This window comes from Pantoea ananatis PA13 (assembly GCF_000233595.1).
Taxonomy (GTDB): Bacteria; Pseudomonadota; Gammaproteobacteria; order Enterobacterales; family Enterobacteriaceae; genus Pantoea; species Pantoea ananatis.
Window position 1 is genome coordinate 2817556 of record NC_017554.1, and the last position, 57671, is coordinate 2875226.

Genomic DNA, 57671 nt, shown 5'->3' on the forward strand with positions numbered 1-57671 from the left:
CTAATTTCAGGAATTTACTATGACGTCACGTTCCATCCGTCTTATTGCCCCTTCAGGTTATTGCCATAATCAACCTGCGGCCCTGCTCGGGGTTGAACGCCTGCGTGCGGAAGGACATCGCGTGGACAATGACGCCGTCATCGCGCGGCGCTTCCAGCGCTTTGCTGGCACCGACGAAGCGCGCTCAGGCGATATTAATGAACTGGCTGACTTAGCAACCCTTCCCGATATTGTGCTGGCGGTGCGCGGCGGTTATGGCGCAACACGGCTGCTGCCGTCGCTGGATTATGCCGGCCTGAAGCGTCGTTTAGCGCACCAGCCGCTGGCCATCTGTGGGCACAGCGACTTCACCGTGTTGCAGTTAGCGCTGCTACAACATGCCGGTTTGATTTGCTTCAGTGGACCAATGCTGGCGGGCAATTTTGGCGCTGAGGTTTTATCCGAATTTACCCTGCAGTACTTTTGGCATGCGCTGACATCACCTACAGTCAAGGTGGCCTGGCAAAGTGAAACACCCGATAACGGCCACTGGCAGGGGACGCTGTGGGGCGGCAACCTGGCGATGCTCTGCTCGCTAATCGGGACGCCATGGCTGCCGCAGATTGAGAACGGTATTCTGGTTATCGAAGATGTTAACGAGCATCCGTTCCGTATTGAACGTATGCTGCTGCAGTTGCACCAATGCGGCGTGCTGGCCAGACAGCAGGCAATTGTCACCGGCAGTTTCACCAGTACCGCTCTGTCGGAGTACGACAACGGATTTGATTTCCCTACGGTCTGGCAGCACATTCGCGAGGTCAGCGGCCTGCCGGTTATCAGCGACCTGGACTTCGGTCACGCTCCGGATACCGTCACCTTACCTCTGGGTGCAACGGCCACGCTGCAGGTGAATCAGGGTAAGGTTGTATTACAGGCGAGCGGACATCCCGTATTGCGCACATAGCTGAAGTTGCAGGAGATCGACATTGAAGCCGCTGTACGACGATTTGTGGATCTCAACGCCGGAGTTTCCGGCCGAAGGTACCGAAGACATTATGATGCATGGTTTTTTGCTGCGTCATCCGCGCGGCAATTTACTGATTGGACGGGTAGAAAACCCGCTGGATCATGAAGTGCTGGCGGATGATAACGGCGTAATCCGGCATTACCTGACCCACTGGCATGAATCCGCGCCCGGCGCGGCGCGTATCCAGCAGCGCTTTAACAGCGCGCTCTACTGCCACAGCCGCTCATTGGGGCAGATCAGCCGCTTTGTCGAACCTGACGATACCTTCACGCAGCAGGAAACGCATTTTGGTGATTTTCACCTGTTGCCGACGCCCGGCCACACGCCCGGCAGCTGCAGCTATCTTTACGCTTCCCCTAACGGCCTGAACTACTTGTTTGTCGGTGATACACTCACACGTCAGCATGACCGCTGGATAACCGTGCTGGTGCCCGAGAGCAATCCTGCCGAACTGGCCGCTTCGCTGGAGCTCTACCGGACTCTGCGCCCTGACGTGGTGCTGATGAGCACCACGCGCGGCCATCTTTCATGGCAAAAAGTGACCCTGTCCGGCTGGCTGGCCGCTATCGACGAGGCAGAGCTGCACCCGCTGGATCTGCGCCAGCAGGCGGTGCTGTAGTTACAGGATTTTGGTCAGATAATGGCGCTGGTGATGGTGAATATAGTCGCCAAGCGTTAACCGGACGTGATAGCCCAACTTCTCGTAGAAGGGCCGTGCCTGAAAGCTGGCCGTATCGACCTGGGCAAAACGGCATCCTCGCTGGCGCGCCTCTTTTTCTGCCGCCAGCACCAACTGACTTCCCGTGCCCTGCCCCCGGAGCCTGTCGCTGACCCAAAGCAAATCGATGCGTAACCAGTTACCTGTCGTCGTACCGGTTAACCCTGCCAGCTTCTCCCCCTGAGAATCACAGATAAACAACCCCAGCGGTTTAATCAGGTCCACGTCAAAAAATTTGCTGTTATGCGCATTCAGGCCCAGCCGGAGTTCATCCTGATCTTTACTGGTCACCTTATCAGTGAGGGTAATCTGCATTGGCATTCCTTATCGCGGCAAATCAGGAGTCGTTACGTTGTCTGTCGTCGTAGCGCTCAAGGCTCAGGACGTCCACGTCACGCTTCGCGCTGCGGCTGCAGGGCACCAGCGCGTCGCTGTCATGGTAGACAAAGAAGGTGTCGAGATTGCTTTTGTTGACGATCAGCTGATCGCCGTTGCGGAAGCGGGTAATGGCCACTTTGTCACCGCCCTCAATCTGCGTGTTCAGTTGCCCCGCCGCAATCTGGAAGTGCTGTTTGGGCCAGGAGAGCGTACTCAGGCCATATTCAGCGCGTGAAATGGTCATGGTAGGCCGACCGGGACAATGGATCTGGAATTCGCTTTCGCTCCACGCTGACGCGCTGTAACAGGCCAACAGGCACAGGGCAAGACGGACTGCTTTCATCTGATTTCCTCCGCTGAATACGTCATTTCCCATTGTCAGGGGAGTTTATCACAATAAAAGCCAGGCAGAGCAGGACGGGACAGGTTGCCGCAGGAATTCAGGCGTGCCGGAGAGACAGCCGCTCACCTGCCCTGCGCACCACCAGAAAACCGAACGGGCGGGATGGCATCGGGTAAACCACGGCTCAATTAGTCTGCAGCCACTTCCGCTGCGACCAACATTAACGCCAGGTCGGCGTGTTCGCTGTCGAAGCTGCTCATCACATCGCGAATTTCAGCGGCACAGGCAATGACCTGCTGCCTTTTTTCTGCATCCAGCGCTTCGATGGCGTGGCGAATAATCATTAGGCTGGCTTCTTCTTCTTTCATCATTTATCCCTGAATTTGCTTAAGCGATGCGCAAAGATGGCAAGAATAACGTTTATTCCACCTCAAAGTCATCTTTTGCATTTCTGTTGCTTAACCTTTGAGCAAAGCACAAATCAGCCTGTGTCGCAGAACTGCTATGATCATGTTATTTGCGGCGCAACAGGATAGAATCGTTCACCGCTTTCATGGACTTGGGCAGGGACAGGATATGTTGCGATCGGTAGTTTTCATTTTTATGGCACTGCTTGCGGGCTGCTCATCGTCGCCGAAAGGCGTGGAATGCCCGGGCGAGGTCAGTACCCTTTACGGTCAGTCGCTGGGCCAGACCCAGGGGACGATTTTCGATCTGGTCACCTCATTTAGCGTCAGTCGGGACGGCGCAAGCGTGCAGAGCGGTCCACTGCAGTCGCAGGATCGCTTCCAGTACATTCCTTCCGCCGTCACGCGTGAGGGTTATTATGCGCAACGCCTGTCGGACAAGCAGTTCCGGCTCATCAATCCCTATCAGGATACCCTGATCACCTGGACCTGCCCGTAGAGGGGTGAATCCGGACGCAGAATGGTATAGTGTCAGGAAACGTCAAGAGACAGGTCATCCTTCACATGGAAAAGCGTCTGGATAACAACGGCTATATCGATTTTCCCTTCCCGGCGACCCGCAATGAAGACGGTACGGTCAATCCCTGCGGCATCGACTTAACGCTGGAAACAGAGCGCCTTGAAGAGGTTGCGGTGCTGCGCCACTCAGCAAACCTGCAGCGTCTGGTGGAAGAGGTGAATCTTCAGGACGGGCTGTTTATGACGCTGGCCTGCGACTGGCAACAGCAGGAAAACGCGGTGTGCGGGTTTATTGATATCGCCTTTCGTCCCGAGTTGCCTGGCCATTCACATGCTGAGACGCTGCAGCTGGAAACCGCGTTTTACACCTATCTCAAAGAGCAGGCGCAACAGCATGGGCTGGCAGCGGATGCGCTGGTCAACTATGCCCGTGCTGTACTCGACTGGGGCTGGTCGCCGCTGCAGCAACGTCAGCGCCGCTATGAAAAAATCACAATCCAGTACTACTGCCCTCAGTCGGAGGATGCGGAATGGTGCTTCGACCATATTCGCCACTTTCTGGTGAGCTGGTACCCTCAGTACATCTCCGCTCCGGGCAATGCCGTTTTGTGAAACAGCTGGTAATGATTTTTCCCTGCACACATTAGCCACTGGCGAGTTGCCGCATTTCCCCGCTTCACGCCCCTGCCTGCGCGCCTCTCAGGCCAGCGATATGACGCGGTGGCAGATATTTTCCCCTGACCTTTGCCTCCTGAACAGAAGATTAATGCGCCCTGGGGCAGCACGACGGCTAAGCTTTGCTACGCTTTAGGTGACTGTGATAACCAAGGAGATGAAGCATGTCAGGAAAAATTGAAGATGCAGTGAAAGAAGTCGCCGGTGCCGCAGAGCAACAATGGGGTGAAGTTACCGACTCCCCGCGTCACCGTGCCCGTGGTGCAGCACGCCGCTACACCAATCAGGCATCCTACGCCGCACGTGATGCCGCTGATTGCATCAAGGATCAGGTGCAGTCTAACCCGTTCGCGGGTCTGGCCGTAGCCGCTGGCGTTGGCGTGGTACTTGGCTTCCTGCTGGGCCGCAAATAAGTCTCAAAACGGGAGCGTTGGCTCCCGTTTTACCCTCATGCCAGATCGCGCAGATGATCGTCTTTGTTTAACGTCATCAGTGCCGGTATTGTTACCAACGCTGTTGCCATCATGTACCACGCCGGAATATCCAGATTGCCCGTCTGCTTGACCAGCCCTGTAATAATCAACCCCGCACAGCCCGAGAAAACGGCATTCGATAGCGAATACGCCAGTCCCAGTCCGGTGTAGCGAACCCGTGTGGGAAACATTTCGGCCAGCATCGCCGGCCCCGGCCCTGCCAGTAAGCCCACCACACCGCCTGCAATAAACACCACCAGCGCTTTGCAGGGTAACGCCACCGTTTCCGCCTGCAGCACCTTCAGCAGCGGCATCGCCAGTAACAGCAACAGTACGCTGGCCACCACCATCACCCGGCGTCGCCCTATCCTGTCACTGAGTATCCCCGCCGGAATAATGGTCAAGGCAAACCCCAGATTGGAAATCACGGCGATCGCCAGCGCCTGGTGCAGTCCGGTGTGCAGGGCGGACTGAAGGTAGGCTGGCATAATGACCAGACAAGTGTAACCCGCCGCTGACCACAGCATCACGCGCGCCACGGCCAGCAGAATGGTTTTCAACGTCTGGAGCGGTGCGGCTTTGCTCCCCTTCTGCTGCTGTTGCTGACGGACAAAGCCGGGCGTTTCGTCCATTGCCAGCCGCAGCCAGAGCGCCACCATGCCCAGCGGTAATGCCAGGATAAACGGAATGCGCCAGCCCCAGGCCAGCATGGCTTGTGGGCTGAGCGTAAACGACAACAGCGCCACCAGCCCGACGCCAGCCAGCAGGCCCAGCGCCACCGTGAGCGACTGCCACGCGCCATACAGGCCGCGCTTGCCTCGCGGCGCAAATTCCGTCATCAGGGAGACCGCACCGCCGTATTCTCCTCCGGCAAACACCCCCTGCAGGATACGCAGCCCGGTCAGGATTAACGGTGCTGCGATGCCCACTGAGGCATAGGTCGGCACCAGGCCAATGGCCGTGGTCGCCAGCGTCATGAACACCAGCACCATAATCAGCGTCGGTTTGCGGCCGATGCGATCGCCGATACGGCCAAACACCAGCGCACCCAGTGGCCGAAAGAAAAATGCAACGGCAAAGGAGGCCCAGGTGAGAATCAGCCCACTCAAGGCCGACTCGCCCTGTAACTGGAAAAAGTTCTGCGCAATCAGCGTGGCGAGAAAGCCGTAAATGGCGAACTCATACCACTCAATAAAGTTGCCAACCGAACCCGCAACCAGCGCACGTTTATGTTGCTTTACCTGGGGTGAATAGGTTTCCATTTGACTATCCTCAACTTGCAGCTTGCAAAAGCAGTACGGCGATAAGAGAGATAGTATAGAATTCCAGCAGATAAGGTTATGTATCCCAGACGAGAATAATGACATCACAGCATAATGCCCTTTTCAGTCATCTGAGCAGCGTGCTCAGCGCCGAGAGCAAAACCCCGCTCTATAAACGTTTCGTGCAGGTGATTAAAGACGCCGTGCGCGACGGATTGCTGCGTCACGAAGAGGTGTTGCCCAGCGAGCGCGAATTTTCTCACTCTCTGGGGATTTCCCGCATCACGGTGCGTAAAGCGATGGATGCGCTCTCTCAGGAAGGGATTGTTCATCGCTCGCGTGGCTATGGCACGCAGATTTGTCGCGCACTGGAATATTCACTGAAAGAGCCGCAGGGATTTTCACAGCAGGTCGTATTACGGGGTAAAAAGCCCGATACGGAATGGCTGCAAAAACATCGTATCCGTTGCGAAGATGACATTGCGCAGAAGCTGCAGCTGCCCCCGGACAGTGAGGTCTATTTGCTGAAGCGCCTGCGTTATGTCGATCAACAGGCCGTGTCCGTGGAAACGTCCTGGGTGCCGTGCGATTTGATCAACGATGCCAGCGACATCGGTATTTCGCTGTACGACTATTTTCGCCGCCACCAGATCCAGCCGGTGAAAACGCAAAGTCGCGTCAGTGCGCAAATGCCAGATGCCGAATTACAGCGCCTCATTGCCCTGCCCGAGCGGATTCCCGTACTGGTGATTAAGCAGTTGGCGCTGGATGCGCGCGATCGTCCTCTGGAATACAGCATCAGCTACTGTCGCAGTGATTTGTACGTGTTTATTGCCGAGTAAGGCACTGCTGCCAGTGGCGAATCAGCGCTGCACGGTCGGGGGCGGTATCGCCTCCACGCTGCGCAACCACGAATGATGCGACGGCATTCCCCAGCGCCACTGCGTTATCAAGTGGCCAGCCAGATGCGAGCGCAGCCAGTAATCCTCCCGTGTGGCTGTCACCGGCCCCAATCGTATCGACCACCGCCGTCTTGAATGCTGCGATCCAGCCGTACTGTCCGTGATGGCTGAAGCCTGCGCCTTCGCTATCCAGCCTGACCACCAGCGGGCTGGCAAAATGTTTTGCCCACTGGGTAATCAGCGCCTGCGCGTTAAAAGACCCGTCCTGCTGCAAACGCTGGTGCCAGACGTGTTCGGCTTCCTGGCGATTAAGCGTAATCAACGGCTGCAGCGCCATCACGCGCTGCCAGTGATCCGGCGCGATCGCAGGCAGACGCGGCCCAAAATCGATCGCCAGCCGCGGCCTGTTTGCCAGCCCTTCCAGCCAGGACAGCAGTGTTTCCGCATTCTTGCCGATGAGCTGATAACCCGACAGATACAGCCAGCCTTCTGCGTGAAGCGGAACAGAGGCCAGCATCGCCTCATCCCACTGGTTCTCCACCCCGGCCACCGACAGGAACGTGCGTTCTCCGTCGGGTTCAACCAGCGCCAGGCACCAGCCGTTGTCGCCCTTGTGGGTTTCCGTGACGCTGGTCAGGCCACAGGCCGCAAGCTTTTGCCGGAGTAGCTCAGCCCAGACGCCCTGGCCGAGCGGTAACGCAGAAACGGCATCCATACCTAAGCGGTGCAGCGCCAGCGCCACGTTCAACGCACAGCCTCCCACGCTGATACTTTGCTGCTGCAGCGCGCTGTCGCCGCCGCGCTGGGGAAGCTGCTCGGCGCGGGCGATGACATCCACGACGGCGGCGCCCAGTACGACGATCGGGGCCCGGTTGCCTAATGTTGCCACGCTCTGGGAATCAACCATGCGCCGCCTCCCGCTTGAGGCGAAAAGCGGTAAACGCCCGGCCGTAGCTTTCAAAGTCCAGTTTATTTACGCTATCCAGCTGCTGTCGGAGCGCAGGGTCAATGGCATCAATACCGTTAAGCGCACCACAAATGGCAACCGCCATCGCACCAATGGTGTCCGTGTCGCCGCCCAGATTGGCGCAAAGAATGGCGCAGCGGTTGGGATCGGTTCCTGCCAGTTCAACCATCGCGATGGCGGCGGGCACGGACTCGATGGTGCTGGTGCCTGTTCCCACCAGGGCATAGATGTTCTCCATAGTGGATTCAACACCGCGCCCCTGTTCAACCACCGAAAACGCCAGCTCAAGGCGCGCAGACATGGCCGCACTAAAGGTGGTTATCTGCCGCTCCTGCGCCGCACGCGCGACGGCAGGCAGCGCGTCACGAATCTGTCTCCAGCCTGCGCCCTCTATCGCCCGGGAAACGGCCCAGGCAATCACGGTTGCCCCGGCAATCGCGACGTCGGCCTTGTGGGTGGGGCTGGACGCCAGCGCAACCGCATCAATAAAACTGTGCAAATCTCGCGCGGGTAACAGGCAGCCCAGCGGGGCAATACGCATCGCCGCCCCATTTGTCAGGCCGTTGTTTTCCAGCGCGCTGATCGGCTGGCCGGCCTGTAATGCGCGCAGCGCGATTTTTGATGTGGGCCCCAGAACATTTTTATTAAACGCGTCAAACCCTTCTGCCCAGCGCAGGATGTTAAGACCAATGGTTTCAGCGACGATCTCTCCGTCATGACGGATGATGGCATCGGCCAGCGCCAGCGCCATCGATGTATCGTCAGTGAACTCGGCGCGGCCGAAATAGCAGGCGGCGTTATTCTCTGCCGGGCCGGGCAGAAAACGATCAATCCAGCCAAAATGTGCTTTTACGCGGCTTCGCGGCCAGAGTTCTGACGGCATGCCCATGGCATCGCCAAGCGCCTGACCATAAAACGCGCCGGTGATCCTTTGTTGTACGGTAATCATCTTCTCTTCCTTATTTTTGGCTTTCCGTCGCGGCGGCAGGCTCAACCACGTTAAGCTCATCGCTGCGCTTTTTCGTATCGCGGAACAGCAGAATAAACGCCACGGTAATCAATATGATCATCACGCTACCAAACAGCCACATTCCCGCCCAGTTGAACGTCAGGCCGTTGCGCGGTTGACCATAGGCAAACATCTCCTGCATCAGATAGCCCCCCAGGCGATAACCTAACAGGCTGCCGATTCCCTGACAGGCCAGGGTAATTAATCCCTGCGCCGCATTGCGCATGCTCACAGGGGATTTTTTATCGACGTAGATGTAGGCAGTAATAAAGTAAAAGTCATAGCTGACGCCGTGCAGCAGAATGCCCATAAATAACAGGCCATAGGTGAGCAGGTTCTGATCGCTGCCAAAAACAAAAAACAGATAACGCAGCGCGGCCGTCACCAGGCCGAGCAGCAAGACCTTGCCGATACCAAAACGTTTGATAAAGAACGGCAGCGCCAGTAAAAACAGAATTTCGGACATCTGCCCTAACGTCATCCAGCCCGTGGCGTGCGCCAGGCCCACTTCGGTCAGGAAGCCCTCGGCAAAGATGTAATAGAACGCCAGCGGCATACTGAACAGGAAGGAACAGACAAAAAAGACCAGGAAGCTGCGATCTTTTAACAGATGCAGGGCATCCAGGCCCAGCGCGGTTCGCACACTAAAGGCGCCGGTACTTTTAGGCTCCGTGGCGGGCAGCATAAAGGCGAATATACCCAGCAGCAGCGAGCTGGCGGCGGTAATCAGCAGCGGCACATTGCTGGCGGAGATATCGCCAAAGCCCAGTAACGACGGCAGAAAACCGCAGACGATACCGGATGCGATCCAGCCAAGCGTGCCCAGCACGCGGATGCGCGGATAATCACGCTCCACGTCTGCTACATGCGAAAACGCAATGCTGTTGGTGAGGGCAATCGTGGGCATATAGGTCAGCGCATACAGCAGCAACAGGGGAAAGAAACCGCTGAAGTGCGTTTGCTGCGCCGCGAAGTACATCAGCCCGGCGCCCACGATCATCAGCACACCCAGCACTTTCTGGGCCTGAAAAAAGCGGTCTGCCAGCGATCCCACCAGAATGGGCGACAGAATGGCGGCAATGGAGGTACAGGCATAGCACCACGCAATCTCGACGGGCGTGAAACCATTTTTGCTAAGGAAGGCCCAGAGCGGGACAAACCACGCGCCCCAGATAAACCATTCCACAAACATCATCAATGACAGGCTGGCCGTTTTCGTTTTCATTATAGTGTTCCCCGGTGTTGGTAAGGCCAATCTAACACCACAAACATAACCTTTATAATACCTTTGGGTGGAATTTTGAGCTACCTCCCATTATCGGTGAGAACGGTTTTATGCGCGCCAGGGGAAACGGTGGCGTCTTCTGTCTGGTCTCACCCGACCGCCGGACGCGAGACGTTGAGCACTTAATGCTCTGGAAAGGCAGCGCGTCTTTGCAGGCGGTTCGGGCTTACAAACACGCCACCGGCCGTAGGCTTTGGGCTTCGGCCTTCGGGCCGCAGGCAACCACAATGCGGCCCGCACGGCATCCTCTAACAACGTATGCGGTTCCTGGCCCAGAAAACTCACCCGTTGAGTATTTTCCCTCCAGACAGGCCGCTGCCACAAATAACGCATCTCAAGCATTTCATGTAGCGTGGTATGAAATGGAGCCCGCGCAGAAACACGCCACCAGGCTGTAAGGCGGCGGAATTCGCTCGCCTTCAGGCTCATTCTCCAGGCGCGTATCTGAACAATGCAGCCGCGCTGCTCATTTCTGGACATCCTTCTTTTCGCTTTGCTGACATACAGATTCTTGTGCATTTATTACACTGCGCGCTGAGAATGAACGTTCATTACAGGGTAATTCATGAAAACTTTTCAGCGCACTATGATCGTCGGGCTGGTCGTGATGATCGCGGGCTGCGATCAAAACAGTCCTCCCGCCGATGCCAACATGACCACCGAAGTCGGGGTAAAAACGTTGCAAAGCGCATCGGTGACACTGGACAGCCAGCTTGCCGGGCGCGTCACCGGCAGTATGACGTCTGATGTCAGGCCGCAGGTGGATGGGATCATTCAGAAACGTCTGTTCACCGAAGGCGATGAGGTGAAAGCCGGACAGGTGCTGTATCAGATCGATCCGGCCAGCTATCAGGCCAGCTACGATCAGGCCGTCGCACAACTTAAGAATGCGCAGGCCCTGGTGAAGAGCAGCAAACTGAAAGCCGAACGCTATGCCGCACTGGTGAAAGATAACGGCGTTTCACGTCAGGATGCGGATGATGCGCAGGCAACGTATCAACAGAACGTTGCTTCAGTGGATCAGTACCGTGCTGCCGTCGAAAGTGCGCGCATCAACCTGAATTACACCCAAATCAAAGCGCCGATTAGCGGTCGCATTGGGATTTCATCGGTTACGCCTGGCGCGCTGGTGACCGCCAGCCAGACCACCGCGCTGGCGACGATTCGCGCACTGGATCCCATCTATGTCGATCTCACGCAATCCAGCGTGCAATTGCTCAAACTGAGACGCCAACAGGCGTCACTGCAGCAGAACAAAGATGACGTGCCCGTGACGGTGAAACTGGAAGATGGTACGACCTACGATCATCCCGGCAAGCTGGAACTGACCGAGGTCTCGGTGGATGAGGCGACGGGCACTGTGACGCTGCGTGCGATTTTCCCCAATCCCCAACATGAACTGTTGCCGGGCATGTACGTGCGCGCCAGCGTCACCAACGGCGTGAAAAGCGATGCCATTTTGGCGCCTCAGCAAGGCATCACCCGTGATGCGAAAGGCAATGCTACCGCGCTGGTGGTCGATAAAGAGAACAAAGTCGAAAGTCGCGACGTAGTGACCGACCGCGTAATGGGCAATAACTGGCTGATTACTTCCGGCCTAAACCAGGGTGACAAGCTGATTGTTGAAGGCACCGCAAAAGTTCAGGCGGGCATGCAGGTGAAAGCGGTAGACGTCTCTTCGGGCGATAACGCTCCGACCAGCGAGGGTCACTGATATGTTGGCGCAGTTCTTTATCCGTCGGCCGGTCTTTGCCTGGGTGATCGCCCTTTGCATCATGCTGTTCGGTATCCTGAGTATTCGCAGCCTGCCCGTGGCGCAGTATCCCGATGTGGCACCGCCACAAATCAGTGTTCAGGCCACCTATACGGGCGCATCGGCGGAAACGCTGGAAAGCAGCGTGACCCAGGTTATTGAGCAACAGCTCACCGGACTGGATGGACTGCTCTATTTCAGTTCGACCAGTACCGCATCCACCGGCCAGGTGAAAATCAATGTCACGTTTAAACAGGGCACCGATCCCGATATTGCTCAGGTCCAGGTGCAGAATAAGGTGCAGCAGGCCGAGAGCCGCTTGCCGAGCGCCGTGACCTCACAGGGCGTGACCGTGCAGAAAGCCCAGAGCGACTTTCTGCTGATTTTGGCGGTGTACGATAAAAGCAATAAAAGCAGCTCTTCCGATGTCGCCGACTATATGGTCAGCAACATGGAAGACACGCTGGCGCGCGTGACAGGCGTCGGTAACGTACAGGTTTTTGGCGCCGAGTACGCGATGCGTATCTGGCTCGATCCCAGCAAGCTGGCGTCGTATTCGCTGATGCCTTCTGATGTCACCACCGCTCTTGAGAGTCAAAATACCCAGGTGTCTTCCGGGCAGTTGGGCGCGCAACCGTCCAGCAACACACAACAACTGGTGGCGACGGTACGTTCGCGTTCACGCCTGCAAACCCCTGAGCAGTTCCGCAACATTGTGCTGAAAAGCCAGGCCGATGGTTCTGTGGTCCGTCTGAGCGATGTCGCACGCGTAGAAATGGGCGATGAAGACTACAGTGCCAATGTCATGGCGAACGGCCATCCGGCATCCGGTATGGCTATCCAACTGGCATCTGGCGCTAATGCACTCTCCACCGCCGAAAAGGTGAAATCCACCATTGACGAATTCCGGAGCAGCATGCCGGCGGGCTATGAAATAGCCTATCCGCTCGACAGCACTGACTTCGTTAAAATCTCGATTGAAGAAGTGGTGAAAACGCTGGTCGAAGCGGTCATTTTAGTGGTGATTGTGATGTTTGTGTTCCTGCAAAACATCCGCACCACGCTGATTCCCACGATTGCAGTTCCGGTCGTTCTCCTGGGCACCTTTGGTGTGCTGTCTTTCTTTGGTTATTCGATTAACACGCTTACCATGTTCGGCATGGTGCTCGCCATTGGCTTGCTCGTCGATGATGCCATCGTCGTGGTTGAAAACGTCGAACGCGTGATGCGCGAAGAGGGATTACCCCCGCGAGAAGCAACCGAGAAATCGATGAGGGAGATTACTGGTGCGTTGGTTGGCATCGCGCTGGTGCTCTCTGCCGTGTTCCTGCCGATGACCTTCTTTAGCGGTTCAACAGGCGTGATTTACCGTCAGTTCTCTATCACCATCGTCTCTTCCATGGTGCTGTCGGTGATTGTGGCGCTGACGCTGACGCCCGCCCTCTGTGCCACCTTGCTTAAACCGCACAATCACGACAGCGGTCGCAACGGTTTCTTTGGCTGGTTTAACCAGCGCTATGAAAACGTGCAGGCACGCTATCAACGTGGCGTCGGGAAGGTCATGCACCGTTCCGTGCGCTATCTGCTGCTGTACGGCGTGCTGTTGATCGGCTGTGCCGTACTCTATATGCGCCTGCCAACCGGCTTTCTGCCGACCGAAGATCAGGGTTACATCATGGTGCAGTATCAGTTGGCACCGGGCGCGACGGAAAATCGCACCCGTGAAGTCCGTCGTCAGGTACAGCAGTATTTCGCCACCCAGGAGAAAGATAACGTTAACGTTAGCATGCTGGTAGACGGCTTCAGTTTTGCCGGTAACGGACAGAATGCGGGGGTCGGCTTTATCTCGCTTAAGAACTGGCGTGACCGTAAAGGCAGTGAGAACAGTGCTGATGCGATTGCAGGCCGCGCCATGGCGGCGCTGTCGCGGATTCGTGATGCCCAGATCTTTGTGCTGTCGCCGCCCGCCGTCTCCGGGCTGGGTCAATCCAACGGCTTCACGTTTGAGCTGCAAGCGCGTGGTGCTACCGCACGCGATCAACTGCTGAAAATGCGCGATCAGCTGATTGCAAAAGCGAATCAGGATAAGGATCTCAGCGCTGTACGTGCCAACTCGCTGCCGGACCTGCCGCAACTGGATGTCAGTATCGATGATGCGAAAGCACAGTCACTGGGCCTGACCATCAGCGACATCAATAATACGCTCAGTGCAGCCATTGGCGGCAGTTATGTCAATGACTTCTCCGACCGCGGCCGCGTGAAGAAAGTCTATATGCAGGGCGATCAATCGTTCCGCAGCAAGCCAGAGGATATTGATCAATGGTATGTCCGCGGAACAGACAGCAGCAATAACACCACCATGGTGCCCTTCTCGTCCTTTGCCTCGTCGAAATGGTCCTATGGTCCGGATGTGCTTTCACGTTACAACGGCCTGGCATCCTATGAAATTCAGGGATCGGCCGCCGAAGGGAAAAGCTCCGGGGATGCCATCACCGCAATGGAAAAACTTGCGGCGACCTTGCCTGCGGGCACCACCTTCGCCTGGAGTGGGCTCTCTTATCAGGAAAAACTTTCCGGTAATCAGGCGCTGTCGCTGTATGGCATTTCACTGATTGTGGTGTTCCTGTGCCTGGCCGCCCTGTATGAGAGCTGGGCAGTGCCGCTTTCGGTGATGTTGGTGGTGCCATTGGGCGTCATCGGCTCACTACTGGCGATTACGCTGCGTGGCCTGGAAAATGACGTTTACTTTCAGGTTGCGCTGCTCACGATCATCGGACTTTCCTCGAAGAATGCCATTCTGATTGTGGAGTTCGCTGAAGAGCACTACCGCAAGGGCGAGAGCCTGATAAACGCGGCGGTTCATGCGGCGACGATGCGCTTGCGTCCCATCATCATGACCTCACTGGCCTTTACCGCAGGCGTACTGCCGCTGGCGATCTCCACGGGCGCGGGGGCCAACAGCCGTATCGCCATCGGTACCGGTATTATTGGCGGCACCTTAACTGCCACCCTGCTGGCTATTTTCTTTGTACCGCTGTTTTTTGTGCTGGTCCGCCGGGTCTTTCCGGCACAGCCGCATGACACGGCCCGGTCAACCGACTCAGCAGCGAAGGTGAAGGTGAAGGAATAATGACCATGACTGCAAAACTTTTCACCGTGTTTTTACCCTGCTTCCTTGCGGGCTGCGTGTCGCTGGATCCGCATTATGATCGTCCTGTGGATGCCGTGAAGGCGACAAACCCGACCGGGGAAGCCTACCCTAACCTGCAAGGGACTGCCGTCAATTATCGCGCGATCCGTTGGCAGGATTATGTGCTGGACAGCCAACTTCATCAGGTTGTCGGCATGGCGTTGGACAGTAGCCGAGACTTACGTGAAGCGGTGGCGAGTGTAAAATCCGCGCATGCGCAATACGCTGAGCAACGTGCCGATCTCTTCCCGTCATTGAGCGCCGGTGTCAGCGGGACGCGCTCACGTGCCCTGACGGGCGAAGGCAATCAAACGGCGCTGGGCAATTCTTACTCTGCCGAAGGCAGTGTCAGCGCATTTGAACTGGATTTATTTGGTAAGAATCAAAGCCTGTCGCGCCAGCAGTATGAAACCTACCTTGGTACCCTGGAGGGCGCGCGGAGTACGCGCCTGACGGTGCTGTATAACACCATTGATTACTGGCTTCAGTTGGCGGCGGATCGCAGCAATCTGGCTATTGCGAAAGAGACAGCTGAGAGTGCGCGGCAGTCACTGGACGTGACGCGCAAGCGCATGCAAAACGGTGTGGATTCGATGGTTGATGTGGCGTCTGCGGAAACCACCTATCAGTCTGCGCAGGCGGATGTGGCCAGCTATACTACCAGCGTGGCGCAGGATAAGAATGCGCTGGATCTGGTTGTTGGAAAACCTGTACCCGATGCGTTGCTGCCGCAAAATCTTGAATCGATTGGCCATGCGTTGCGCGATGTGCCCGCAGGGATATCGTCGGATGTCCTCAATAATCGTCCAGATGTCTTGCAGGCTGAGCACAACCTGAAGGCGGCGAATGCCAACATCGGGGCAGCGCGGGCCAATTTCTTCCCCAGCATTTCACTGACCGCCAGCGGTGGCGTTGGCAGTGCCGATCTCGCCTCGCTGTTCAAAAACGGCGTGGGAATTTGGTCGTTTTCCCCCAGTATCTCGCTGCCTGTCTTCAAGGGCGGCTACAACGTAGCCTACCTGAATTACACCAAAGCGCAGAAGGAGTACTACGTGGCGGCGTACGAAAAGTCGGTGCAGACCGCTTTCAGCGAAGTCGAGGATGCCCTGGCGCGGCGCGGCACCATCAACGATCAATTGACCAGCCAGCGTAACAATGTGGCAGCCTCACAGATTTACGCGCATCTGGCCGATCTGCGTTATCAAAGCGGCGTGGATACCTGGCTGAATGCGTTAACCGCCCAGCGAACGCTCTACTCCGCCAGAACCCGTCTGGTCAGCGTGGAACAGGCGTACTACCAAAACCTAAATACATTCTACAAGGTGATGGGAGGCGGCTCGGCGCGACAAGCGTCTGAACAAACGGTAGATGTGCGTTGAACGCCCAAATGCGCAGGGATGCGCACCCGACAAACTGCGCGCAATAACATCGCGCGCTGCCCTCAATAGTGGAACAGGGCAAATCCCGATACACGGACATCAGGCCATTCTGTGTCAGAATGTGTGACGGCGATTCCCTCGCCCCGGAGCCTCGCGTACCATGTCAGAATAAGTCAATAAAAAGGGCCGCATATCGGCCTGTATTCAGGAGAGTTTTTTGAGCAAGCCTGATAATGAAACGTTCTTTAAGCAGCGGCAGCAACTGATCATTTCAGCCGCGAAGAACTGCTTCAGCCGTTCCGGTTTTCACGGTGCAAGTATGGCCGATATCAGTCGTGAATCCGGTTTAGGTGCAGGTCAGCTTTATCGCTACTTTAACAGTAAAGAAGTGATTGTCAGTGAAACCATAAAAAGTATCGCAGAAAACTGGCGGACGTTTTTGCTGCATAGTTTGGCGCACGAAACGCACACCGCCAATATTATTGATACCGACTCGCCCTTTTGGCAGAACTGGTCTCCTGAGGACCGGTGTTTATTACTGGAAATGTATTCCGAAGCCTCACGTCATGAATCAGTGCGCTCAATGCTGGCCCGCGAGGAAGCCTTATTGGTCGCAGATCTGGACAGGCTATTCAGGCAGAAAATGCCGACAGAAAGTCCACTCCAGCGCAGCAACCGTATCCAGTTTTTGCTGATGCTGGTGGATGGCGTCGCCTGTCATGCATATGGAGATAAAAATGTGGATCAGCAGGAACTGAGCCGGATCAATGCTGTACTCGACCGTCACCTGTTTTGATGCGTTACTCAGCATCCGGTTGGTGGATGTCATGGCTAACCGCCTTAAAGAACGGCATAAAGCTGTCTTCTGTCTCGCGGCGTTTCATAAAACGGCGAATGATCATGCCGTCTATTACCAGGGAAACCACATGCAATCGTGCATGGATGATGTTCGCCTCCAGTGCCGGATTGAGCGCCTGTTGCTCAGTAATAAAATTCTTTTTTAAAACCTGCCAGGCATCGTGAAGAATCTGACGAATACGCGCATTACGCGTGGATTCGGATGATATCTCGATGAGCAACACAATGCTTTGTTCGACTTCTGGTGACGCCAAATCTCCCGGCAGATGCGTCACTCTCCCCGCGTTCGCCATTTTCTCGAAGTCGGCTTTCAGTAACACGATCATACGCTGCACCTCTTTCGTGACCAGTGCTTCAACGATCGCTTCCTTATTTTTATAATATTTATAAATCAGCCCGATGCTGACATTTGCCTGACTGGCGATACTCTGAATGGAGGTTTGATAAAACCCTTTTTGTCGCATGCAGTATTCGGCTGCATCAAGAATTTCTTCGCTGCGATTCATCAGGATACTCACAAGATAAAAGAAATGACTTTAGTGTCTGTCATTACCAATAGCTATGGCAAGTGGGTAAGGCATTTCACGTCCTGTCGTATTCGGCGTGATGAAACAACCCCCTTTCCTGCGTCCGTTTGCCTGACGGTTGTCTTCCATCAGGCGAACGGGCGTTGCTCAACGAACTGCGCGTGGCTTTTCCATACGAAATCCCATGCCGATGAGTCGGCCAAAAATAAAGCGTAAAAAGGGATATTTACGGATGATGCCGGGCATTTTGCTTTTGCCTTCCCCATCCGGTTTCTTTTTACTGCTCATTTTTATTTGCAGGAACTGCGTCGCAACGGTGGGAAACTGACGGCGCTGCTGTACTTTTTTCAGATCCCTGAACGTGACCTTCCTCTTTAACAAAGGCCGGGTAAGCAGATTCGCCGTGGCCACCGCATCCTGGATGGCAAGATTAACCCCCACTCCGCCAATGGGTGACATCGCATGAGCCGCATCACCGATGCAGAGCACGCCCGGTTTTGCCCACTGATTCAACCTGTCGATACGGATTGACAGCAGTTTGAAACTCTCCCAGCTGTCAATTTCCGCCAGCCGTTCGACGCTAAAAGGGGAGACGGTGGCAATGTTGTGTTTCATCGCGTCAAGCCCACGGGCCTGGATCGCCTCAAACTGCCCTTTTTCAATCGTCAGTCCACACTGCCAGTAATCGCCCCTGTCGATCACGATAACGTTATTTCGCGGGCCGGTGTGACCCATCCCTGACTGCGGATCCTCTGGCTGTTTGTTCAGGCGAAACCACAAAACGTCGCGTGGTGAGCCAAAATGCTGGCTCACCAGTCCGGCCTGTGCGCGAACGGCAGAGTTGCGCCCGTCTGCCCCCACCACCAGGCGGGAACGTATCTCAACGGGCTGACCCGACTGTAAGGCCAGAACACCCCGAACCTCACCCTCTTCGATGATCAACTGGCTTAACGAGGTGGATTTTAGCAGGGTGAAGCCGGGAAACTGCGCGCTCTGTTCCGCCAGAAAATTCAGGAAATCCCACTGCGGCATGAAGGCGATAAAACGGCACTGCAGCGGCAGGCGCGAGAAATCGGCCATCGTGACCTCCTCGCCCCCCATTTCCGCCTGCAGCTTTTCCGCACGCTGATGAGGAAGTTTCAGCAGATCGTCCAGCAGGCCCAGCTGATGCATGACCTCCAGCGTAGAAGGATGGATCGTGTCACCACGAAAATCGCGGAGAAAATCGGCATGTTTTTCCAGCACGACAACCTGTAAACCGGCGCGGGCCAGTAGATAGCCCAGCATCAAACCGGCCGGGCCGCCGCCGACGATACAGCAGTCAGAGATAACGTGTTCAGTGGATGGCATAGCTTACCCCTCATAATATGCGTGGTAAGTGTATGCCACTGCGGATGATTTAAGTACCGAGGAACGACAGGGATAAGCGTTGTTGTCCCGGCCAGACCAGGTGCACCAGTGCAACAGCGTGGTCATCTGGCGTTCTCTTCTTTTATCTCTACCAGCACCAGCGGACATTTTCTGACCTGGCAGGCGTGATGATAGGCCATGGAGCATACTGAGCAATAATCGGCAGAATCTGACTGATACTCGTACTCCTGAAAATAGCGGAAGCCGCCGCTGTCAGCATCGGCGCGCGCGCTGTAGAAAGCATGGTCAGCAAGCTGCTCGTCCAGCTGCATGAACGTAAGTGCGGAGGGGTTGTGATAACCCACTTTAATGCGATATGTGGTCATGGTGACGAGTATTGCTATGCAAAGCTGCATTAGCCAGACATTTTGGGTGTTGACTGTGATAGTTAAAAATTATCAAAAACGTTGCTGACCTTAGTAAACCTCAGCGTCACTAAACCTTTCCTGCGCAAATAGGCATCGGTCTTTTTTTAAGCATGAGACACCTCTTTTGCCCTCTTGTCTGCACATATTCAGGCGCCCGGCGGGCGTTAAATCCTGTTCAGCCACCCTTTCTCTGAGTGCGTAATCGCCGACATAAAAAAGCCAGGCCGCTATATTTATACTATTTAACATCACCGTGATGATTCCCTGTGAAAACGTCGCTGGAAGACAAACAAATAAAATTGTCAAAACACTTAAACAACTATCATTTAACTGTAAAGGTACACTTTAGGATAAATATAAAAAATCAACTTTAGGTACTCTACATGTTGCACAATAAGGCACCGAAAACTCTACGCAAGGTAAAAAACAGCAGACTCAATTTAACAAAGAATTGTAATAATTTAATGAACAGACAGAACAGAGCGTTTAGTTTTGTACAACGATAAACCTTAACTTTTTAATAAATGACGCAGAATTTATCATTTTGTGCTGTTTTTTTATTGATCCTTTTCCCTTGAGGACGGGAATAATCCTGGGCGACCGTAAATATTCTTAATATGGAAACTGTACAAAATAATCATTTAATCATCGTAATTTTAACATTCTCAGGAAGATTACCGCTTAATGAAGCATCACAATTGTGCGTAACCGACATCAGAATTTTCTTGGTTAAAGAAGCCGATCTTTCTTTTAACCCGTTGAAGGAAAAGGAAACCCACTGTTATGATAGGTCAACTTTCTTAACAAGCGGTAGAAATCGGCTGATGAGAAGGATAACCAAAGAGGATGTTCGCTGCTCAAGTTGTAAATATTGTTGCCAACTGACGAGCAATACCCAGGAAGAGATATTGCGATGCCCAATTCAAAAGATTGCCGTATGGCCAGGCAACAATCATTTTTTGATAAAAGGCGTTTTGTCGTTGGTCGCCGGAAGATACGAAAGCCTGTTCTGCAGAGGATGTATATTTGTTGACTTTTCGATTCATAACCTCCGTTATTTTACCAGCAAAAACTGGATGGATTATCTGCGAGGGACCGGCCTTGCCATTATTATCATCAGCGATCGCCGAATGGAATCTCTGGCGTCATTTTGGCGGAGACAGGAGCCCACGATAAATACTGTGATTTATGCGGACGGTAAAATTGAGGATATTAAAAAAGCGGTTAATGCCTGTTATTACGGATTAAAAGGAGGTGAAAGGAAACGCGTCAACGCCTTGACGCTGGAAGAAGTTAAATTTTTGGACCTTGCCAATTATGGCCATTCGCTGGGTGAAATTTCCAGCGAAATGAAACTTGGCGTTAAGAAGGTTTACATCATTAAAGACGCTGTCAGAAGGAAAACTGGAATCAATCTTAATCAGTTACTTTCCAGTTAATTGATCATAAAGGAAGATAAAATGACTTATCACACCAATAAATTTAGTTTGTCTCTGATTGTGAGTGCCTTTCTGCTGTCAGGATATGCACAAGCAGATTCTGCTAATACCATTAATTTTCAGGGCGAAGTCTCTGATGAAACCTGTTCAGTTGCCATTAACGGCAATGAGAGTTCACCCGTTGTACTGCTTCCTACCGTAAGTAAAGCGGATTTAGATACCAGTGGTAAGACGGCAGGTAAAACTGACTTTACCGTCGGTCTGACAGGCTGCAGCGGTTCAGCGACCACCACCCAAATCTCAACGGTATTCGTGGGCAATAACGTGAGCGCAGCAGGTAACCTGACGAACACCGGGTCGGCTGAAAATGTTGAGATTCAGATGCTGGATACGGCGGGTACGGTAATCAACCTGACGGGGGGCTTTACCGGTAGCGGCGACTTAAGTTTATCCGCGAATGAGACTGAAAAGTCAGCGACCTATGGCGCGCAATACTTTTCAACCGGGGTGGCAACATCCGGTACGGTCGCTGCCTCCATTCAGTATGCCATAACTTACCGTTAGTTCTGTTCGGGTGCGCCACGGTTATTATGGGGCGCACGTTTTTTTGAGGAATCAAATATGGAAAACCGCTGGCTGGTGTTTGCGCTAAAATTATTTTTCATTACTTTCCTGTTCTTACTTGCAGTAAATAACGCCAGAGCGAACGTGACTATTCTTGGTAGCCGTCTCATTTACCCTGCCAGTGCCAAAACCGTTGATGTGCAGTTAAAAAACAACGGTGATATCCCCTATGTTATTCAGGCCTGGTTTGATAACGGCGATGCCAATTCTCAACCTGAGCAAAGCAGTCAAACGCCCTTTATTGTGACACCACCCGTTTTTCGTATACAGCCCAAGACTGGCCAAATTGCACGAATTATATTCAACGGTAGCCTGCCTCTCCCTCAGGATCGGGAGTCTGTCTTTTGGTTTAACACATTGCAGATCCCCCCTGCGAATCTGAAAAATGAAAATAATCAAAATGCCATGATGGTCATGTTACGAAACCGCCTTAAAATCTTTTACCGTCCTGTTTCAGTGGGAAACCCGAATAATATATTAAAGAATATCTCGCTTAAAATCGTTCACGATAATCATAAAGGGCTGGGCATTGAAATCAATAACCCTCAACCCTGGCATGCTTCATTACTCGACATTTCATTTAAGGTGGCAAATCAAGACCTGCATTCCGATGCTGATATGATTCCGCCTTTTAGCAAAAAAACCTTTTGGTTCAGTACGGATAAAAAACGTTTACAGGGCGTAAACATTGTCTCCGTTGCTGCAGTTAACGATCAGGGAGCCAGAATAAGTGAAAACTATAAGGTTGAAATTAATTAACTCAAAATTAATTGCATTCACCATTTCGATTTCCTTTTCTCAGCATGCTTACTGCGAAGATTATTATTTTGACTCAAGTCTGTTTAAAGGCTCGGCATTTGGACAGAACATTGAACAATTTAATCAGAACGCCACGCCTGCTGGCAATTATCTGGTCGATATTTATCTCAATAATAAACGGGTTACATCCGGTGTCAAAATCGCGTTTATCCAGTCTGACCTCCAACAGGATGCGGAACCTTGCCTTCCGTCAAAGGTTGTTGCCTTGCTGCAGCTAAAAGTGCCACCCACGCCTGAACCTGAAGAGCAGTGTCATCCACTGGGTTACTGGTCATCAGACGGTCATTGGCAATTTGATCCGGCATCACTGCAATTACAGCTCACGATCCCAAACTCAAGCCTCGATAAGAAGCCGAGAGGTTACATCCCTACATCTGAATGGGAAGAAGGTATTAGTGCAGTATTTTTACGGCACAACACCAATTACACCTGGACCGAAAACCGTACGTCTGATTATCGCTATCAATATTTATGGAGTGGGATCACCGCGGGTACCAATCTGATGAAGTGGCAGTTCCGTCATCAGGGTAATGCGCGCTATCTCAATGACAGTGCAGGCGGCAGTCGATACCGTTACAACACCGTGAAAAGCTGGGTACAACGCCCGCTGGAACAGCTTAACAGCATACTGTCTTTAGGTGACAATGCCACCGACAGTTCCCTGTTTGGCAGCCTGGCTTTTAACGGGATTAAATTGTCTACCGACCCAAGGATGTGGCCACAAGGCAGGCGGGGTTATGCCCCTGAAGTCAGGGGCGTGGCAACCTCCAGCGCGCGGGTTGTCATTAAACAACTGGATAAAGTGATCTATGAAACCACAGTGCCACCAGGCCCTTTTGTCATTGATGACTTGTACAACACGCGCAATCAGGGTGACCTCGCTGTTGAGGTCATTGAAGCTAACGGTAAGCGTTCGACCTTTACCGTTCCTTATGCTTCCGTTCCAGACTCTGTGCGCCCGGGCAACTGGCAGTACTCGCTGGCGCTGGGACGGGTTCGCCAATATTACCGTGTCAATAACACCTTTTTTGAGGGCATTCTGCAACGGGGCATCAGTAATCGCCTGACGGCGACGGCGGGTACCAGGCAGGCAAACGATTATCAGGCGTGGCTGTTAGGTGGCGTGCTGGCAACAGAGATCGGCGCACTGGGAATGAACAGCACCTTTTCACATGCGCGGGTTGAACAGAACAAAACAGCGTCAGGCTGGCGCGCGGAGATCAACTACAGCAAGACGTTTGACACAGGCACCAACCTGGTTCTGGCTGCCTACCGGTATTCAACGAGTGGGTTCCGTGATTTGCAGGATGTTCTGGGCGTGAGACGTCAGCAAGACGCAGGCATTCAGTATTATTCTGATTCATTAAATCAGCGTAACCGTTTGACTGCCACACTGAGTCAGTCCATGGACAGATTCGGTTTGATCAGTTTGAGTGCCAGTACTGCTGATTATTACAATAACCAGTCGCGCATCACGCAATTGCAACTTGGCTATAGCAACACCTGGAAAACTATCAGCTACGGTATCAACATAGGTCGTCAGCGTACGGTCTGGTATAACAACCGCTATGATTCAGGTTTTTCCCTACAGCAGGATGACAGCCGCCAGCAAAAATACACCGAAAATACCTTTTCACTCAACGTATCCATTCCGCTTGACTGGGGTAAAAGCCTCTCGTCAGTCGCTTATAACGTTAACCAGTCCAGTCAAAATCGCAACACATCCCTGTCGCTGTCGGGAACGGCAGGCGATAACCGTGACTTATCTTATTCACTCTACTCTGGCCTCGATCAGAACCGGGATGGGCAGCGCAATCGTGCTCTGAGTTTCGGTGGCAATCTGCAACAAAATACCCGACTGGGTGCGGTACGCGCCAGTTATGGGCAGGCCGAGAGTTATCGCCAGGTCGGATTAGGCTCGTCAGGCACCCTGGTTGTGCATCGCGGTGGGGTGACGGCGGGCCCCTATACCAGTGATACGTTTGCGTTAATAAAAGCCGAGGGCGCGCAAGGCGCGACAGTGCGTAATGGTCAGGGTGCTGTTGTGGATGCGTTCGGCTATGCCATTTTACCTTCTCTGACCTCCTATCGCGAAAACACCGTCAGTCTGGACACACTCAACATGCAGGCTGACGCGGAACTGAGCGGTGGAAGTCAACGCGTGGTGCCTTATGCCGGTGCGGTGGTGCAGGTGCATTTCGCCACGCTCAAAGGCAAAGCGGTCCTCATCAATCTGAAGACAGCCAACGGTGAGATGCCGCCCATGGGCGCTGAGGTCCGTGACGCAGAGAATACGGTAATCGGCGTGGTTGGCCAGGGGGGGCAGCTATATGCGCGCGTGCCTCATGACTCGGGGGTGCTGCGCGTAAGCTGGAATAACAACGGGCCGCAGCGCTGCCGGGTTAATTATCAGATTACCGGCCAGTTTGACAGCCAAATCATCCACCTCGACAGCCTGTGTAGCAAGGAGTGATGCAGTGTCTTTAAATCGATCTTTTTTCTTCATCGCAATGCTGTGCGCAACGCCGCTGCCGCTGCTGGCAAACTGCAGCAAGGTAACGAGCGCATCTTCACTTTCAACGGAGGCGAAGGAGGCAGGTTACACGGCAAGTTCGTGGTCAGGTGCCTGCGATACCTGCTCAGGCAATGTGGGCCTGCCGTCGATCATCAGCATCAACTCGGGTAATACATTTCAACCCTCAGGTACGCTGCTGGCGAGTTCAGTGGGTAATTTTCTGACAGCATCCACTAACAAAGCCTACACTCCGAACCAGATTCTTTATCGGTGCGCGCAGGCCGATGCCGATAAGCTGTATGAAATGTACGCCACTAACGGTGATTCACCTTTTGCCGGGAAAAACAGCACCAGCGAAGTCGACGGTGCTTATTATGACTATGTGAAAAATGTTGCCGTTCGCCTGACTAATCTTGCCACAGGAGAATATTACAGCCGTTACTGGAAGAGCCGTAAACTTACCGCTGATGACTGGTATTCCGATGGACAGTATATTTATATCCCCGCCAGCGCTTTCAGTAATGTGCTTTATGAGATGTTTAAAATTGACTCTACCAGCTATTACGGAAACAGCGCTAATCGTTACGTCGATGGCCATGCACAACCACGGGGATATATCGCTTTTAAAGGGCCAGGGTTAGATACAAATAACCTTGATGAAGGCAAAGACAGTAGCACTGTCTGGAATGGATTTTACAACAACTGGCCTGGCGGCTGGAGCACATATAAAAACGTCACCTATGTCCGCGGTGCAATCTGTGAAGTGAAAGATTACCCTTCCGTCGTATTGCTTCCTACCGTCAGCACCGCCACGCTGGCCGCAGGCGGTAGCAGCCAGGCGCCCTTTTCTGTCGCGCTTCAGTGCGAATCGGGCGCGATTTCCAGCATCAACGCGTCAACCAGCAGCGCAGCGAATGTCGCCATGGGCTTTCTGGTCAATCAACCCAATGCCGTGGCAAAGGCGAACAGCCTTGGCCTGACGACCAGCGGCGGCGGCTTAACCTGGCTACTGGACACCCGGTATGGCAATAGCGACGTTGCGTCAGGAGTGGGAATTAAAATCTACAACAGCAATGGAACAGCCATGAATTTATTACCGGATTTTACCAGCACCGGCTCAGGAAACAGTCGTGGATGGTATGCCTATAAAGACTTAACCTCACTGATTTCCTCAAGTCATGGTGAAACCTATCAAGGAGACTTCACCGCCTCGCTTGAAGCCATTCCCGGACAGATCACTACTGCAGGAACCGTCAATGCTCAGTTACAGGTCGTTGTTAGTTTTCAGTAGATTCATGCTGCTGTCGATGTTTATGCTACCGGGCGTCAATCAGGCCGCCGTGAATATCGATAAAACACGGATTGTTTTTAACGCTGGGGACACTGCACAATCCGTCAACCTGATAAACAAGGCAGAAAGCCCTGCCATTGTGCAAATCTGGACGGATGAAGGTGATATCCATCTGTCGCCCGATAAAAGTAAAACACCTGTGATGGCTATGCCGCCGATATTTAACATGCAGCCCGGCGAAGTCCGTTCGGTGAAACTGATGCTGACCACACGTTCTGCGCTCGCCCCGGATAAAGAAACCTTATACTGGCTAAACCTTTATCAGATACCGGCGATCAAAAAATCCGATGGTCAGAACCCACGGAAGCTGATATTGCCACTGCGCCTGCGTTTGAAAGTGTTCGTACGGCCAACAGGGTTAAGAGCGCCTCAGCCAGAGGATGCAAAGAAGCTGAACTTTATCCTAAAGGGACAAGAGCTAAAAATAACAAATCCAACGCCCTGGTATATGAGCCTGAATGCGAAAGTGGATAATGCTGTGCTGAGGGATATTATGGTGCAACCGCATTCTTATGTTCTGCTTTCCCCTTCCACATCGCTTAATCCTGGCTCCATCGTGTCCTATGAAGTCATTAATCAGAATGGTAATGCTGAGAAGTATCACGGTACGCTTCTCGATACCGTCGTTCACTAGCTGAATGGAGCATATTCGGAACAGTGGATAAAATGCCCTCGCGCTGGAGTGTAGTAAATCTTCAATAAGGCGTTGAACATTGATGCCTCATCAATGATCTTCTGTTCAGACAGTAGAAAATTAACGCTTTCTGCTTTCGGCATTGTGAGAAGATGCAACATGACATATCAGATAACAGAAACAGAAACAGAAACAGAAACAGAAACAGAAACAGAAACAGAAACAGAAACAGAAACAGATAAATTATAAAACACGCAGAGTTAGCAGCCAAAAAAAAAAATTCAAAACACTATTTTTTCTTAGGCGATATTATATCAGCATTATAAACCCATTATTTCAAGCCAAACAAAAATGAGAAGCCATAGAAAGATTATTTATAAAAATCCATTGAATTTATTTTTTATTTTCATGACGAGCTTACATTAGCTCCATTAAGTAAAAAATCGATAAAAGGAGGACGGCTTACCCCTTCCTCCTGAGATATTTTCAAGACAGATTTCGCGCTACCGCATCATATACATGAGTCCAGTTGATTCCACGCAATCCATTTTTTTCATCATCTGGATGTAAAACCTGATGGATACCTTTGTCTTGAAGGGGCGCGCCACCGTCTATCGTGCTCTGGTTAGGAAACAAGGCAACTGTCGGTGTCTTTACCGCGATAGCAAGATGTAAAGGGCCTGTATCTCCAACAATTAACGTCGTGAAACCACTTATTTTCTCAGCCAGTTGTATCAAATTTGTACTTCCTGCAACGTTGATCACCCTGTCACTTTGCGATTCCATTCCCTCAATGATGCGTTGATTTAGGGCTTTTTCTCCTGGAGCACCGATGAGTTCAATAACCAAATCGCTATACTCATTAATTAATTTACTGATTAACAGTGAGAAAGCAGATTCAGGCCAGCATCTTTCTGTACTGGATGCCCCAGCATGTATGCCAATAACTGTCTTATCATAGCGCTGAGGTTTATAGGGTGCGGGAATAAACATTGATTCAGACTTTACCATAATGCCTACTGATTCAAGCATTTCAGTTTTTTGGCGAATAAAGTGGATATTCCCTTTTTTTCTGTTATCGTAAAACGAAGACAAGCATGTTTTCAGAATAAAGTCTTTTCTGCCCTGATAATCAGTATAATAAACATCTTTAAAAATATAACGAGAACCTGCTAACGAAGCGGTAAGGATATCATAAGGCGTTCGCGAATGAAGGATGAACGTTGCCTCAACCTGATTTTTTCTTAATGATTTTATCAAAGAGAGCATACCTGAAACTTTTCCTCCCCAATATAAAACCTCATCAAAAATATTACTCCCTTCTACCAGGGGATGATTTCTCTTTAAGATGACCAGCGTAATTTTGGCATTTGGCCAGCGTTCTTTTATTGCACGAATAGAAGGCGTGTTAAATAAAAAATCACCCAAGGCCGTATTTGAAATAATAGCAATGCTTTTAAGATTATCATTTTCAGAAAAACGGGCAATTTTCTTACGCGATAGCCGGTTACTTTCCACATGGAAAGAAATAATTTTGCAGCGAATTGTTTTGTGATTTTACTCATTTAAATTGTCCCGACTCAAGCCTTAACATCCTAAGGGTCTAACCATAAATAGCATTGCCGATGCAATTAATCTGCCAGACGCATCTTATGCACATTAACATTACGCCATCACTCAGGCCACAGTATATATTATAAATTATCCGGGACGAAGAAGCCGTTTACTCTGTTTAGATACACACTATGATGGTGAGACCATGACGCACTGTTCGGGTTCAGTCTTGTTCATTTTTAATCATTTTTCTTCGTTAAAAACAAAACCGTCAATGTCAAACCAATATCATCCTCCGGCCTGCTTCGCCAGAATACAGGGTTTGCCTGAGTCCTTTGTTCACTTTTTGCTCACCGCCACGTTACTGATGCAGCAAACTTCGGATGATATACAAAGAATATGTTGAAAACGTCAGAAATCATACCGACCTTTTTTGGCCAATTCAGAAAGCTCCGCATTTCGTGGGCAACGTTCACTTTTCGAAAAGTCTTACAAGGCTAATGGATTTAATACATAGAAATAAATCGATCACGCTTCACCTCCGTAGACGTCAAAATACCAAGATGATCGTGGAAAAGACTGGACGATTGTAGCCGCCTGAGCAGCATGTTTTACAATCAGTTTTGGGGAGGATTCGGGGAAAGGATTGGAGAAAAGAAAAGCCAGCATAAATTGAGATCTATGCTGGCTGGATCAGGCAAGGCTGGTGTTACATATTCGCGATAATCGCGTCACCAAACTCTGAACATTTCAGCAGTTTAGCGCCATCCATCAGACGTTCGAAGTCATAGGTCACGGTCTTAGCAGCGATTGCGCCTTCCATGCCTTTAACAATCAGGTCTGCGGCTTCGAACCATTCCATATGACGCAGCATCATTTCAGCTGACAGGATGACGGAACCTGGGTTCACTTTATCCTGACCCGCATACTTCGGTGCTGTACCGTGGGTTGCTTCGAACAGGGCACATTCGTCACCGATGTTTGCGCCTGGTGCGATACCAATACCGCCAACCTGCGCCGCCAGGGCGTCGGAAATGTAGTCGCCGTTCAGGTTCATACAGGCAATAACGTCGTATTCAGCCGGACGCAGCAGGATTTGCTGCAGGAAGGCATCCGCGATCACGTCTTTCACAACGATCTCTTTGCCGGTGTTTGGATTTTTAAACTTCATCCATGGACCACCATCGATCAGCTCGCCGCCGAACTCTTCTTTCACTAACTGGTAACCCCAGTCTTTGAATGAGCCTTCGGTGAACTTCATGATGTTGCCTTTGTGAACCAGAGTCAGTGAATCACGATCGTTAGTGATGGTGTATTCCACTGCCGCACGCACCAGGCGCTTGGTCCCCTCTTCCGAACAAGGCTTAACGCCGATGCCGCAGTTCTGTGGGAAGCGAATTTTCTTCACGCCCATTTCTTCGCGCAGGAATTTGATCACTTTGTCGGCTTCTGCCGTGCCCGCTTTCCACTCGATACCGGCATAGATATCTTCTGAGTTTTCACGGAAGATCACCATATCGGTATCTTCAGGACGTTTAACCGGGCTTGGTGTGCCGGTGTAGTAACGAACCGGACGAAGACAAACGTACAGATCAAGTTCCTGACGCAGCGCAACGTTCAGAGAACGGATGCCGCCGCCGACTGGCGTGGTCAGTGGACCTTTGATCGCTACGCGGTATTCTTTGATTAAATCGAGGGTTTCTTGCGGCAGCCAGACATCCTGACCGTAGAGTTCAACCGATTTTTCGCCGGTATAAATCTCCATCCAGGAGATTTTACGCTCGCCGTTGTAGGCTTTTTTCACAGCGGCATCAACCACTTTCAGCATCACTGGTGAAACATCAACACCGATACCATCCCCTTCGATATAAGGGATAACCGGGTTGTTTGGCACAACCAGTTTGCCTTGATTCAGGGTGATTTTCTGACCTTCCGCCGGAACAACTACTTTGCTTTCCATTAACCTCTCCTTCGAGCGATTTTTTGTTAATGATTTGTAAGATGCGCGTCAATACTACTTGAATATTGACGCCACGCCAATCACCGCAATTTCGCGTTATAATGCGCTGAATGTTTCTGACTGCAAAGCTTATGCGAAAAACTAATCAGACTTCTCAACCAAATAAACGATTCAGCCGACAAACTCGCCCCGTGCAACGTAAAGCGGTAGCGCCGCCTGCCGTCAGGCGCGTGCTCCTGTTCAATAAACCCTTTGATGTGTTACCGCAGTTTACGGACGAAGCCGGCCGCCGGACGCTTAAAGATTTTATTGATGTGAGCGAGGTTTATGCCGCGGGTCGTCTTGACCGCGACAGTGAAGGACTGATGGTGCTGACCAACGATGGAGCCTTGCAGGCCGCGCTCACCCAGCCCGGCAAGCGTACCGGCAAGATTTATTATGTTCAGGTTGAAGGCGCGCCAGAAGAGCGCGATCTGCAGCCCCTACGGGATGGGGTTAATCTGAAAGACGGCCTTACTCTGCCAGCCGGTATCGAAAAAGTAGCAGAACCCGCGTGGTTGTGGGCACGTCAGCCGCCCATTCGTGAGCGAAAAGCGATACCCACGCAGTGGCTGAAAATTACCCTGTATGAAGGACGCAACCGCCAGGTCAGACGCATGACCGCCCATATTGGCTTCCCGACATTGCGCCTGGTGCGCTATGCGATGGGTGACTTTGAGCTGGATAATCTGGCCCCCGGCGAATGGCGGGATATCAGCACCTTAGTCTGAATGCTGTTATCATTTCCATAACTTCAAGTTAACAATTCCGGAGGATTGATGTTTAAACCGCATGTCACCGTGGCGTGCCTGGTACAGGCACAGGGAAAACTTCTGGTCGTGGAAGAACAGGTGAACGGTGTGGCAACCTGGAACCAGCCCGCCGGTCATCTTGAAGCCGACGAAACGCTTCATGAAGCCGCGCAGCGTGAACTGATTGAAGAGACAGGAATTGACGCCGCGGTGCAGTATTTTATTGGAATCAACCAGTGGATAGCCCCCGATAATACGCCTTTTGTGCGGTTTCTGTTTGGTCTGGATCTGGATGCGCCACTGCCCACCGCTCCACAGGACAGCGACATTGACCGCTGCTGGTGGCTGCCGCCAGAGCAGATACTGACGGCATCTAACCTGCGTTCGCCGCTGGTGGCAGAAAGCGTACGTCGATGGCAACAGGGGGTTCGCTACCCGTTAGACCTGATTAGCCCGTTCAACTGGCCGTTTCATGCAGGTGCGCACCCGACTTCAGCGTGATAGAATGCGCCGCCTGTTTTATTGTTTTGCGAGCTTGTGATGTCTGATAACTGCCAGAAAAAAGTGATCGTCGGGATGTCCGGCGGCGTCGATTCTTCCGTTTCCGCCTGGTTACTGCAACAGCAGGGCTATCAGGTTGAAGGCCTGTTCATGAAGAACTGGGAGGAAGACGATGGCGAGGAGTATTGTACCGCCGCTGACGATCTGGCGGATGCGCAAGCCGTGTGCGACAAACTGGGTATTAAACTGCACAAAGTGAATTTTGCGGCGGAATACTGGGATAACGTCTTTGAGCACTTCCTTGAAGAGTACAAGGCCGGTCGCACACCGAATCCCGATATCCTGTGTAATAAAGAAATTAAGTTCAAAGCGTTTCTGGAGTTTGCCGCTGAAGATCTGGGCGCAGACTTTATCGCAACCGGTCACTATGTCCGTCGTCAGGACAGTGACGGCCGCAGCCATCTGCTGCGCGGACGGGATGGAAACAAAGACCAGAGCTACTTCCTTTATACGCTCAGCCATGAACAAATTGCCCAGAGCCTGTTTCCGGTCGGCGAGCTGGAAAAACCCGAAGTCCGCCGCATCGCTGAAGAGCTTGAATTAATCACGGCTAAGAAAAAAGATTCCACCGGCATTTGTTTCATCGGTGAACGCAAGTTCCGTGAATTCCTGGCGCGCTACCTGCCCGCTCAGCCCGGTGAAATCGAAACCGTTGATGGCCAGGTTGTCGGTGAGCATCAGGGGCTGATGTACCATACGCTGGGCCAGCGCAAAGGGCTGGGCATCGGCGGTATGAAAGAAAGCAAAGACGATCCCTGGTATGTGGTAGATAAAGACGTGGCGCGTAATCGTTTGATCGTGGCGCAGGGTGGCGATCACCCGCGTCTGATGTCGGTCGGCCTCATCGCCCAGCAACTGCACTGGGTCGATCGTCAGCCGCTCCGCGCCCCGCTGCGCTGTACGGTGAAAACCCGCTATCGCCAGACCGATATCCCCTGCGAAATCATTCCGCAAGGCGATGACAAAATTGAAGTCCGGTTCGACGAACCGGTTGCCGCGGTCACCCCGGGGCAGTCTGCGGTGTTCTACCTTGGCGATGTTTGCCTGGGTGGCGGCATCATTGAAGAGCGTTTGCCTTGGGTTGCCGCATAATACCGGCGCTAATAACGCGTAAACAGGAGTGACCGTGGCAAAAAACTATCAGGAAATCACCCTCGCGCTGGCGGGCATTTGCCAGGCTGCCCATCTGGTGCAGCAGTTAGCCAATCAGGGTCACTGTCAGCCTGAAGCGCTGACGGTATCCCTGCGCAGCGTGCTGGATCTCAACCCCACCTCCACGCTGGCGGTATTCGGCAACAATGAAGCCAACCTGCGCCTTGGGCTTGAAACCCTGATGGCGGTGCTGAACAGCAGCAACCGTAAAGGCGCCAGCGCAGAGCTGACCCGTTATACGCTGAGTCTGATGGTGCTGGAGCGCAAACTGAATGCCAACAAGCAGGCCATGAATACGCTGGCCCAGCGCATCAGCCAGCTCGATCGCCAACTGGCGCACTACGAACTGGAATCGGACACGATTCTGAGCGCCATGGCCGGTATTTATGTGGATGTCATCAGCCCGCTCGGGCCGCGCATTCAGGTTACCGGTTCCCCGGCTGTCCTGCAGAATGCCCTGTTACAAAGTAAAGTTCGCGCCACGTTGCTGGCCGGTATTCGTGCCGCCGTACTCTGGCAGCAGGTCGGCGGAGGCCGACTGCAGCTGATGTTTTCGCGCCAGCGCCTGCTGCGCGAAGCCAAAGCCCTTTTATCCCGCCTGCCACTGGCTTACTGAGTCAGTGGGGCAAACACCGTAAATGAATCAGGAGTTGCACTGATGGAATTATCCTCTCTGACCGCCGTCTCACCTGTCGATGGTCGTTACGGCGATAAAGTCAGCCCGCTGCGCGCAATCTTCAGCGAATTTGGTTTGCTGAAGTTCCGCGTTGAGGTTGAAGTTCGCTGGTTACAAAAACTGGCTGCGACCGCAGAGATCAAGGAAGTTCCTGCATTTGATGCTGACGCAAACGCTTTCCTTGATGGGATTGTCACCAGTTTCAATGAAACGGACGCCGCGCGCATCAAAACGATTGAGCGCACCACTAACCATGACGTGAAAGCGGTTGAGTATTTCCTGAAAGAAAAAGTGGCTGACGTGCCTGCGCTGCACGCGGTGTCTGAGTTTATTCACTTCGCCTGTACCTCTGAAGACATCAATAACCTGTCTCACGCGTTAATGCTGGAAACGGCGCGTCGCGATGTCATTCTGCCTTACTGGCAGCAGCTGATTGCCGCGGTAAAAGGACTGGCACAGGAATACCGTGACATTCCTCTGCTGTCACGCACTCACGGTCAGCCCGCAACGCCGTCCACCATGGGTAAAGAGATGGCCAACGTGGCCTACCGCATGGAACGTCAGCTACGCCAGCTGTCGCAGATTGAAGTGCTGGGCAAAATCAACGGTGCCGTGGGCAACTATAACGCGCACATTGCCGCTTACCCGGAAGCCGACTGGCACCAGTTAAGCGAAGAATTTGTGACCTCGCTGGGCATTACCTGGAATCCCTACACCACCCAGATTGAGCCACACGACTATATTGCCGAGCTGTTCGACTGCATCGCCCGCTTTAATACCATCCTGATCGATTTCGATCGCGATATCTGGGGCTATGTGGCGCTGAACCACTTCAAACAAAAAACCATCGCGGGCGAAATCGGCTCTTCCACCATGCCGCATAAAGTAAACCCGATTGACTTCGAAAACTCAGAAGGCAATCTGGGCCTGGCAAACGCGGTGATGCAGCACCTGGCCAGCAAACTGCCGGTTTCCCGCTGGCAGCGCGATCTGACCGACTCTACCGTGCTGCGTAACCTTGGCGTGGGCGTGGGTTACGCGCTGATCGCCTATCAGGCTACCCTGAAAGGCATTTCCAAGCTGGAAGTGAACCGCGATCGTCTGCTTGACGAACTGGATCATAACTGGGAAGTGCTGGCAGAGCCGATCCAGACCGTTATGCGTCGCTACGGTATTGAAAAACCTTATGAGAAGTTGAAAGAACTGACCCGTGGCAAGCGCGTTGATGCGGCCGGTATGCAGGCCTTTATCGACAGCCTGGCGCTGCCGGAAGACGAAAAAGTTCGCTTAAAACAGATGACCCCGGCAAATTATATTGGTCGCGCGATTCAGATGGTTGATGACCTGAAATAAAATCCTGCCTGCAGACCGGTTGCCGCCGGTCTGCGTTAACCTGCTGTTTAGTTCATTTCGCTTATACTTGTTTAAGTTCGTTTCGATCTGATGCTAAAGGAAATCCTATGCGTGTTCTGGTTGTGGAAGATAATGCCCTGCTGCGCCACCATCTTTCAGTACAACTGCGAGAAATGGGTCATCAGGTTGATGCTGCCGAAGATGCCAAAGAAGCCGATTATTTTCTCCAGGAACATCTGCCCGACATTGCGTTGGTCGATCTGGGATTACCGGACGAAGATGGCATGTCGTTAATTCGTCGCTGGCGTAATGACGCCGTGCGTCAGCCTATTTTGGTCCTGACCGCACGCGAAGGCTGGCAGGCGAAAGTCGAAGCCCTGGAAGCCGGTGCGGATGATTATGTGACGAAGCCTTTTCATATTGAGGAAGTCGCCGCACGCCTGCAGGCATTAATGCGCCGCAACAGCGGTCATGCGTCGCAGATTATTGCCATGGCCCCCTTTCAGGTGGATTTATCCCGTCGCGAACTCACGATTCACGACCAGCCCGTTAAGCTGACCGCATTTGAATACACGATTGTGGAAACCCTTATTCGCAACGCTGGCAAAGTGGTGAGTAAAGACTCCTTAATGCTGCAGCTTTATCCCGATGCAGAGTTACGTGAAAGTCACACGATCGATGTTTTAATGGGACGTCTGCGTAAAAAGATTCTTGCGCTGCACTCTGACGAAGTCATCGCTACCGTTCGCGGCCAGGGCTACCGCTTTGATCTCTGATGATGTCCTGGTTTAAACGCTATCGCCCTATTTCGCTGCGGACGCGCTTCTTACTGGCTTCCGCCGCCATTGTATTAATTCTTTCCCTTTCTTATGGCATGGTTGCGGTCATTGGCTATGTGGTAAGTTTTGATAAAAATACCTATCGCGTGATGCGGGGAGAAAGTAATTTATTTTTCACCTTGGCACAGTGGAAAGATAATAAGCTCACCATCGCCCAGCCTGAGCGCACGATGCTCAATTTCCCAACGCTGGTATTTATTTATGATGAACACGGCAAACTGCTCTGGCAGCAGCGCGACGTGCCGGAAATTCGTGAAAAGATCCAACCTGAATGGCTGTTGAAGCCGGACTTCTATGAGATAGATACCAACAACAGCACCAGCCGGGCTGCGATGGGCGATAACCTTACCGCTCAGCAGCAGCTCCACGCCTGGGATAATGACGATGACGATCAGGACACCTTTACCCACTCGGTAGCGGTAAACCGCTATGACGCGACAACCAATCTGCCCGCGCTGACCATTGTCGTGGTCGATACGATTCCGCAGGAGCTTCAGCATTCCGATGTGGTCTGGTCATGGTTCAGCTATGTGCTGGCGGCCAACCTGATTTTAATCGTTCCCTTGCTCTGGCTGGCGGCCCACTGGAGCCTGCGTCCAATCGGGCATTTAACGCTTCAGGTGCGCGAGCTGGAAACCGGACAGCGTGAAAACCTGGATGACAATCCGCCGCAGGAGTTACGCTCGCTGGTGCGTAACCTTAATCTGCTGCTGACCAACGAACGTCAGCGGTATACCCGCTACCGCACCACGCTTGCTGACCTGACCCATAGCCTGAAAACGCCGCTGGCGGTGCTGCAAACTACCCTGCGCTCTCTGCGCGGCGGTAAAGAGCTGACGGTGGAACAGGCCGAACCGATTATGCTGGAGCAGATCAGCCGCATTTCGCAGCAGGTGGGATATTACCTGCACCGCGCCAGCATGCAGGCCGATCACAATCCGCTACAGCGCGATCTGCATTCAGTGTCCGGTTTGCTGGACAGCTTGTGTTCAGCGCTGAATAAGGTTTATCAGCGTAAAGGCGTCGAAATCACGCTGGATATCTCACCAGAAACCACCTTCTTCGGCGATCAGAATGACTTTATGGAAGTGCTGGGTAACGTCCTGGATAATGCCTGCAAGTACTGTCTGGAATTTATTGAAGTCAGCGCCCATCAGACCGACCATGCCTTGCATCTTTATATCGATGATGACGGTCCGGGCATTCCTGAAAGCAAACGCGATATGATATTTGTGCGTGGGCAGCGCGCCGATACCTTACGTCCCGGTCAGGGGCTGGGGCTGGCGGTAGTTCGCGATATTCTCGAACAGTATGCCGGTAAGGTCATTGCCTCTAGTAGCCCACTAGGCGGTGCGCGCATGGAAGTGGTGTTTGAGCGGCAGGAAATGGAACATCGCCGCGAGTAGTTCACGCCGCGGGCTGTTATACTTGCGGGTATTTACAGCCCTTAGCGGAATCTCTCTATGGATTATCAGCTCGATCTCAACTGGCCCGATTTTATTCAGCGTTACTGGCAAAAGCGCCCGGTGGTGCTGAAGCGTGGCTTCAAGAACTTTATCGATCCCATCTCGCCTGATGAACTGGCGGGATTAGCTATGGAAAATGAGGTCGACAGCCGTCTGGTCAGCCAGCAAAACGAAAAGTGGCAGGTCAGCCACGGTCCGTTTGAAAGTTATGACCACCTGGGTGAGAACAACTGGTCACTGCTGGTGCAGGCGGTGAACCACTGGCATGAGCCTTCCGCCGCGCTGATGCGCCCTTTCCGCTTTCTGCCGGACTGGCGCTTAGATGACCTGATGATCTCCTTTTCCGTACCCGGCGGAGGCGTTGGCCCGCACTTTGACCAGTATGATGTGTTTATCATTCAGGGCACCGGCCGTCGTCGCTGGCGCGTCGGAGAAAAAGTACCGCTGAAACAGCATTGTCCTCATCCTGACCTGCTTCAGGTCGAACCTTTCGATGCCATCATTGATGAAGAGATGGAGCCGGGCGATATTCTGTATATTCCACCCGGATTTCCGCACGAAGGATACTCGCTGGAAAATGCTCTGAACTACTCTGTGGGCTTCCGCGCGCCCAGCGGGCGTGAGCTGATTAGCGGCTTTGCCGATTACGCGCTGGCGAATGAGCTGGGTAGCCTGCGTTACAGCGATCCGGACGTGCCCGCGCGTGACTGCCCGTCGCTGATCCTGCCGCAGGAGGTCGAAGGCTTGCGCAAGGTGATGCTGGATGTGGTGAATCAGCCAGCGCATTTTGAACAGTGGCTGGGTGAGTTTATTTCGCAGTCCCGACATGAACTTGACGTTGCGCCGCCGGAGCCGCCTTATCAGCCCGATGAAATCTACGATGCGCTGCAGCAGGGCGATGTGCTGTCGCGCCTTGGCGGCTTACGCGTCCTGACGCTGGGCAATGCCGTCTATATCAACGGCGAACGCGTTGAATGCGCGCACCCGGCGGTCATGGCTGTGCTGGCGCACAATCACGAAATCGCGCTTGAGGATTTGGGTGATGCGCTGGACGATCCCGCGGTACTGGCGCAGATTGCCGGGCTGGTCAACGCCGGTTACTGGTACTTTAGCGCGGAATAACGCCTTGCCGTTGCCACGGTTTTAACGGCCGCGTTGCCCTGTCGGGCAACGCGGCCTTTTATATTCAGGCTTTTCTCTGCCCCGCCAGCGCCGCCAGACGGACGATAACCTCAACCGATTGCGCCATAATATTCAGCGACGCAAATTCATGTTTGCCGTGATAGTTATAGCCACCGGTAAACAGGTTTGGACAAGGTAGCCCTTTCCATGACAGCGACGAACCGTCCGTACCGCCGCGAATCGGTTTCACCACCGGCTCGATGCCGCAGTCGCGCATCGCCTGCAGGGCCAGGTCGATAATGTGCGGGAAAGGTTCGACTTTCTCACGCATGTTGCGATAGCTGTTGCTGATCTCCACGGTAACAGAGCAGTCCGGATGCAATCCCTTGTTGATCTCCTCCGCCACCTGCAGCAGCGTATTTTTCCGCTGTTCAAAGGCTGCCGTATCGAAATCACGGATGATGTAGTGCATCTCCGCATTTTCAACCGTGCCCTTCATCTGGTGAAGATGGAAGAAGCCTTCATAGCCGTCAGTGCACTCTGGTTTCTCTCCGGCAGGCAGCGCGGCGTTAAAGCGGGTGGCCAGTTCCAGCGCATTCACCATCACGTTTTTCGCGGAGCCGGGGTGAACGTTGTTACCCACCACCTTCACCAGCGCCGAAGCCGCATTGAAGTTTTCGTATTCGAATTCGCCCACATCGCTACCGTCAACGGTATAAGCCCAGTCGGCCGCAAAACCTTCAACATCGAAATGCGATGTGCCGCGGCCAATCTCTTCATCCGGGGTGAAGGCAACGCGAATCGCGCCGTGCGGAATATCGCCCTCTGCCAGCCGCGCCATCGCCGTCATGATTTCTGCTATACCGGCTTTGTCATCGGCACCCAGCAGGGTTTTTCCATCGGTGGTAATCAGCGTGTGCCCCGTCAGCTTATGGAGCACCGGAAACATCACCGGTGACAGCACTTCATCCCCATTTCCCAGCGCAATATCTCCGCCCCGGTAGTTTTCGATGATCTGCGGATTGACATTTTTCGCAGTAAAATCCGGCGAGGTATCCATATGAGAAATAAAGCCAATAACCGGCGTTGGCCAGTCAACATTTGCCGGTAACGTGCCCATCACACAGCAGTGATCGCTGAGGCTGACATCAACAAAGCCCAACGCCAGCAGCTCTTCCTGCAGCTGGCGGGCCAGAATCCACTGCCCTTCACTGCTTGGCACCTGACGTGCCTGAGGTTTTGCCTGAGTTTCCACTGCCACATAACGCAAAAAGCGTTCGAGTAATTGCTTCATATGCCATCCTTAAAATTTGCCGCCCGTTATTATTAACAGACGAGCAAGCGGTCGCGTTGCGTCAAATCATTATCCTTCAGGTTAGTCCCTGTGCGGCAAATTAAGAATGGCGAATTGCATTAAAAAGCATGCAACTGCTGTTTTTTGCGGCGATTTTCGCACGCTTTTCACGGCCGTCGCCCGCAGCGTTAAAGCTGGGCCTGTTTTTGACCGCTGTGCGGGTCTGCGTGGGGCCGCTGGCAGCCTGCGGACAGGCGACATACAATGGTTATTGGGCGGAAAAAATGGTGCGGCGATCGCGCGGAAACGAAGGAGGACAGAAGGACGCTGGAAACCTGTCTGGATGAACAGCGGGCGAGTAGCCCGCGATTCATCCGGCGGCACAAGGCGTTATTTGTGTAGCGCGTGCAGCAGCTTATGCACAAAAGCAGGCACCACCTCGCTGGCCAGTCCATAGTGGCTTTCGGCAAACTCGTTACCGACCTGGCTCGGTTCAAGGTTCAGCTCTACCGTATGCGCCCCCTGCAGTTTTGCCTCATGGACGAATCCGGCGGCCGGATAAACATGGCCCGAGGTGCCAATGGCGATAAACAGATTCGCCTGCTCCAGCGCCTGGTAGATCTCTTCCATGCCGAGCGGCATTTCGCCGAACCAGACGACGTGCGGACGCAGCACCGAGGGGAACTGACAGCAGGTACAGCGATCTTCTGGCGTGACATCTTCATGCCAGTCGATAACCTGGCCGCTGTTGGCGCAGCGCACTTTTAACAGCTCGCCGTGCATGTGCAGCACGCGGCTGTTGCCCGCGCGTTCATGCAAATTATCGATATTCTGCGTGACCAACAGAAAGTTATCGCCCAATACCTGTTCAAGCTCCGCCAGGGCAAGATGTGCCGCGTTGGGCTGGATCTCCGGTTGCTGAAGCTGCTGGCGACGGGCGTTATAAAAACGCTGAACCAGCGCCGGGTCACGTCTGAAACCTTCTGGCGTCGCGACATCTTCTACCCGGTGCTCTTCCCATAATCCGTCAGCGGCACGAAAGGTGTTAATTCCCGATTCTGCGGATATCCCCGCACCCGTTAAGACAACGATTCTCGGCAACGGGTGCGCCGCCAGTTCGGCCTGACGATCGCGTTCGAAAATACGCTGGCGAAAGCGCTGATGCACTTTTCTGCGCGTTTTCTTCAGGCGGGCAAGTCGTAAACGGCGACGAGGTGTACGCATAAAGTCTCCTGGTGCGGTAGCGAAAGGCAGCTACCGCGGGTCAATATAAAGCGGGCGATGAGGCCCGGTGGTCGGTTTAAGGTTTACATCATCCTGCTGTCAGGCGCGTGCGCCTGAGCTGATTACTGGCCGCTCAGCACGCGAGCCGGATCGATACGACTGGCGCGCCGCGCCGGATACCAACTTGCCAGCAGGCTTAGCACAATAGCGGTAATCAATACCGAAAACACGTCCAGCCAGTGTAATTCAGACGGCAGGAAGTCAATGAAATAGATATCGCCCGCTAATAAATGGTGACCGGTCAGGGATTCCAGCCCTTTCATCAGCGAAGTGAGGTTGAGCGCCACCAGCACCCCAACCACTACGCCGCTGACGCTGCCCAGTAAGCCCGCCAGCAGGCCATACCAGATAAAGATGGCGCGGATCAGCCCGTCTTTCGCCCCCAGCGTGCGCAGTACCGCAATATCACTGCTCTTGTCTTTCACGGCCATCACCAGCGTGGAAACGATGTTGAAACAGGCCACGCCAATAACCAGCACCATCGCCAGATACATGATGGCGCGGATCATTTGAATATCGCGGTACATATAGCCGTAGGTGCCGATCCAGCTTTTGATATAGACGTAAGCGTGCGTGACTTCTCCGGCCGCCCGCACCAGTTTAGCCGCCTGGAACGGATCGTTCATTTTCAGCGCGATACCGGTGACGTTGTCGCCCATATCCAGATATTGCTGCGCATCCGCAAGCGGCACCAGCGCCAGGCTGTGATCCAGCATGCCGCTCAACTGAAGAATGCCGCTCACCTGCAAACGAATGCGTTTAGGTTGCAGTAGCTTATTTTCGCCATCATTGTTAGGGATCATGATGGTGATCCAGTCGCCCTGCTTCACGTTCAGCGCCTGAGCAATGCCGCCGCCGAGGATGATCTGACTTTTACCCGGCGCAAAGCTTGCCCAGGCGTTGTCTGTGACAAACTGCGGCAGCGCGCTTAGACGCGGTTCCTGCGCCGGATCCACGCCTTTAACCTGCAGCGCTTCCATCTTTGTGCCGCTTTCAATCAGTCCGGTAAAATTGATATAGGGAGCCGCAGCGGCGATACCCGGTACCTGCTCAATCGGCGCAATCATGGACTGCCAGTGCTGAAACGGCGGATTAACCGCTTCAATCTCCCCGTGCGGCACTACGGCCAGAATGCGCTTGTTCAGCTCACGTTCGAATCCGTTCATTGCGCTGAGGCCAATGATTAATACCGCCACGCCCAGGGCGATACCGATCGTGGAAATAACGGAGATCAGCGAAACCATTCCTCCGCGACGGCGACCGCGGCTAAAACGCAGCCCCAACAGCAGCGATAACGACGATCCCATCAGACCGCTCCCGCAAGAACGATGCGATCGCTTAACTGGCCGTCACGCATCTCCATCTGCCGCGACATGCGCTTCGCCAGATGCAGGTCGTGTGTCACCACCAGAAACGCGGTGCCCTGACGCACATTCAGTTCACCCAACAGTTCGAAAATCGCGTCGGCGTTGCGCGCATCCAGGTTACCCGTTGGCTCATCGGCCATGACCAGGCGCGGGCGGTTAACCAGCGCACGGGCGATAGCCACACGTTGACGTTCACCGCCAGAGAGTTCCGAGGGACGATGCGCCGCACGGTGTTCCAGCCCGACCGCCGCCAGCATTTCGCGCGCGCGGGTTTGCGCTTCGCCTTTAGCCACTTTGCCGATCAGTAACGGCATGGCGACATTTTCCAGCGCGGTGAAATCAGGCAGCAGATGGTGAAACTGATAGATAAAGCCGAGCTCACGATTACGTAACTCCGCTTTAGCAGAGGATGACATCCCGTTTAGCGAACGGCCGTCAAACACCACTTCTCCCGAGGTGGGCGCATCCAGCCCGCCCAGCAGGTGCAACAGGGTACTTTTACCTGAACCCGAACTGCCAACAATCGCCATCAGTTCACCAGGTTGCACATCAAAGGTCACATTGCGCAGTACGTCGGTCTGGACGCTGCCTTCCTGATAGCGTTTGCACAGGTCACGGCACTGCAACAAAGGAGAGTTACTCATAGCGTAAAGCCTCAGCGGGTTGTACGGCGGCAGCGCGCCATGAAGGGTAAAGCGTGGAAAGCAGCGCAATAATCATTGCGCTGAAGGCGATAGTCACCACCTGCCACATATTAATATCGACGGGCAGCGCCGCGCCATCCAGGAACAGGCCGATAACCGGCATCAGGTTGTTGAGCTGGCTGGCTAACAGCACGCCCAGCAGCGCACCGAGCAGCGTGCCGATGATGCCGGCACTGGCGCCCTGTACCATAAAGACGGCGACAATCTGACGGCGGGTTAATCCCTGGGTTTGCAGAATAGCCACTTCGCCCTGCTTCTCCATGATCAACAGGCCCAGCGAGGTGATGATATTAAAGGCAGCGACGGCAATAATCAGGCTCAGCAGCAGCCCCATCATGTTCTTTTCCATGCGCACGGCCTGGAACAGATCCCCTTTACGCTCGCGCCAGTCCTTCCATACCATTCCCGCCGGTAAGCGTTGCTGAGTGACGGTATCTACCTGCAGCGGTTTATCCAGCCACAGACGCCAGCCGGTGATATTCCCTGCCGGATAGCGCATTATCCGTGAGGCATCCTGTTGATTGACCAGGATCTGGTAGCCGTCCACCTCGCTGTTAGCCGCATAGGTTCCGGCGACGGTAAACAGGCGCTGGCTCGGTACGCGGCCCATCGGGGTGAACTGGCTCACCGACGGCACCATTAATCGCAGCGTATCTCCGCGTTTGACGCCGAGTTGCGAGGCCAGTTGTTCACCCAGGATAACGTTGTACTGTCCCGGCTGCAGCACAGTCTGCTGGGTGTTAACGAGGTAGGGCGTAAGCGGGTCTTTTTCATCCGGCTGAATGCCTAACATCACCCCAACCGAAACGCTGTGTGGGCTTTGCAGCACGACGTTCGCGGTGGTTAACGGCGCAATGCGGTTAACGCCGTTCAGCTTAAGAGCGGATGCCGGGAATTGTTGAGGATTGATGCTGCCTTTGTCGCTAGTGACCAGCGCCTGCGGCATCAGGCCCAGGATGTTGCCCTCAAGCTCTCGCTCGAAACCATTCATCACAGACAGCACAGTAATCATTGCCAGCACGCCAAGCGTGATACCAATGGTGGAGAGCCAGGAGACAAAGCGACCGAAACGGTCTGCGGCTCTTCCGCGCATGTAGCGCAGACCGATAAATAGCGCGACAGGTTGATACATGGAATCCAATGTGCAGTTGCTGGAAAATAAGTAGAGAGGATGATAAAGGAGCGGCCCACTTTATGAAACCACTAACCCTCTGAGTCTGCTGCAAAGTTGTATCAGAATAGGTTAGGAAAGTGTTCGATGCACAGGATTAGGCTACAAAGAGGGGGTTAATCGTACGATTATTCAGCGCGCAAGCCGATATACTCCGTATCCTAAAGTGATGACGGCAATGAACGTCACGCTGATGTACCCGTTTGACTTTCCTGCGGACCTTGTTCGCAAAAAAGATTTACACACAGCAACCCTTCAGTCACGCCTGCCCAAAGGCGAAGCGGTAGAAAAATTTACCGCAGAGGTGATCCCCATGGCGTATTATGGAATGATTACGCCCTGGTAAAAATGGAGCAACCTCGAGATCACATGTCCGAACCGACTCGCTATACCCTGCCCGTGAAATCTGGCGATCAACGCCAGCTCGGCCAGCTGACTGGCGCTGCGCACGCGGTTGAGTGTGCCAGCATTACCGAGCGTCATGCTGGTCCGGTGTTAATGATTACACCCGATACGCAAACCGCCCTGCGGCTGCTGGACGAGATTCGTCAGTTTACCGATTTGCCTGTCACGCATCTCGCAGACTGGGAGACGCTGCCTTATGACAGTTTCTCACCGCATCAGGACATTATTTCGGCCCGTCTTTCCACCCTGTATCAACTGCCTACCTTGCAGCGCGGCATGCTGATTATGCCGGTCAACACGCTGATGCAGCGCGTTTGCCCGCACAGCTTCCTGCACGGCCATGCGCTGGTGATGCAGCAGGGTCAGAAACTGTCACGCGATCGCCTGCGCGATCAGCTTGAACAGGCGGGCTACCGCCATGTGGACCAGGTGATGGAGCACGGGGAATACGCGACCCGCGGCGCTCTGCTCGACCTGTTCCCGATGGGCAGCGAGCAACCTTACCGTATTGATTTTTTTGATGACGAGATCGACAGCCTGCGCCTGTTTGACGTCGACAGCCAGCGCACGCTGGAAGCCGTTCCCGCCATCAATCTGCTGCCGGCCCACGAGTTTCCCAGCGATAAAGCCGCTATAGAGCTCTTCCGCAGCCGCTGGCGTGAAATTTTTGATGTTCGCCGTGAAGCCGAGCATGTTTATCAGCAGGTGAGCAAAGGCACCCTGCCCGCCGGTATTGAATACTGGCAACCCTTGTTCTTTGAACAGCCGTTACCCTCGCTGTTCAGCTATCTGCCTGATAATACGCTGATTGTTAACTGCGGCGATCTGGAAGGCGGCGCAGACCGATTCTGGAATGATGCCAACGCGCGCTACGAAAATCGCCGTGTTGACCCGATGCGTCCGCTGCTTGAGCCCGCCACGCTGTGGCTGAGGCCGGATGCGTTGATGAGCGAGCTGAAAGCCTGGCCGCGCATCCGTATGACCCATGACGTTTTGCCGGCCAAAGCGGCCAACACCAACCTGGGTTATGAATCTCTGCCGGACTTATCGGTTCAGGCCCAGGCGAAAGCCCCGCTGGATAACCTGCGTCAGTTTCTGGAGCAGTTCAGCGGCGGCGTCGTGTTCTCCGTGGAGAGCGAAGGCCGCCGTGAAAGCCTGCAAGAGCTGCTGGCGCGCATCAAAATTCGCCCTAAGGCCATTCATCATCTGCGCGAAGTCAGCGCCGGAGAGCATGTGCTGATGATCGGCGCCAGCGAGCGTGGCTTTGTGGATACGCAAGGCCATCGTGCGCTGATCTGTGAAAGCGATCTGCTGGGCGAGCGCATCAGCCGTCGCCGCCAGGATACGCGCCGTACCATTAATCCGGACATTCTCATCCGCAACCTGGCGGAATTGCATCCGGGGCAGCCGGTCGTGCATCTTGAACATGGTGTGGGCCGCTATATCGGCCTGACCACGCTTGAAGCCGGCGGCATCCAGGCCGAGTATCTGATGCTCTCTTATGCCAACGATGCCAAGCTGTACGTGCCGGTTTCCTCGCTTCATCTGATCAGCCGCTATGCGGGTGGCGCCGATGAAAACGCGCCGCTGCATAAGCTGGGCAGCGATGCCTGGTCACGCGCCCGTCAGAAAGCGGCCGAGAAAGTGCGCGACGTCGCCGCCGAGCTGCTGGATATCTATGCGCAGCGCGCGGCAAAAAGCGGCTATGCCTTTAAACACGACCGCGAGCAGTATCAGCTCTTCTGCGAAAGTTTCCCGTTTGAAACCACGCCCGATCAGGCTCAGGCTATCAATGCCGTGTTAAGCGATATGTGTCAGCCGCTGGCGATGGATCGTCTGGTCTGTGGCGATGTGGGCTTCGGTAAAACAGAAGTGGCGATGCGTGCCGCCTTCCTGGCGGTGGAAAACAATAAGCAGGTGGCGGTGCTGGTGCCGACCACGCTGCTGGCACAGCAGCACTATGATAACTTCCGCGATCGTTTCGCTAACTGGCCCGTGCGCATCGAAATGCTGTCCCGCTTCCGCAGCGCCAGGGAGCAAAACCAGATACTGCAGGAAGCCAGCGAAGGCAAAATCGACATTCTGATTGGTACGCATAAGCTGTTGATGAGCGATATCAAATGGCACGATCTGGGCTTGCTGATTGTGGATGAAGAGCACCGGTTTGGCGTGCGTCATAAAGAGCGCATCAAAGCGATGCGTGCCGATGTCGATATTCTGACGCTGACCGCTACGCCGATCCCCCGCACTCTGAATATGGCCATGAGCGGAATGCGCGATCTCTCCATCATCGCCACGCCACCAGCGCGTCGACTCGCGGTAAAAACCTTTGTTCGGGAATTTGACGATCTGGTGATCCGCGAAGCGATTCTGCGCGAAATCCTGCGTGGGGGTCAGGTTTATTACCTGTACAACGATGTTGAGAACATTGAGAAAGCCGCTCAGCGCCTGACGGAACTGGTGCCAGAGGCGCGCGTCGCCATCGGCCACGGGCAAATGCGCGAGCGCGACCTTGAGCGGGTGATGAATGACTTCCATCATCAGCGTTTCAACGTTCTGGTCTGCACCACCATTATTGAAACCGGCATTGATATCCCAACGGCCAATACCATTATTATTGAGCGCGCCGACCACTTCGGGCTGGCGCAGCTGCACCAGCTGCGCGGACGCGTAGGCCGATCGCACCACCAGGCTTATGCCTGGCTGCTGACGCCGCACCCGAAAGCCATGACGACCGACGCGCAAAAACGCCTGGAAGCTATCGCCTCGCTGGAAGATCTGGGCGCAGGCTTTGCCCTGGCGACGCACGATCTGGAGATTCGTGGCGCGGGCGAACTGCTGGGTGAAGAACAAAGTGGTCAGATGGAAACGCTGGGCTTTTCACTCTACATGGAACTGCTGGAAAATGCGGTCGATGCCCTGAAAGCCGGTCGGGAACCTTCCCTCGAAGATCTCACCAGCAATCAAACTGAAGTCGAGTTACGTATGCCCGCCCTGCTGCCCGAGGCGTTTATTCCGGACGTGAATACGCGCCTGTCGCTGTATAAACGCATCGCCAGTGCCGAAGCAGAAGACGAGTTGCAGGAGCTGAAGGTGGAAATGATCGACCGCTTCGGTCTGCTACCCGATCCGGCCCGTAACCTGCTGGACATTGCCCTGTTGCGGATGAAGGCCAGAGCACTTGGCGTGCGTAAAATCGAAGCCAGCGATAAAGGTGGCTATTTTGATTTCGCGCCGCAAAACAGTGTGGATCCTGCCTGGCTAATCGGCCTGCTGCAAAAAGATGCGAAGCAGTGGAAGCTTGAAGGCCCGACGCGCCTGCGCTTTACCCGTGAACTGGCGGAAAGAAAGGTGCGTATGGAATGGGTGCAGTCGTTTATGGCGCAGCTCATGGAAAACCGGGTCGCCTCTTAACCCGCTCACCACCAGCATCAAGCGAAGCCGCCCCGCTCAGGGCGGCTTTTTTTATGCCTGCCTTCAGGCGGCCTCGTGAGCAAACAGGCTTATCCGGAACGGCGTGCCCTGTACTTATCTGGGTAGCGGCGGAGCAAACTGCAGCGCACCTGCAATTCGGTTCCAGGCGTTGATCGCCCCAATTGCCGAGGTCAGGAAAATCATCTCCTGCGACGTAAACAGGGTACTGACCACATCATATAGCGCATCCGGAATCGGCTGCTGTGCCATCAGCGTAAGCGCCTCCGTCCATGCCAGAGCGGCCGCTTCACGCCCGGAATAAATGCCCGCGTCGCGCCAGGTCGCGACTAAATCGATTTTCGCTGAAGCCAGCCCGGCTTTACGCGCCACATTAAGATGAAACTGAAGGCAAAATGCGCAGCCATTCAACTGCGATGCCCGGAGTTTGATCAGTTCGGTCAGTGTTTTATCCAGGCCTGCGTGGTCAACCGCCTTGCCCAGCATGCCCAGCGCTGCAACGACCTCGGGCGCAGCTTGTTCAAATGTAGACCAGTCGCTTCGGTGGTGAGAATACGATGCCATAATCAATCCTGCCTGTTAATATAAGAACACGAACAACAATATAAGAGTTCTTACATTATGCGCAAGTCAGGATCGCACAATCTGTCGCTGCCCGGCCCTGGAGAAGGCATGCGCGGCACAAAAGGCCACATTGGCTATCTGCTTCGTCAGGCGCATGCCGTTCATAAGATGCGGATGGAACATGCCCTGAAAGCCACGGGCCTGACTCTGCCCCAGTTTTCCGTGCTGACGATGCTGGCAGCCTACCCTGGTGCATCGGGTGCCGAACTGGCCCGGCTCTCCTTGCTGACGCCACAAACCATGAGCGTGATTGTCAGCAACCTTGAGCGGGCAAGCCTGATCCACCGTCGCCCTCACGAGGAGCATGGTCGAATTCAGATTATTGGCCTGACGGATGAAGGACAGCAGGTTCTGACCCGGAGCAAAGCGGCCGTTAAGGCGGCCGAAGCGGGTCTGCTTGCCGATCTGTCTTCTGAGGATGAAGGCGCTGTGCGGCGATGGCTGGTGAAGGTGGCGACCTTACCGACTGATCCGGTCTGAGGGCGATGTTGTCTGGCGCGCACCGCTTTACCGCTCAGCACAATAAGGCTTATCGCTGTGTTCGGCTCGCCCGGCGGCTTCATCGGGTCACGCAGGTTAGTAAAGCCTTCATGGTGACCCATAAAAAAAAGCGCATCCGGAGATGCGCTTTCGTGTTTCATGGTGTGCTGTGTGACCGCAATGCGGCAAGCTTTGCCCTGGATTTTATGCTTTATCGCCGTTCAGGATTAACTGTCCGTTACGGTCAACCGGGATACGGGTACCGGGATCGTTTTCCATGCGGATTTTACCCTGCTGGTCGCCGATCTTATAGGTGACGTCATAACCCAGCATTTTTTCCTGCTTGTCGTACACGGTCTTACAACGCTGTTCAGAGGTGGTGTAGGTATCGCGATCCTGCATACCGCCCTGAACCTGGTTGCCCGCATAACCGCCCGCCAGCGCACCGGCTACCGTTGCGACGTCGCGTCCACGACCGCCGCCAAACTGGTGGCCGAGAACACCACCGGCTACCGCACCCAGTACTGAACCGGCGATACGGTTTTCATCCTGAACCGGACGACGGTGCGTCAGCGTCACGTTACGACACTCCTGACGCGGTTGTTTAATCGATTCTTTAATTGGGGTTGCTGACAGCACCTGTGCATATTGTGGACCGCGATCAAACACGTTAATGCTTGCTACTGCGGCTACACCCAGTGCCGCTGCCACGCCAATACCGATACCCGCTAACATTGATTTATTCACAGGAAGTTCCTCCTGAAAGTGTTACCGCGCATTCCTGCCGCTGGGAAATCCCTTACAGCTCTGGCAGAACCGACGTGCGCGACTCGCCGTTTGGTTGAGATAAGTTTTACAGATGTAAAGCTTTTGCAATATCAGACAATGGGAAGAAAAGCGTGCCTGAAGCGTTAGTGCCACGTTTTCGGAGAGTTCTGAGCGACGATGAGGGGGCCGGATACCGCGCTGACTTCACGGCATAACAGACAAGTTAGCAATGAAATCAGCGGGTTAAAACAAAATCAGATGATGCGATTAGTGAAGCTTCAGACGGGGGCGGATGACCCGGTTGAGACTGCCCACGATCATCATTAGCCCGGTCTTAACATAACCGTGCAACGCGACCTGATGCATACGATACAGTGATATATAGACAAATCGGGCAATGCGCCCTTCTATCATCATCGATCCGCGCATCAGATTGCCCATCAGGCTTCCTACGGTGCTGAAGCGTGACAGAGAAACCAGTGAACCGTGGTCTTTATAAACATAGGCTTTAAGCGGCTTGCCCTGGTATTGCAACAGGATGTTATCCAGCGCACAGGATGCCATCTGGTGTGCGGACTGTGCGCGCGGGGGCACAAATCCACCGCCGGGTAAGGCGCAGGACGCGCAATCACCGATGGCATAGATGTCGTCATCCAGCGTGGTCTGGAGTGTCTCTTTCACCACCAGTTGGTTGATGCGATTGGTTTCCAGCCCGCCGATCGCTTTCATAAAGTCAGGCGCTTTAATCCCTGCCGCCCAGACCATTAAGTCGGCTTCAATAAACTCGCCACTTTTGGTATGCAGGCCCAGCTTGTCTGCGCTGGTCACCATCGTTTGTGTCAGAACGCGTACGCCAAGCTTGCTGAGCTCCTGATGGGCCGCAGAGGAGATACGTGGCGGTAGCGCAGGCAGAATACGTTCGCCCGCCTCCACCAGCGTGACGTTGAGTGCCTCGCTGCCCAGTGCTTTATACCCGTAGCTGTGTAGCTGCTTAACTGCATTGTGCAGTTCTGCCGACAGCTCAACACCCGTTGCACCGCCGCCGACGATAGCAATGTTCACCTTCTCCACCGCCCCTTCGCTGGCAGAGAATTTCAGGAACAGATTCAGCATTTCATTATGGAAACGACGCGCCTGCTGCGGATTGTCGAGGAAAATACAGTGATCTTTAACGCCTGGCGTGCCGAAATCGTTTGAGGTACTGCCCAGCGCCATGACCAGCGTGTCATAAGCCAGCTCGCGCTCGGGAACCAATACCTCCCCCTGCGAATTCACGACTTCAGCCAGTTGGATGACTTTTTTCTCACGGTTGATGTTCGTCAACGAGCCCAGTTGGAACTGAAAACCGTGGTTGCGGGCATGCGCCAGATAGCTGAGGGCGTCAATGCCTTCATCCATGGAGCCGGTGGCCACTTCATGCAGCAACGGCTTCCACAGATGGCTGTGGTTGCGGTCAACCAGGATAATCTCGGCTTTCTTCTTGCGACCCAGCTTATGGCCTAACTGCGTTGCCATCTCCAGCCCACCGGCGCCACCGCCGACGATGACAATTTTCTTAACAGATGTAGTCAACAAAAACCCCCCTCAAATTGTGAACCAAAAGTTAATCAATGGTTAAATTAAACCTTAATAAACATAGGGTTGGCGACATAATTTCGCTATCTGGGGGCAGAATAGCATGGCGGGAAGCGATGGGCCTCAGAAAATTGATGTACATCAAATTTAGCAGACAGTTCCTGGCAACGCCGACTACACAATCGGGCACCGCATGGGCGCCCGGCTGCGTCAATCTGCCGTTTTAAAGGCGTTCAGTCGGTGAAGATGGGGGGAAAGATTGCGGAACTTGTGGCTTTCGCTTTCGTCCCAAACGATCGGGTAGTAGGGATCCAGCAGTGCGGCGCTGCGCTGGCTGTCGAGAATCTCATCGTGGCGGGATAAAAGGGTCAGGCAGCGGCCGCGATTACGTTCACGAAAATCGCTGACGCACTTGGTGGCAATGTCCAGGTACTCTTCAGGTCGATCTATCTTGCCTTCCATATTTTCGTACGGAAACAGGTTGGGATTGAAAATCGCCTGGCGGATCGCGCACAAAAAACCAATACGTTCTGACCAGTACCCGCCCAGCCCTACGCCGCAGATCAGCGGATGCGGATCGTCGCTCAGACTGAGCATTTTATCGGTTTCTTTGAGCAGAAACTGCATGTCATGTTTGGGATGGCGCGTGCTGTAGCTGATGAGCCTGACGTCAGGATCGATAAACTGCAGTTGCAGCACTTTTTCGTGGTTGCCCGGACTGGATGAATCGAAACCGTGAAGATAAATAATCATGTTTATCCTTGAAGATCATCACACCGGGCAACCCGTGATTACCACGTCGCTTTATGCGCCAGCCAGCGTTCCTGCAGCGCGCTTAACTGCTGCGCATTCTGTTTCCAGCGGCGACTGGCCTTCAGGCTGTCCCGGCTAAAGGTTCCCCGATGGTACAACTGCACCACCGGCTCTGCCTCGATCACGGTCAAATTATCGATTACGCTTACCGCGCCCTGACGATCGTTACAGACCAGAATCATGTCGCATCCGGCAGACAGAGACTGTTGCGCACGCTCGGCATAGCTGCCCATCACCGCCGCGCCTTCCATCGAAAGATCGTCCGAGAAAATCACGCCCTTGAAACCCAGCTCCTGGCGTAACACCGTTTTCAGCCAGTAAGGTGAACCGCTGGCGGGGAGCGGATCGGCTTCCGTATAGATCACGTGTGCGGGCATAATAGCGTCGAGCGCCTGCTCGCCGATCAGCGTGCGGAATATCGCCATATCATGCTCGCGCAGTTCGGCTTCGCTGCGGCCATCACGCGGTGTCTCTTTGTGGGAGTCTGCACTGACCGCGCCGTGACCGGGGAAATGCTTACCGGTGGTTTTCATTCCGGCCTCATGCATGCCGGCAATAAAACGCCGCGCCATCGCCAGGGCAATCGCAGGGTCCTCATGGAACGCGCGATCGCCAATGGCCGCACTGATATGGCCGATATCCAGCACCGGCGCAAAGCTGATATCAATATCCAGCGCGATCATTTCGGCCGCCATCTGCCAGCCAGCCTGCTGCGCCAGCTCGCCTGCCGTTGTCATATCGTTGAGCGCGGCAAAAGACTGCATCGCGGGCAAATTCGTAAAGCCATCACGAAAACGCTGTACTCGCCCGCCCTCCTGATCCACCGCCACCACCAGGCGCGTAGGCGAGGCGGCACGAATCTGACGCACCAGCTCGGCCAGTTGAGCGGGGTCATGATAGTTGCGGGCGAAAAGGATTAATCCACCCACCAGCGGATGGCGCAGTATCTCACGCTCTTCCGCATCCAGTTCGAAACCTTCGACGTCCAGCATCAAGGGGCCGGGGAAACCTGTTGTCATAGCCTGAATCCTGTTTCTCGGCACAAAGCCGTTAAATCTGCTGCCAGCTCTGTTGAGCCAGCTGTTGTAAATGCGCATCGCCGCTCTGTTCGGCGCGCAGTTGATACCAACTGGCGACTAACAGATGCAGCCAGGGCTGCCAGCGCGAAACCTGGTGTTGCAATGATGTCAGCGGGATCTGCATGAGCGCGGCATAGTCACCTAGCCACTGCTCTTGCTGAGTGGGATCGGATAAACAGACGGCCGCCAGCTCAAGCGCCACGTCGCCGTCTGCGGCATATTCCCAGTCAATAAGGTGCAGCCCCTGTTCAGACTGAATCAGATTAGCGGGATGCACGTCCATATGCAGCGGTGCAAGGCGTAACGGCCGCGGCTCGCCCTGTCTGGTTAGTCGTTGCAGCTGCTGCAACCAGCGGTGCTGTCGCTGCTGGCAACGCTGCCAGTACTGCCAGAGCAGGGGCAAAAGGGATAAACGGTAACCGGTGAGCGGCTGCTGGTGTAGCCGTTGCAATAACGCAAGTACCTGAGGCCGTGCAGCACGGAATCCGGCATCGCTCATCACCTCACCGTCCTGCCAGGGCAGGATAATGCCGTGCCGGTTACCCGCCAGCGGGCGCTGCACCAGGCCGCTCAGCCGCAATTTACGCAGCATGCGCCCTTCGCGCTGGCGATTAACGAAAGGTATCGCTGACTGTGGCGCCGGGCGGAGGAGAAGCCGTTCGTTTTGTGTGACGATCTGACAGCTCTGCCCGGTTAATCCTGCCAGCGGTGTTACCGTTACCCGATGCTCGCCCGTTGTTGCCTTGATCAGTTGCAGAAGCGCCGCATTAATTTTGGGCGACACCGTTTCCAGACCAGATAATTTCACCCGTCTGCACCAGCATCAGCTGCATTTGTAAGGTCGGTGATTTTACATCGCCTTTGGCCGTGCTGTAGAGCACGTACTGCGCGTTGAGATTACGCGCCAGGCCAATCGCCTTGCTGCGCGAGTTCAGGCTGTCGTCTGGCGAAAGGCCAAGTGTTTGTTTCGCCTGCGCCAGCTGTTCTGACGACACCAGAGTGAACTTACCGTTGTTATTCAACGCGTTCTGAATAGCACTGGTCGCCTTTTCACCCTGTAGTGCGCCGTTAGTGCTGTTTTTAATGCGATCGACCAGCAACACGCTTCCCGGCGTCACCGTGGCGGCGCGCACCATTTGTGCGACCAAGGGTTCCACGCTGGCATCCCAGTTAATCGTCACCAGCTTAGGCGGTTGCGGAACAGGTTGAGGCTGGGGGATCGGTTGCTCTGGCTGAGGAACAGGCTGAACCGGCTCCACAGGCTGAGTCGGTTCGACCGGTGCTGGCTGCTGCTGTTTCATCACGCAGCCAGAAAGAATAAGCGCCATCATTAGCGCGCCAGTACGGTTAACACTGCGAATCACGTAACAGTCCTCAGAGATAGATATAGAGACGAACCTTGCTGGCCGTCAGATTACCCAGTTGCGACACCGCAGCGACGCTTCCGTTGGGGGGAACCGTGACAACCTGAGCCGGTTCACGCGGCGTTATTTCAAGCCCTTTGTCGTCGTACCAGTAGTAACGATAGTGCACAACCACCGGCGTTTCACGCTGATTGTAAAGTATGCTGCTGGCACGTTTCTGGCCGTCATGGTCATCCAGCGTTGGCTCGTCGGTAATAATACCCGCCGAGAGGACAGACGACTCCATGACCAGTGACTGCGATGTATTAATCATCGGTTTGTCGCTGCTGCAACCAGTAAGGCTCAGCAACGCCACGGGCAGACATATCAACCATGAACGCATAGCAAGGTTCCCTTCAGGGATCAGTGTGACAGCATCGGGCCAAGCGGCTTGCCGCCCACCAGATGCATATGGATATGATAAACTTCCTGACCGCCATGTTTATTGCAGTTAACAATCAGGCGATAGCCGTCTTCGTCAATGCCTTCTTCCCGCGCAATCTTTGCGGCGGCGGTGAACATCCGACCCAGCGCCTGCTCGTGCGCCGCCTCGACGTCATTGGCGGTTGGGATCAGGATATTGGGGATAATCAAAATATGCGTTGGCGCCTGGGGTGAAATATCGCGAAAAGCCGTTACCAGTTCGTCCTGATACACCACGTCGGCGGGGATCTCCCGACGGAGAATTTTACTGAAAATAGTTTCTTCAGCCATAAAGCAATTCCTTGAGCCTGAGGTAATACCTCAGTATGCGGGAGAAATTCGTTTTCTTTCAACCTCAGGCGACTTTTTCTTGTTATGACCGGCGGCGTTTAACGCATTTAACAGCGCCCGTATGCGAAAAACCGTCTCTCCTGTCTCTGCCCCCTTTGCACTCGTCGCCCCCTTTATGTTGCCTGCGGCCAGACCTGACACGCGCGCTCGCAGGGCTGTCCGACGGGAACTCCCGCTCCATTTGTTTCTACAGGAGACACCTGGACAAAAGTTGCAACAATTGATCAATAAACCACCAATGCTACCTGCCGAAACTATCAACAGCGTGTCGGGTTAACCTGCTTTCTGTGATGCGCGACGCCTGACAGTCAAGAAAACGATTACATCAACGATTAAACAGGATGTTGAATATGAGCATTTTACAACGTGTCAAATTGTCACATCGCCTGATTTTTCTCATCGCTTTTTTCCTTCTCGCCATGGTTGTTATCGCTGTGATCTCTCTTCACTCACTTCGGTCGCTGGCTGCGTCAGAACAGCAGCTCTACGCTTCCCGGCTGGAGCCTGTGCAGATAATGAACGTTGCCGCCCGGGAGATGGCCACGCATTTTCGCCGTTCCTATGCTTACGTCTTTCCGGTTAGCTCCGCCACGCCCGTTGAATCACGCCAAACCACCTCTAAATTTAACCAGAAGTCTCAGCAAGCTGTGCAAAATGCGATTGATTTTCTTAAGCAATCTCAGGATCCGGCGCTGGTTGCTATCACGCAGAAAGTGTTGCAGGCCTGGCCTGACTACCTGGCGTCCATGCAACGCGTCTACGCCCTTGCCAACGAAAACAATGTGGCAGGAGCGCTAAAGGAAATCGCAACGACGACAGATCGTTTACATGTCGCGGTCCGGGATCCCCTGTTAGAAGCCGTAAAGATCTACAATGCGTCCGTCAGCCAGATCATTGACGACAACATTTCCCATATTGACCGAACCTCCTTGATGTTGATTCTGTTAATTAGCCTGACCTTTATCGCCGGCGGCGCACTGGGCACGCTGATATTTTTTTCCGTTATGAAGCAGCTGGGTGCCGAGCCTGACGTTGCCGTCAGAGTGGCGGGCCTGATCGCCGACGGTCATCTTTATGAGCACAACGCCATTAAAGCCGGGGATACCTCCAGCCTGATTTACCAGTTATCCGTGATGCGCCAGCACATCCGCGACCTGATCAGTGAGGTCCAGGAAGCGGCGGAACAGGTAGCCAAATCCTCGACGGAAATCGCCCAGGGTACCCGCGATCTGTCACAACGAACGGAATCACAGGCTTCAGCGCTGGAAGAAACCAGTGCTTCGATGGAGCAGCTGTCCTCAGCCGTACAAAGCAATGCAGACAACGCCAGGATCGCGAACGACGTGGTCAGCAACGCCTTTCAGAAGGTGGCCAGCGGCGGTCAGTCAGTGTCTGACGTTGAGCAGACGATGCGCGCCATTCAGGACAGCAGTAGCAAAATCGGCGAAATCATCAGCGTCATTGACAGCATTGCTTTTCAAACCAATATTCTGGCGCTTAACGCGGCGGTGGAAGCGGCACGTGCCGGGGATGAAGGTCGGGGGTTTGCTGTGGTCGCGGGCGAAGTCAGAAACCTGGCGCAGCGCAGCGCCGTGGCAGCCCAGGAAATTAAAACGCTGATTACAGAAAGTCATTCACGTGTCGAAACCGGCGTGACCAATGTCAGCGTGGCAGGCGAAACCATGAAGGCGGTCATTAAAGAGATTCATCGCGTCAACGACCTGGTGGCTGAGATCAGCACGGGAAGTCATGAGCAAAGCACCGGTGTGAAACAGATCGGTATTGCCGTGGCGCAAATGGATACCGACACGCAGCAGAATGCGGCGCTGGTAGAAGAAACGGCGACCGCAACGGCACAGTTGCAACGGTTATCCGATCGACTGTTGCAGACCACCTCAAAATTTTTGACTCGCGAAGCAAACTGACAGGCTAAAGCGCGATGCCCTGTCAGCCTTAACTTCGGGCAAAAAAAACAGCGTTGAGCCGAGACTCAACGCTGTTTTCGCCGTGCCAGAACGGCATCAGACCTTATGACTTGTTACGGATGTAGTCATCCATATCTGTTTTCAGGTTATCGGATTTGGTGCCGAAAATCGCCTGAACGCCTGAACCGGCCACCACGACGCCACGTGCGCCCAGGTTTTTCAGTTCAGTTTGATCCACTTTGCTTACATCGGCCACGCTGACGCGCAGACGTGTGATACAGGCATCAA

The 57671-nt window shown here is 53.9% G+C and carries 55 protein-coding genes (1 of these 55 running past the window's edge); 28 read left to right on the forward strand and 27 right to left on the reverse strand.

Annotated elements, in window-relative coordinates; translation table 11 throughout:
• Positions 1–19: 19 nt before the first annotated feature.
• Together ldcA and PAGR_RS13255 are read left to right on the forward strand one after the other, a co-directional pair.
• The gene (gene ldcA, locus PAGR_RS13250) at positions 20–943 is read left to right on the forward strand and encodes a muramoyltetrapeptide carboxypeptidase (protein ID WP_014606093.1); all 924 of its coding nucleotides are present in this window, start codon (positions 20–22) and stop codon (positions 941–943) included.
• A 22-nt stretch (positions 944–965) separates the two neighbouring features.
• Positions 966–1625, forward strand: coding sequence for an MBL fold metallo-hydrolase (locus PAGR_RS13255; RefSeq protein WP_014606094.1), 660 nt, complete (start codon positions 966–968; stop codon positions 1623–1625).
• On the opposite strand, the gene PAGR_RS13260 is transcribed toward PAGR_RS13255, so the two are convergent.
• The 3 genes from PAGR_RS13260 to PAGR_RS13270 all read right to left on the reverse strand — a co-directional run bounded on the left by PAGR_RS13260 (position 1626) and on the right by PAGR_RS13270 (position 2813).
• Positions 1626–2039, reverse strand: a complete 414-nt coding sequence (locus tag PAGR_RS13260) for a GNAT family N-acetyltransferase (RefSeq protein ID WP_014606095.1) — start codon at positions 2037–2039, stop codon at positions 1626–1628.
• A gap of 22 nt (positions 2040–2061) precedes the next feature.
• Positions 2062–2445, reverse strand: coding sequence for a hypothetical protein (locus PAGR_RS13265; protein WP_014606096.1), 384 nt, complete (start codon positions 2443–2445; stop codon positions 2062–2064).
• 188 nt (positions 2446–2633) lie between these two features.
• Positions 2634–2813, reverse strand: coding sequence for a hypothetical protein (locus PAGR_RS13270; RefSeq protein ID WP_033776303.1), 180 nt, complete (start codon positions 2811–2813; stop codon positions 2634–2636).
• Positions 2814–3021: 208 nt separating this feature from the next.
• Between PAGR_RS13270 and PAGR_RS13275 the strand changes: the two genes are divergently transcribed.
• The 3 genes from PAGR_RS13275 to PAGR_RS13285 all read left to right on the forward strand — a co-directional run bounded on the left by PAGR_RS13275 (position 3022) and on the right by PAGR_RS13285 (position 4459).
• The gene (locus PAGR_RS13275) at positions 3022–3351 is read left to right on the forward strand and encodes a hypothetical protein (RefSeq protein WP_015700529.1); all 330 of its coding nucleotides are present in this window, start codon (positions 3022–3024) and stop codon (positions 3349–3351) included.
• Positions 3352–3416: 65 nt separating this feature from the next.
• On the forward strand, positions 3417–3983 hold the full coding sequence (locus PAGR_RS13280) for a hypothetical protein (protein ID WP_014606098.1): 567 nt from the start codon (positions 3417–3419) through the stop codon (positions 3981–3983).
• 227 nt (positions 3984–4210) lie between these two features.
• Positions 4211–4459: an ElaB/YgaM/YqjD family protein gene (locus PAGR_RS13285; RefSeq protein ID WP_013025421.1), complete on the forward strand. Its 249-nt coding sequence runs from the start codon at positions 4211–4213 to the stop codon at positions 4457–4459.
• A 35-nt stretch (positions 4460–4494) separates the two neighbouring features.
• On the opposite strand, the gene PAGR_RS13290 is transcribed toward PAGR_RS13285, so the two are convergent.
• Positions 4495–5781: an MFS transporter gene (locus PAGR_RS13290; protein ID WP_014606099.1), complete on the reverse strand. Its 1287-nt coding sequence runs from the start codon at positions 5779–5781 to the stop codon at positions 4495–4497.
• A 98-nt stretch (positions 5782–5879) separates the two neighbouring features.
• Between PAGR_RS13290 and PAGR_RS13295 the strand changes: the two genes are divergently transcribed.
• Positions 5880–6623 (forward strand): GntR family transcriptional regulator, encoded by a 744-nt coding sequence (locus PAGR_RS13295; RefSeq protein ID WP_013025419.1) that lies wholly within the window; start codon positions 5880–5882, stop codon positions 6621–6623.
• Here PAGR_RS13295 and PAGR_RS13300 read toward each other — a convergent pair.
• Genes PAGR_RS13300 through PAGR_RS13310 form a run of 3 tightly spaced genes read right to left on the reverse strand, consistent with a single transcriptional unit; the run spans position 6610 to position 9884 of the window.
• Positions 6610–7590, reverse strand: a complete 981-nt coding sequence (locus tag PAGR_RS13300; RefSeq protein WP_014593466.1) for a PfkB family carbohydrate kinase — start codon at positions 7588–7590, stop codon at positions 6610–6612. The two genes, PAGR_RS13295 and PAGR_RS13300, sit on opposite strands and share 14 nt — an antisense overlap.
• Positions 7583–8599: an ADP-ribosylglycohydrolase family protein gene (locus tag PAGR_RS13305; protein ID WP_014606100.1), complete on the reverse strand. Its 1017-nt coding sequence runs from the start codon at positions 8597–8599 to the stop codon at positions 7583–7585. Before PAGR_RS13305 ends, PAGR_RS13300 begins: the two co-directional genes overlap by 8 nt.
• A gap of 10 nt (positions 8600–8609) precedes the next feature.
• Positions 8610–9884 (reverse strand): nucleoside permease, encoded by a 1275-nt coding sequence (locus tag PAGR_RS13310; RefSeq protein ID WP_014593464.1) that lies wholly within the window; start codon positions 9882–9884, stop codon positions 8610–8612.
• Between the two features lie 625 nt (positions 9885–10509).
• On the opposite strand from PAGR_RS13310, the gene PAGR_RS13315 reads away from it, so the two are divergent.
• From PAGR_RS13315 to PAGR_RS13330, 4 genes are all read left to right on the forward strand, one after another.
• On the forward strand, positions 10510–11658 hold the full coding sequence (locus PAGR_RS13315; RefSeq protein WP_014606102.1) for an efflux RND transporter periplasmic adaptor subunit: 1149 nt from the start codon (positions 10510–10512) through the stop codon (positions 11656–11658).
• A gap of 1 nt (position 11659) precedes the next feature.
• A complete protein-coding gene (locus tag PAGR_RS13320; RefSeq protein ID WP_014606103.1) occupies positions 11660–14827 on the forward strand; it encodes an efflux RND transporter permease subunit in 3168 nt (1055 codons plus the stop codon).
• The gene (locus tag PAGR_RS13325; protein WP_014606104.1) at positions 14827–16266 is read left to right on the forward strand and encodes an efflux transporter outer membrane subunit; all 1440 of its coding nucleotides are present in this window, start codon (positions 14827–14829) and stop codon (positions 16264–16266) included. Before PAGR_RS13320 ends, PAGR_RS13325 begins: the two co-directional genes overlap by 1 nt.
• Positions 16267–16483: 217 nt before the next feature.
• On the forward strand, positions 16484–17062 hold the full coding sequence (locus tag PAGR_RS13330; RefSeq protein WP_014606105.1) for a TetR/AcrR family transcriptional regulator: 579 nt from the start codon (positions 16484–16486) through the stop codon (positions 17060–17062).
• 4 nt (positions 17063–17066) lie between these two features.
• On the opposite strand, the gene PAGR_RS13335 is transcribed toward PAGR_RS13330, so the two are convergent.
• From PAGR_RS13335 to PAGR_RS13345, 3 genes are all read right to left on the reverse strand, one after another.
• The gene (locus PAGR_RS13335; protein ID WP_014606106.1) at positions 17067–17630 is read right to left on the reverse strand and encodes a TetR/AcrR family transcriptional regulator; all 564 of its coding nucleotides are present in this window, start codon (positions 17628–17630) and stop codon (positions 17067–17069) included.
• A 168-nt stretch (positions 17631–17798) separates the two neighbouring features.
• A complete protein-coding gene (locus tag PAGR_RS13340) occupies positions 17799–19001 on the reverse strand; it encodes an FAD-dependent oxidoreductase (protein ID WP_014606107.1) in 1203 nt (400 codons plus the stop codon).
• A 122-nt stretch (positions 19002–19123) separates the two neighbouring features.
• Positions 19124–19387 carry a hypothetical protein gene (locus PAGR_RS13345; RefSeq protein ID WP_019105685.1) on the reverse strand — a complete coding sequence of 88 codons (264 nt, stop codon included), beginning with the start codon at positions 19385–19387 and terminating at the stop codon, positions 19124–19126.
• A gap of 659 nt (positions 19388–20046) precedes the next feature.
• Here PAGR_RS13345 and PAGR_RS13355 point away from each other — a divergent pair.
• From PAGR_RS13355 to PAGR_RS13380, 6 genes are read left to right on the forward strand one after another with little or no spacing between them, the layout of a single operon-like run.
• The gene (locus tag PAGR_RS13355) at positions 20047–20868 is read left to right on the forward strand and encodes a hypothetical protein (RefSeq protein WP_015700536.1); all 822 of its coding nucleotides are present in this window, start codon (positions 20047–20049) and stop codon (positions 20866–20868) included.
• 21 nt (positions 20869–20889) lie between these two features.
• Positions 20890–21432, forward strand: a complete 543-nt coding sequence (locus PAGR_RS13360; protein ID WP_014593456.1) for a fimbrial protein — start codon at positions 20890–20892, stop codon at positions 21430–21432.
• Between the two features lie 57 nt (positions 21433–21489).
• Positions 21490–22251 (forward strand): fimbria/pilus periplasmic chaperone, encoded by a 762-nt coding sequence (locus tag PAGR_RS13365; protein ID WP_014606109.1) that lies wholly within the window; start codon positions 21490–21492, stop codon positions 22249–22251.
• Positions 22223–24784 carry a fimbrial outer membrane usher protein gene (locus PAGR_RS13370; RefSeq protein ID WP_014606110.1) on the forward strand — a complete coding sequence of 854 codons (2562 nt, stop codon included), beginning with the start codon at positions 22223–22225 and terminating at the stop codon, positions 24782–24784. Before PAGR_RS13365 ends, PAGR_RS13370 begins: the two co-directional genes overlap by 29 nt.
• 37 nt (positions 24785–24821) lie before the next feature.
• Positions 24822–26117, forward strand: a complete 1296-nt coding sequence (gene stbD / locus PAGR_RS13375) for a fimbrial usher protein StbD (RefSeq protein ID WP_044042557.1) — start codon at positions 24822–24824, stop codon at positions 26115–26117.
• 22 nt (positions 26118–26139) lie between these two features.
• Positions 26140–26811 (forward strand): fimbrial assembly chaperone, encoded by a 672-nt coding sequence (locus tag PAGR_RS13380; RefSeq protein ID WP_232285094.1) that lies wholly within the window; start codon positions 26140–26142, stop codon positions 26809–26811.
• Positions 26812–27297: 486 nt separating this feature from the next.
• On the opposite strand, the gene PAGR_RS13390 is transcribed toward PAGR_RS13380, so the two are convergent.
• Positions 27298–28329 carry a glycosyltransferase family 9 protein gene (locus PAGR_RS13390; RefSeq protein WP_014606113.1) on the reverse strand — a complete coding sequence of 344 codons (1032 nt, stop codon included), beginning with the start codon at positions 28327–28329 and terminating at the stop codon, positions 27298–27300.
• A 745-nt stretch (positions 28330–29074) separates the two neighbouring features.
• Positions 29075–30325, reverse strand: a complete 1251-nt coding sequence (gene icd, locus PAGR_RS13395; RefSeq protein ID WP_013025401.1) for an NADP-dependent isocitrate dehydrogenase — start codon at positions 30323–30325, stop codon at positions 29075–29077.
• Positions 30326–30435: 110 nt separating this feature from the next.
• Between icd and rluE the strand changes: the two genes are divergently transcribed.
• From rluE to PAGR_RS13435, 8 genes are all read left to right on the forward strand, one after another.
• On the forward strand, positions 30436–31095 hold the full coding sequence (rluE, locus tag PAGR_RS13400) for a 23S rRNA pseudouridine(2457) synthase RluE (RefSeq protein WP_014606114.1): 660 nt from the start codon (positions 30436–30438) through the stop codon (positions 31093–31095).
• Between the two features lie 48 nt (positions 31096–31143).
• Positions 31144–31617, forward strand: a complete 474-nt coding sequence (locus PAGR_RS13405; RefSeq protein ID WP_013025399.1) for an NUDIX domain-containing protein — start codon at positions 31144–31146, stop codon at positions 31615–31617.
• A gap of 39 nt (positions 31618–31656) precedes the next feature.
• Positions 31657–32769 (forward strand): tRNA 2-thiouridine(34) synthase MnmA, encoded by a 1113-nt coding sequence (gene mnmA, locus PAGR_RS13410; protein ID WP_014606115.1) that lies wholly within the window; start codon positions 31657–31659, stop codon positions 32767–32769.
• A 34-nt stretch (positions 32770–32803) separates the two neighbouring features.
• The gene (hflD, locus tag PAGR_RS13415) at positions 32804–33445 is read left to right on the forward strand and encodes a high frequency lysogenization protein HflD (RefSeq protein WP_014606116.1); all 642 of its coding nucleotides are present in this window, start codon (positions 32804–32806) and stop codon (positions 33443–33445) included.
• A gap of 42 nt (positions 33446–33487) precedes the next feature.
• Positions 33488–34858: an adenylosuccinate lyase gene (purB, locus tag PAGR_RS13420; RefSeq protein WP_014606117.1), complete on the forward strand. Its 1371-nt coding sequence runs from the start codon at positions 33488–33490 to the stop codon at positions 34856–34858.
• 107 nt (positions 34859–34965) lie between these two features.
• The gene (gene phoP / locus PAGR_RS13425; RefSeq protein ID WP_013025395.1) at positions 34966–35634 is read left to right on the forward strand and encodes a two-component system response regulator PhoP; all 669 of its coding nucleotides are present in this window, start codon (positions 34966–34968) and stop codon (positions 35632–35634) included.
• A 2-nt stretch (positions 35635–35636) separates the two neighbouring features.
• Positions 35637–37103 (forward strand): two-component system sensor histidine kinase PhoQ, encoded by a 1467-nt coding sequence (gene phoQ / locus PAGR_RS13430; RefSeq protein WP_033765901.1) that lies wholly within the window; start codon positions 35637–35639, stop codon positions 37101–37103.
• A 57-nt stretch (positions 37104–37160) separates the two neighbouring features.
• Positions 37161–38285 carry a ribosomal protein uL16 3-hydroxylase gene (locus tag PAGR_RS13435; RefSeq protein WP_013025393.1) on the forward strand — a complete coding sequence of 375 codons (1125 nt, stop codon included), beginning with the start codon at positions 37161–37163 and terminating at the stop codon, positions 38283–38285.
• Positions 38286–38349: 64 nt separating this feature from the next.
• Here the strand turns inward: PAGR_RS13435 and pepT are convergent, their stop codons facing one another.
• The 5 genes from pepT to lolC all read right to left on the reverse strand — a co-directional run bounded on the left by pepT (position 38350) and on the right by lolC (position 44066).
• The gene (gene pepT, locus PAGR_RS13440; RefSeq protein WP_013025392.1) at positions 38350–39579 is read right to left on the reverse strand and encodes a peptidase T; all 1230 of its coding nucleotides are present in this window, start codon (positions 39577–39579) and stop codon (positions 38350–38352) included.
• Between the two features lie 390 nt (positions 39580–39969).
• Positions 39970–40803 (reverse strand): Sir2 family NAD+-dependent deacetylase, encoded by an 834-nt coding sequence (cobB, locus tag PAGR_RS13450; protein WP_014606118.1) that lies wholly within the window; start codon positions 40801–40803, stop codon positions 39970–39972.
• Positions 40804–40925: 122 nt separating this feature from the next.
• Positions 40926–42170, reverse strand: coding sequence for a lipoprotein-releasing ABC transporter permease subunit LolE (gene lolE / locus PAGR_RS13455; protein ID WP_014606119.1), 1245 nt, complete (start codon positions 42168–42170; stop codon positions 40926–40928).
• A complete protein-coding gene (lolD, locus tag PAGR_RS13460; RefSeq protein WP_014606120.1) occupies positions 42170–42874 on the reverse strand; it encodes a lipoprotein-releasing ABC transporter ATP-binding protein LolD in 705 nt (234 codons plus the stop codon). The genes lolE and lolD overlap by 1 nt, the downstream gene beginning before the upstream one ends.
• Positions 42867–44066, reverse strand: a complete 1200-nt coding sequence (gene lolC, locus PAGR_RS13465) for a lipoprotein-releasing ABC transporter permease subunit LolC (RefSeq protein ID WP_014593442.1) — start codon at positions 44064–44066, stop codon at positions 42867–42869. The genes lolD and lolC overlap by 8 nt, the downstream gene beginning before the upstream one ends.
• A gap of 217 nt (positions 44067–44283) precedes the next feature.
• Between lolC and PAGR_RS23730 the strand changes: the two genes are divergently transcribed.
• Positions 44284–44451 carry a hypothetical protein gene (locus PAGR_RS23730; RefSeq protein ID WP_162470455.1) on the forward strand — a complete coding sequence of 56 codons (168 nt, stop codon included), beginning with the start codon at positions 44284–44286 and terminating at the stop codon, positions 44449–44451.
• 23 nt (positions 44452–44474) lie between these two features.
• Positions 44475–47924, forward strand: a complete 3450-nt coding sequence (gene mfd / locus PAGR_RS13470; protein WP_014606122.1) for a transcription-repair coupling factor — start codon at positions 44475–44477, stop codon at positions 47922–47924.
• Between the two features lie 114 nt (positions 47925–48038).
• On the opposite strand, the gene PAGR_RS13475 is transcribed toward mfd, so the two are convergent.
• The gene (locus PAGR_RS13475; RefSeq protein WP_014606123.1) at positions 48039–48506 is read right to left on the reverse strand and encodes a carboxymuconolactone decarboxylase family protein; all 468 of its coding nucleotides are present in this window, start codon (positions 48504–48506) and stop codon (positions 48039–48041) included.
• A 108-nt stretch (positions 48507–48614) separates the two neighbouring features.
• Between PAGR_RS13475 and PAGR_RS13480 the strand changes: the two genes are divergently transcribed.
• Positions 48615–49046 (forward strand): MarR family winged helix-turn-helix transcriptional regulator, encoded by a 432-nt coding sequence (locus tag PAGR_RS13480; RefSeq protein WP_227008725.1) that lies wholly within the window; start codon positions 48615–48617, stop codon positions 49044–49046.
• A 204-nt stretch (positions 49047–49250) separates the two neighbouring features.
• Here the strand turns inward: PAGR_RS13480 and PAGR_RS13485 are convergent, their stop codons facing one another.
• From PAGR_RS13485 to hinT, 8 genes are all read right to left on the reverse strand, one after another.
• Entirely contained in the window at positions 49251–49793 is a 543-nt protein-coding gene (locus tag PAGR_RS13485) for a glycine zipper 2TM domain-containing protein (protein WP_013025383.1), read from the reverse strand.
• A 288-nt stretch (positions 49794–50081) separates the two neighbouring features.
• A complete protein-coding gene (locus PAGR_RS13490) occupies positions 50082–51386 on the reverse strand; it encodes an NAD(P)/FAD-dependent oxidoreductase (protein ID WP_085980258.1) in 1305 nt (434 codons plus the stop codon).
• 213 nt (positions 51387–51599) lie between these two features.
• A complete protein-coding gene (gene ycfP, locus PAGR_RS13495; protein ID WP_014606124.1) occupies positions 51600–52142 on the reverse strand; it encodes an alpha/beta hydrolase YcfP in 543 nt (180 codons plus the stop codon).
• Between the two features lie 38 nt (positions 52143–52180).
• Positions 52181–53221, reverse strand: a complete 1041-nt coding sequence (gene nagZ / locus PAGR_RS13500; RefSeq protein WP_014593437.1) for a beta-N-acetylhexosaminidase — start codon at positions 53219–53221, stop codon at positions 52181–52183.
• Between the two features lie 31 nt (positions 53222–53252).
• Positions 53253–54089, reverse strand: a complete 837-nt coding sequence (gene thiK / locus PAGR_RS13505) for a thiamine kinase (protein ID WP_014606125.1) — start codon at positions 54087–54089, stop codon at positions 53253–53255.
• Positions 54049–54645: a penicillin-binding protein activator LpoB gene (gene lpoB, locus PAGR_RS13510; protein WP_013025378.1), complete on the reverse strand. Its 597-nt coding sequence runs from the start codon at positions 54643–54645 to the stop codon at positions 54049–54051. The genes thiK and lpoB overlap by 41 nt, the downstream gene beginning before the upstream one ends.
• Positions 54646–54655: 10 nt before the next feature.
• A complete protein-coding gene (locus PAGR_RS13515) occupies positions 54656–55027 on the reverse strand; it encodes a YcfL family putative periplasmic lipoprotein (protein ID WP_013025377.1) in 372 nt (123 codons plus the stop codon).
• Between the two features lie 20 nt (positions 55028–55047).
• Positions 55048–55398: a purine nucleoside phosphoramidase gene (gene hinT, locus PAGR_RS13520; protein WP_013025376.1), complete on the reverse strand. Its 351-nt coding sequence runs from the start codon at positions 55396–55398 to the stop codon at positions 55048–55050.
• A gap of 410 nt (positions 55399–55808) precedes the next feature.
• Between hinT and PAGR_RS13525 the strand changes: the two genes are divergently transcribed.
• Complete coding sequence (locus PAGR_RS13525; RefSeq protein ID WP_014606126.1) at positions 55809–57383, forward strand: methyl-accepting chemotaxis protein; 1575 nt, start codon at positions 55809–55811, stop codon at positions 57381–57383.
• Positions 57384–57486: 103 nt separating this feature from the next.
• Here PAGR_RS13525 and ptsG read toward each other — a convergent pair whose 3' ends face one another.
• Positions 57487–57671, reverse strand: partial view of a PTS glucose transporter subunit IIBC gene (gene ptsG / locus PAGR_RS13530; RefSeq protein WP_013025374.1) — the end only. It continues 1255 nt past the right edge of the window; the window shows 185 of its 1440 coding nt (coding positions 1256–1440); its start codon lies beyond the right edge, outside the window; its stop codon occupies positions 57487–57489.

Coding starts and splice junctions, on each gene's coding strand:
- rluE (WP_014606114.1), top strand. CDS start 30,436: ATGTTTCTGACTGCAAAGCTTATGCGAAAAACTAATCAGACTTCTCAA.
- PAGR_RS13270 (WP_033776303.1), bottom strand. CDS start 2,813: ATGAAAGAAGAAGAAGCCAGCCTAATGATTATTCGCCACGCCATCGAA.
- phoQ (WP_033765901.1), top strand. CDS start 35,637: ATGTCCTGGTTTAAACGCTATCGCCCTATTTCGCTGCGGACGCGCTTC.
- PAGR_RS13310 (WP_014593464.1), bottom strand. CDS start 9,884: ATGAAAACGAAAACGGCCAGCCTGTCATTGATGATGTTTGTGGAATGG.
- PAGR_RS13380 (WP_232285094.1), top strand. CDS start 26,140: ATGCTACCGGGCGTCAATCAGGCCGCCGTGAATATCGATAAAACACGG.
- PAGR_RS13290 (WP_014606099.1), bottom strand. CDS start 5,781: ATGGAAACCTATTCACCCCAGGTAAAGCAACATAAACGTGCGCTGGTT.
- PAGR_RS13320 (WP_014606103.1), top strand. CDS start 11,660: ATGTTGGCGCAGTTCTTTATCCGTCGGCCGGTCTTTGCCTGGGTGATC.
- PAGR_RS13340 (WP_014606107.1), bottom strand. CDS start 19,001: ATGCCATCCACTGAACACGTTATCTCTGACTGCTGTATCGTCGGCGGC.
- PAGR_RS13305 (WP_014606100.1), bottom strand. CDS start 8,599: ATGATTACCGTACAACAAAGGATCACCGGCGCGTTTTATGGTCAGGCG.
- purB (WP_014606117.1), top strand. CDS start 33,488: ATGGAATTATCCTCTCTGACCGCCGTCTCACCTGTCGATGGTCGTTAC.
- hinT (WP_013025376.1), bottom strand. CDS start 55,398: ATGGCTGAAGAAACTATTTTCAGTAAAATTCTCCGTCGGGAGATCCCC.
- PAGR_RS13365 (WP_014606109.1), top strand. CDS start 21,490: ATGGAAAACCGCTGGCTGGTGTTTGCGCTAAAATTATTTTTCATTACT.
- pepT (WP_013025392.1), bottom strand. CDS start 39,579: ATGAAGCAATTACTCGAACGCTTTTTGCGTTATGTGGCAGTGGAAACT.
- PAGR_RS13280 (WP_014606098.1), top strand. CDS start 3,417: ATGGAAAAGCGTCTGGATAACAACGGCTATATCGATTTTCCCTTCCCG.
- PAGR_RS13360 (WP_014593456.1), top strand. CDS start 20,890: ATGACTTATCACACCAATAAATTTAGTTTGTCTCTGATTGTGAGTGCC.
- PAGR_RS13475 (WP_014606123.1), bottom strand. CDS start 48,506: ATGGCATCGTATTCTCACCACCGAAGCGACTGGTCTACATTTGAACAA.
- PAGR_RS13260 (WP_014606095.1), bottom strand. CDS start 2,039: ATGCAGATTACCCTCACTGATAAGGTGACCAGTAAAGATCAGGATGAA.
- PAGR_RS13405 (WP_013025399.1), top strand. CDS start 31,144: ATGTTTAAACCGCATGTCACCGTGGCGTGCCTGGTACAGGCACAGGGA.
- icd (WP_013025401.1), bottom strand. CDS start 30,325: ATGGAAAGCAAAGTAGTTGTTCCGGCGGAAGGTCAGAAAATCACCCTG.
- PAGR_RS13480 (WP_227008725.1), top strand. CDS start 48,615: ATGCGCGGCACAAAAGGCCACATTGGCTATCTGCTTCGTCAGGCGCAT.
- PAGR_RS13355 (WP_015700536.1), top strand. CDS start 20,047: ATGGAAACTGTACAAAATAATCATTTAATCATCGTAATTTTAACATTC.
- stbD (WP_044042557.1), top strand. CDS start 24,822: ATGCTGTGCGCAACGCCGCTGCCGCTGCTGGCAAACTGCAGCAAGGTA.
- PAGR_RS13435 (WP_013025393.1), top strand. CDS start 37,161: ATGGATTATCAGCTCGATCTCAACTGGCCCGATTTTATTCAGCGTTAC.
- cobB (WP_014606118.1), bottom strand. CDS start 40,803: ATGCGTACACCTCGTCGCCGTTTACGACTTGCCCGCCTGAAGAAAACG.
- PAGR_RS13315 (WP_014606102.1), top strand. CDS start 10,510: ATGAAAACTTTTCAGCGCACTATGATCGTCGGGCTGGTCGTGATGATC.
- PAGR_RS13275 (WP_015700529.1), top strand. CDS start 3,022: ATGTTGCGATCGGTAGTTTTCATTTTTATGGCACTGCTTGCGGGCTGC.
- ldcA (WP_014606093.1), top strand. CDS start 20: ATGACGTCACGTTCCATCCGTCTTATTGCCCCTTCAGGTTATTGCCAT.
- mnmA (WP_014606115.1), top strand. CDS start 31,657: ATGTCTGATAACTGCCAGAAAAAAGTGATCGTCGGGATGTCCGGCGGC.
- PAGR_RS13335 (WP_014606106.1), bottom strand. CDS start 17,630: ATGAATCGCAGCGAAGAAATTCTTGATGCAGCCGAATACTGCATGCGA.
- PAGR_RS23730 (WP_162470455.1), top strand. CDS start 44,284: ATGAACGTCACGCTGATGTACCCGTTTGACTTTCCTGCGGACCTTGTT.
- PAGR_RS13525 (WP_014606126.1), top strand. CDS start 55,809: ATGAGCATTTTACAACGTGTCAAATTGTCACATCGCCTGATTTTTCTC.
- lolC (WP_014593442.1), bottom strand. CDS start 44,066: ATGTATCAACCTGTCGCGCTATTTATCGGTCTGCGCTACATGCGCGGA.
- nagZ (WP_014593437.1), bottom strand. CDS start 53,221: ATGACAACAGGTTTCCCCGGCCCCTTGATGCTGGACGTCGAAGGTTTC.
- lolD (WP_014606120.1), bottom strand. CDS start 42,874: ATGAGTAACTCTCCTTTGTTGCAGTGCCGTGACCTGTGCAAACGCTAT.
- PAGR_RS13265 (WP_014606096.1), bottom strand. CDS start 2,445: ATGAAAGCAGTCCGTCTTGCCCTGTGCCTGTTGGCCTGTTACAGCGCG.
- ycfP (WP_014606124.1), bottom strand. CDS start 52,142: ATGATTATTTATCTTCACGGTTTCGATTCATCCAGTCCGGGCAACCAC.
- PAGR_RS13285 (WP_013025421.1), top strand. CDS start 4,211: ATGTCAGGAAAAATTGAAGATGCAGTGAAAGAAGTCGCCGGTGCCGCA.
- PAGR_RS13300 (WP_014593466.1), bottom strand. CDS start 7,590: ATGGTTGATTCCCAGAGCGTGGCAACATTAGGCAACCGGGCCCCGATC.
- PAGR_RS13295 (WP_013025419.1), top strand. CDS start 5,880: ATGACATCACAGCATAATGCCCTTTTCAGTCATCTGAGCAGCGTGCTC.
- phoP (WP_013025395.1), top strand. CDS start 34,966: ATGCGTGTTCTGGTTGTGGAAGATAATGCCCTGCTGCGCCACCATCTT.
- PAGR_RS13325 (WP_014606104.1), top strand. CDS start 14,827: ATGACCATGACTGCAAAACTTTTCACCGTGTTTTTACCCTGCTTCCTT.
- PAGR_RS13515 (WP_013025377.1), bottom strand. CDS start 55,027: ATGCGTTCATGGTTGATATGTCTGCCCGTGGCGTTGCTGAGCCTTACT.
- lolE (WP_014606119.1), bottom strand. CDS start 42,170: ATGGGATCGTCGTTATCGCTGCTGTTGGGGCTGCGTTTTAGCCGCGGT.
- mfd (WP_014606122.1), top strand. CDS start 44,475: ATGTCCGAACCGACTCGCTATACCCTGCCCGTGAAATCTGGCGATCAA.
- PAGR_RS13345 (WP_019105685.1), bottom strand. CDS start 19,387: ATGACCACATATCGCATTAAAGTGGGTTATCACAACCCCTCCGCACTT.